The organism is Chitinophaga japonensis (assembly GCF_007830125.1).
GTDB classification, from domain to species: Bacteria; Bacteroidota; Bacteroidia; order Chitinophagales; family Chitinophagaceae; genus Chitinophaga; species Chitinophaga japonensis.
In genome coordinates, this window is record NZ_VLLG01000003.1 from 827,510 (window position 1) to 885,180 (window position 57,671).

Here is a 57,671-nt window from a genome sequence, read left to right on the forward strand (position 1 = left end):
GTGCTGGTGCTGGAAAGGGGATTGCTGCCCACCGGGGCCAGTACCCGCAATGCAGGTTTTGCCTGCATAGGCAGCCTCACCGAAATACTGGCAGACCTGCGCAGCTCAACGCCTGCGGAAGTGGCGGCCCTGGTAGCCATGCGCCGCAAAGGACTGCAGTTGCTGCGGCAGCGACTGGGCGACAGCCATATAGACTACCGCGAGCAGGGCAGCTATGAGCTGATCAGCCGGCAGGAGCTGCCCGCCCTGCAGCAGTTGGACGCCGCCAACGCCCTGCTGCAGCCGGTATTGGGCGGCGAAGCCTTTACCCAGGTCAATGAAAAAATAAGGTCCTTCGGGTTCCATCCTCAGTATACTGCTGCGCTGGTGCAGAATAATTATGAAGGTGAGCTGGATACCGGCAAAATGATGCGCCGCCTTACCGATCTGGCCATCGCGCAGCAGGTAGAGATCAAGACCGGTTGCCTGGTTACCCGTTTTGAAGAAACACGTACAGGCGTTAATGTTATAGCACAGACCTCCGCTGTACAGGAAGAGGTTATTTTTCATTGCCAAAGGCTGGCGGTATGTACCAATGCCTTCACCAAAACCCTGCTCCCGGATATCGACCTGCAGCCCGGCCGCGGACAGGTGCTGATCACAGACCCGGTGCCCGGCCTGCCTTTTACCGGCATCTTCCACATGGAAGAGGGGTATTATTATTTCCGGGAGCTGCAGGGCCGCGTGCTGTTTGGCGGCGGCCGCCACCTGGATTTTGCCGGCGAGGCCACCACGGCATTTGAGCTGAACGCACATATACAGCAGCAGTTGGAAGAGAAGCTGCGCACCATCATCCTGCCGCATCATCCTTTTACAGTAGCAGACCGCTGGACAGGCATTATGGCGTTTGGCGCCAGCAAGCAACCGCTGCTGCAGGCTTGGTCTGAAAAAATATTTTTAGGCCTGCGCCTCGGCGGCATGGGAGTAGCTATTGGCAGCGCAGTGGGCGAGGAGCTGGCTGCAATGTTAACAAAGCACAACTAATTTTTCCATTCCAAAATACTTTCCTATATTCATCCGTTTTTTACCAATCACCCGGTAACCGGATAAAACCATTATCTCATTACCACGTTAAAGAATTATGCAAAAGAGCTTACAATTCCTGGACTACGCCGTATTTCTGGTGTATTTTGTTATCGTAGCCGGTTACGGTTATTACATCTATCATAAGAAGAAGAAATCCACTGCCGATACCAAAGATTTCTTCCTGGCAGAAGGCTCCCTTACCTGGTGGGCCATTGGCGCTTCGCTGATCGCATCCAATATTTCCGCAGAACAGTTTATCGGTATGTCCGGCTCCGGCTTTGCCATGGGCCTGGCCATCTCCACCTATGAATGGATGGCGGCTGCCACCTTAATAATCGTAGCGATATTCTTTATACCCGTATACCTGAAGAACAAGATCTACACCATGCCGCAGTTCCTTTCCCAGCGGTATGATAATCGTGTGAGCACCGTGATGGCGGTATTCTGGCTGTTGCTGTATGTATTTGTGAACCTTACTTCTATATTATACCTGGGCGCGCTGGCCGTGCAAACCATATCCGGTTTCAATTTCACCACCTGCGTGCTGGGCCTGGCCATTTTTGCCGTGTTCATTACCCTGGGCGGTATGAAAGTGATCGGGTATACGGATGTGATACAGGTGTTCTTCCTGATACTGGGCGGCCTGGCTACCACCTACCTGGCGTTGAACCTGGTGGCGGATCATTTTGGCGGCGAAGGCATGATGCAGGGCCTGGGCATGCTGCGCCAGAAAGCGCCGGAGCATTTTCATATGATCTTCGATAAATCCAATCCCTATTATAACGACCTGCCCGGGTTAACAGTGCTGATAGGCGGTATGTGGATCGTGAACCTGAACTACTGGGGCTGTAACCAGTATATTACCCAGCGCGCGCTGGGCGCCGACCTGAAGACCGCGCGGGGCGGTATCCTTTTCGCCGCTTTCCTGAAGCTGTTGATGCCGGTGATCGTAGTGCTGCCCGGTATTGCCGCTTATGTACTGTATAAGAACGGCGTGTTCCAGCAGGAAATGATGGATGCCACCGGCACCGTTAAACCGGACCATGCCTACCCGGTGCTGCTGAACCTGTTGCCAGTAGGTCTGAAGGGACTTTCCTTTGCCGCGCTCACCGCCGCCATTGTGGCTTCCCTGGCAGGTAAAGCCAATAGTATCAGTACCATTTTTACCCTGGACATTTACCGGCACTTCTTCAAAAAAGATGCTACGGAGCAGCAACTGGTGCGCGTGGGGCGTATCGCTATTATCGTTTCCTGCCTGATAGCAGTGGTAGTAGCGCCGCAGTTGAGCAACCTGGACCAGGGCTTCCAGTTTATACAGGAGTACACCGGCTTTATTTCCCCGGGCGTATTCGCCATCTTTATCCTGGGCTTCTTCTGGAAACGTACAACAGCAGATGCTGCGCTGGTAGGTGCAGGACTTTCCATTCCTCTTTCTGCCGGTATTAAATTGGTATTGCCGGAAATGCCTTTCCTGGACCGTATGGGCTGGATATTCGTGATCATTATCGCAATCATGGTGATCATGACCCTGCTGGACCCGAAGAGCAAGCACAACCCCAAGGGGCTGGACGTGGATGCTTCCATGTTCAAAACATCCGGTAGTTTTACAGTAGGCGCGATCCTGATATGTGGTATCCTGGCAGCGTTGTACACAGTGTTCTGGTAATGATCTCAAATTTTCAACAATGTATTTACTCGGTTACGATATAGGTTCTTCTTCTGTAAAAGCCGCTTTGCTGGATGCAGCCAGCGGTAAATGTGTAGCTACCTCCACCAGTCCTGCCCAGGAAATGCCCATGCAGGCGCCAAAGGCAGGCTGGGCCGAGCAGGACCCGGAGCGCTGGTGGCAGGAAGTGCAGCATGCTACCCGCCTGTTGCAGCAGCAGCATGCCTTTGACGGCAAAGCCGTTGCCGGCATCGGCATTGCTTACCAGATGCACGGGCTGGTATGTGTAGACAAGGACCAGCAGGTGCTGCGCCCTTCCATTATCTGGTGCGACAGCCGGGCGGTAGGCATCGGCAACAAGGCATTTGCCCAGTTGGGGCAGGAGTATTGCCTGGAGCACCTGCTGAACTCTCCCGGCAACTTTACCGCCTCCAAACTGCGCTGGGTGCAGGAGAACGAGCCGGAGGTATATGCCCGCATTCACAAGATCATGCTGCCCGGTGATTTCATCGCCATGCGCCTGACCGGGGAAGCCTGCACCACCATATCGGGCCTGTCCGAAGGCATTTTCTGGGACTTTGCTGCCAATGACGTAGCGCAGTCGCTGCTGGACTATTATAAAATTGACAGGGCGCTGTTGTCTGCTATTGTGCCTACGTTTGGCCACCAGGGCCAGCTTACCGAAGCAGCCGCGAAATTACTGGGACTGGCGCCCGGCATTCCCGTTACCTACCGTGCGGGTGATCAGCCGAACAATGCCTTTTCCCTGAACGTGCTGCAGCCCGGCGAAGCCGCCACTACGGCCGGCACCTCCGGGGTGGTATATGCCGTGCATAACCAGATCGCATTCGACGAGCAGAGCCGGGTGAATACCTTTGTGCATGTGAATAACACGGAAACGGATATACGCAATGGGGTGCTCATGTGCCTGAACGGTACCGGCATTCTCAATAGCTGGCTCCGGGGCGTAGCCGGCGCGCTGCCCTATAACGAGATGAATGTCCTGGCAGCCCAGGCGCCGGCCGGCGCCGGTGGCCTGCGGATCTACCCGTTCGGCAACGGCGCGGAACGCATACTGGAAAATAAAGATACCGGCGCCACCATCAAAAACCTGCAATTCAATATCCACGGCAAGGAACATCTGCTGCGTGCAGCGCAGGAAGGGATCGTATTTGCTCTTCGCTATGGCGTGGACATCATGACCCAGATGCAGATGAACATACAGCGCGTAAGGGCCGGCCATGCCAACATGTTCCTCAGTCCCCTTTTCCGCCAGGTGTTTGCCAATACCCTTAATGTAGTGATAGAGCTGTATAATACAGACGGTGCGCAGGGCGCCGCCCGTGCTGCCGGGGTAGGCGCAGGCGTATACACCCTGTCAGACGCCTTCCGCGGCATGGAATGCATCGCCACCGTGGAGCCGGATAAAGAACAGGCCCTGTACCAGGAAGTGTACGGGGAGTGGTTAAAGGGGATGGGAGGTGTGGCGTAGCACCTTCACCGTTACCAGCAGTTGCCCCGTATGCCGCATGGTATGCTCCGCCGCATGAAACAATAGTCCCAGCACCGTAGCCGGCAGTTGTTTGCGCCCTACGGCTCTTGCCTCTGTTAGGGAACCGGGATCGGTGCTTTTCAATTGTTCAATGGAACGCTCCACCTGTGCCTCCCATGCCTGCAGCAATGCGGGTACATCAGCATTCGCTTTTCCTTCCGCCTCCAGGTAGGCCAGTTGCCCGGGTGAGAGCATGCGTCCTTTAGCGTAAGTAAACAGCCGGTCCAGCACACCGGCCAGGTGCTGCAAATGAAAGCCAACAGCCGCTGTACCGGCCGGGCGCTCCCACAGCAGTGACTCCGGGAAGTCCTGTAATAGTGCGCGTATCTCTTCTTTTGCCTGTAACAGGGCATGGGCCACGGGCTGCAGCAGGGCCGGTACGTCTGCTACCGGGCCGCGCATCCAAACTTCAGGTAGTGTTGCTGACATCGTTTTTATTTTACCAACATTATCACCAGGTTGTGTAATTTCGGCTACATTTTGGAAAATAACAATGCCTTTCAGTATACACAGCTTTCAGCACAATGGTTTTGATATAATTGCTTTAAAAGACGATGATACCGGTGCGCAGGCAGAGATCATACCTGCCTGTGGCGCCATGCTGCATGCGTTTAAAGTGCCGCACCAGGGGCAACTGCTGAATATCATAGACAGCTATGGCAGCCTGGAGGAGTACCGGCAGCAGTTTGCCAATACCTTTAAAGGCGTAAAGCTCAGCCCTTTTGCCTGCCGTATTCCCGGCGGGGAGTACCAATGGCAGCAACAGTTTTACCGGATCAGTAAAACCGTATTGCCCGGCCAGGCCATACACGGGCTGCTGTATGATGCTGCTTTTACCGTGGCGGGGCAACAGGCTGCGGACACTACGGCGGTAGTGGAACTGGCATATGCGTACCAGGGTACGGATGCTGGTTATCCTTTCCCTTATGATTGCCGGGTACGCTACCGCCTGCTGCCAGGGTATACGCTGGAAGTAAGCACTACCCTTGCTAACCGTGCTGCCACCGCCATACCGGTGATGGATGGATGGCATCCGTATTTTACCACCGGCCGCGCGATAGATGGACTGGAGCTGCGTTTTTCCGCCGAGCAACTGGTGGAATTCAATGATCAGCTTGTACCTACGGGCCGCCTGCTACCCTGCACGGACTACCTGCAGCCTCAGCGGCTGGAAGGCGTGATACTGGATAATTCCTTTATGCTTCGCTTTGACCGGCCCGGGCCTTTATGCACCCTGCAGGACCCGCAACAGGGGATCGCTATTGATTACTATCCCGGCCACAACTATCCCATATTACAGGTATATACCCCGCCGGAGCGCCGTAGTATTGCCATAGAGCATCTTAGCGGTGCCCCCAACGCGTTTAACAATGGTATGGGCCTCCTGCAACTGGCGCCCGGTGAAGAGGAGACATTCACGGCACGCATACAGGTGCGGCTGGCATAGTCTTTGGATTTTTCCTGGCTGTACATCAATTGTTCACCATAAAACGCAATCTTATGGACACATTACAGATCAAAGGAAAATGGAATGAAATGAAGGGTAAGTTGAAACAGCAGTACGCAGATCTGACTGACGACGACCTGACGTACGCCGACGGACAGGAGGATGAACTGATAGGCAGGCTCCAGCAAAAGCTGGGCAAAACCAGGGATGAGGTAATACAAATGTTAAGATCGATGTAATGTAACAGCTTATGCCTGCCCTACTATAAAAAAATCCTCCTGTCAAGGGGAGGATTTTTCTTTTTTTTAACAACTTGTGAGTTACTTTGTTTGAACATTCAGATAACATGAACCGATTCAAACAAAGCAATCCGATGAACAGGATGAAGAAATATATCAGTGCACTATTGCTGGGTGGCTCTTTACTGCTGGCAGTACAGCAATTGCAGGCCCAGGTGGTGGTAACCGGCCAGTTGAAAGACAAGGACAACAACCTGGTGCTGCCCTATGCCTCCATTATCAACAAAACCACGGGTAAAAGAGCCTATTCCGACCAGGGCGGGTTTTACAGGATCAATGCCAATCCCCGTGATCTGATCGTATTTTCCTTTGTGGGATACCGGCCGGACAGCATCGTGGTGCGCCAAATGTCCGGCACTGAGACCCGCAACGTGGAGCTGGAAGTGGAAAACCGCATGCTGCGCAGCGTAGAGGTTACGGCCAGGTATACTCCTTACCAGTTGGATTCCATTGCCCGGTACCAGCAATACGCCTTTATCCTGGAAAAGGAAAATAAGCCCCTGGCAGGCGACAATACCCCGCAGGGCTTTGGCATCACCTTCAGCCCTTTTACCCGTTTCTCCAGGAAGGAAAAGCAGAAAAGGGAGTTTAAGCGGATATTTGAGAAAGCGGAGCAGCAGCGGTATGTTGATTCCCGCTATACCCCGCTGCTGGTAAGCCAGGTAACGGGCCTGAAAGGCGATTCCCTGCAGCTTTTTATGCATAGCAATTACCCGGATTATGAAACCATGCGCATGATGCGGCATGAAGACCTGATCTACTGGATCACGGATAAATACCGGGCCTGGAAGAAAGATTAACAGGCAGGCAAAATAAAAAAAAGGGCTGTTCCAGTTACGGAACAGCCCTTTGTATTTGATCTAAGGCCAATTTTTTAGTTATATACTTTCACCATGTACACAAAATCTTCCAGCTTCCTGATCTGGTCTACCCGGGGCAGGTGCTCCAGGTGGTTTTTGCGGGTCCATTCCCTGCGGGGCAGCTTTTCCTTGGGCATTTCCTCCAGCAGGCGTTTCAGGTGGGCTGATTTTACCGCGAAGGCAATACCGTCCGAGGAGGTTTGCTTGCCGGTAATGATGCCTACGATGTTCCCTTCATTATCCATCAGGGGGGCGCCGCTGTTGCCGGGGTTTACCGGGATGGCTACCTGGTAGGCCACGGTATCCCCGTTAAAGCCGGTTTGTGCGCTGATGTAGCCTTTGCCGTAAACGATCTCGTCGCGGGGATAGCCCATGGTGAACACTTCTTCGCCCAGGCGCACCTGTTGCGGCTTCAGCGCGTAGGGCAGGGGCTGGCTCTTGAAAGTGCTGTCTGCTATTTTCAGGATAGCCAGGTCGCTGGAAATATCCTCGAATATGCTGCTGGCTTTAAAGGCTTCTCCCTTGTTGTTCTGCACATACAGGGAGTCGGCTCCCGCCACTACATGGTAATTGGTAATGATATACCCGTTGGCGGATATGGCAAAGCCGGTGCCGCCGTAGGTGCCGGGGTTGGCCGGCGCTTTCTTGTTGCTGTTAATATCGTTGATAAGCGCGTTCTGCGAGCGTTGTATATTATTCAGCACCCTTCTTACATCTTCATACTGGGCGGTGCTTTTGCGCTTGGCCGCCTGCTGCATAATGGCGATGGTGGTAAGCGAGGTAACCAGGGCGATGCAGGCTGCTGCCGCCAGGTTGGTAAGGGCGCGCCTGCGGGTCACCGGTGTCCTGCTGCGCAGGGGCTGCATTACCGGGCGTTCGGGCATGCCGTCCGCAGCGGCGGTATGAGGCCCCATGGCGGCATGGATCTGGTCCATCTTGTTTTGCAGGTCCTTTCGCTGGCCGTATTGCTGCAGGGTTTCCAGGAACAGGAGCTGCTCTTCCACCTGCCGGTCTACCTCCGGGTCTGTCAGGCGCAGCGCTTCAAAGGCCGCCCTTTCCTCGTCGCTCATGTGCCCTTCGAAGTAGCGCTCTATCTCCTGTAATAAATGTAGCTGATCTTTCATCCGTATCTCCTCCTTTATCTTTTGCCGGTTGGATGAAACCCCTGGTTTCATCACCGTTCCCTTATAGTTTGTATAGTTATTTTAAAGTTGTGTTCACGTGGACCGATACCGCTCAAAGAACAATTTCTTTAACCGCATCAGGCATTTATATTTCTGGTTTTTGGCGTTTTCCGCGTTGGTATAGCCAAACTTTTCCGCAATTTCCTGCATGGATAGCTTACGCAGGTAATAATCTTCCAGTAATGTTTTACAGGGCTCTCCCAGGCTGCCCAGGGCCTGTTCCATCACCCGGAACTGTGCATCCTTTTTTTCGTGCTGCTCCAGGCTGTCCTCCAGGGGCAGGGTGGCCTCCAGTTCTTCCGGCAGTGTGGTCTGCCAGGTATTCCCTTGCAGCTTTTTCAGCCAGAGGTGCCGGCAAACGGCGTATAAAAAGGTCTTTAGCTTGCTGTAAAGGTCAAAATTGCCTTCCTGCACCTTTTCATACAACACGATCATGGCTTCCTGGAACAGGTCTTTGGCGTCATCTTCCGATCCGTTGTTCTGCAGCACCATCCTCAGGATTACCGGGTAATTATCCAGGTAAATGGTTTTCAATGCCTTGTCATCATGCTGCGCCAGTCCTTCCAGTAAGCCCCTGTCCTTTGCTATGTTCAGATGATCATTCACTTATTAATACAATTATGTCCGTTTGGTAACCCACAAAGTAGCAAAAAAAAAAATCCAAAATCCAAATCCCAAAATCCAAACCAGGAAATGTATCCACTAAACTATTGGCAGGCAGATATTTATGCAGGTCCCCATCCGCCAGTTTGGATTTTGGGATTTGGATTTTGGAATTTTTTCTCCATTCCCTGGGTTACCTTTTAGCCAACCCGGTATAAAGAGTAAATTATCACTAAAAATTACTAAACCTTTAAAAAACATTGTACAATGAAGAACGTACTGAAAATCGGTTTCTTAGCAATGGCCTTTGGTCTGTTTGTAGTAGCTTGCGGTTCCGGCGCTGGTACTGGTGAATCTACTGATTCTGCTGTAGATGCAACTACTGAAGCTGCAACTGAAGCGATCGACTCTACTGCAAGCGTAGCAGATTCTACCATGGACGCTATTGCTGACTCAGCTAAATCCGCTGTTGAAGGCGCTGCTGCTGACACAACCGCTCACTAAGCGAAGGCAAGCAAAAAAGGTTATTAATAAAAAGCCGCCCGGACATCCGTTCGGGCGGCTTTTTTATACCTGAGCCCGATGGATGCTGCTTTTTTGAATGAAATACAGTATTTTAGGTCTTTTATTGAAAAAAATATAATTTTTCGCCCCAGGGCTTGGATAATAAAAAGTGCGCCGTATTTTTGTCGGGCAAACAATCATTCAACATGATACGCACTGCGACCTTTGGATACTTTTATGGTTTTTACTTTTTCTGGTATCAGAAATAAGGAGGTCGCTTGTAAGTATCAGAAAACATAAAGAAACTAGCAACGAGGGCCTCCTGGAAAAGGGGGCCTTTCTTTATTATATAAATAACATTTAAAGAGATATGTTACAGCAGCGTTTCGGCCTTTACTTTTTTTACTTTTTCTTTTACTTCTTTTATATGGAGAAGGCCGGGACTCTTTTGTAATAACTAATAAAATATCAGCTAGTTACAAATAAAAAGGGTCCCGGCTCTCCCGGGACCTTTTTTATTATGACCAGTTAAGCATTATTAAACAAACACATTTTTATGCGGATCGCAATCCAGGGTTTTGAAGGATCTTTTCACCAGATAGCTGCACAGGGATATTTCGGCAGGCATACGGAAGTGGAGTGCTGCGCATCTTTCGCAGAGCTGGTGAAAAAGGTGAAACAACAGCCCGATGTGGACGCCGGCGTAATGGCCATCGAAAACTCAATTGCCGGAAGCATCCTGCCCAACTACAGCCTGCTCAAGAACTCCGGGCTGCATGTGAACGGGGAGGTGTACCTGCAGATCAAACAACACCTGATGGTGCTGCCGGGCCAGACCCTGGAAGATATCCGGGAGGTGCATTCCCATCCCATGGCGCTGCTGCAATGTATGGACTTCCTGGAAAAGCACCCGCATATGAAGCTGGTGGAAACCGAAGACACGGCCCTCAGCGCCAAACATGTGCACCAGAAAAAGCTTAAAAGCACCGCTGCTATTGCAGGTAAGCTGGCCGCCGATATCTTTGGCCTGGAGATCATTGCGCCCAACATCCACACCGTCAGGAACAATTATACCCGTTTCCTGGTGATCTCCCGTAACGGGACGGCCCCGGTGCCGGATGCCAACAAGGCCTCCGTATACTTCCATACCTCGCACGAGCGGGGCAGCCTGGCCAGGGTGCTGACCAAAATTGCGGACGCAGGCATCAACCTCTCCAAGCTGCAGTCTTTTCCCATACCCGCCCGGGAATGGACCTACTATTTCCACGCGGATATGGAGTTTGACGACCTGGAGCTTTTTAACAAGGGGCTGGCGCGCATCACGCCCCTGACAGAAAACCTGAAAGTATTAGGCATCTATAAAAAAGGTAATACACATTGAAAAATCCAAATTCCAAATCCCAAACGGAGGACAGCTACTTTACAAATAGCAGTTTACCGATAGTTTAAGGGATATATGCACGGTTTGGGATTTGGAATTTAGAATTTTTTAAACATTGGAATTTATGAACATAGCGGTAGCCAAAAGATTACAGCACACGGAGGAATACTACTTTTCCAGGAAGCTGCGCGAGATAGACGAGATGAACAAGGCAGGCGCCAACGTCATCAACCTGGGCATAGGCAGCCCGGACCTGCCGCCGCATCCTTCCGTGATAGCCGCGCTGAACGAGCAGGCGCAAAAGCCCGGCACCCATGCCTACCAGGGCTACAAGGGCATACCTGCCCTGCGCAGGGCCATGGCGGACTGGTACGGCCGCTTCTACGGCGTAACCCTGGATGCAGATACCGAAGTGCTGCCGCTGATAGGCTCCAAGGAAGGGATCATGCACATCTGCATGACCTACCTGCAGGAAGGCGATGAAGCCCTGGTGCCCAATCCCGGCTATCCTACCTACCGCTCCGCCGTACAACTGAGCGGCGCTACCGTGGTGGAGTACGACCTGGAAGAAAAGAATGGCTGGCTGCCGGACCTGGAGGCTTTATCCCAAAAAGACCTGAGCCGCGTAAAGATCATGTGGGTCAACTATCCCCATATGCCTACCGGTGCCATGGCCGGTGCGGACTTTGCCCGGCAGTTGGTGCAGTTTGCCCGCACCCATAACATCCTGGTATGTCACGATAATCCTTACAGCTTTATACTGAACGACCGCCCGGAAAGCCTGCTGCAGGCGCCGGGTGCAAAGGAGGTGGTGCTGGAGCTCAACTCGCTGAGCAAATCCTCCAACATGGCGGGCTGGCGGGTAGGCATGCTGGCCGGCAGTGCAGACAGGATCAATGAAGTGCTGCGCTTCAAGAGCAATATGGACTCCGGCATGTTCCAGCCGGTGCAGATGGCTGCCGTAAAGGCGCTGGAGCTGGGCCAGGACTGGTACGACAGCCTGAACAGCATTTACCGCGCCCGCCGTCACAAGGTGTTTGAGCTGCTGGAACTGCTGGGCTGTACTTTTGATACCCGCCAGGTAGGCATGTTTGTATGGGCCGCTATTCCCGCCACGGAGCAGGACGGCTACACGCTTACGGACCGGATACTGCAGCAGGCAAAGGTGTTCATTACCCCCGGCGGCATATTTGGCAGTAACGGCCAGCGCTACATCCGCGTAAGCCTCTGTAAGGACGAAGCGGTATTTGATGAAGCTATTAACCGGATCAGGTCAGCAATTAATAATTAAGCACATGATCGCAACTATCATAGGAGTAGGACTGATCGGAGGATCGCTGGCTATCACCCTCAGGGAAAAGGGGATGGTGAGCCGGGTCATTGGCGTGGATCAGCAGGAAAGCAACCTGCAGAAAGCAAGGGAACTAAACATCATTGACGAAGCCGCGAGCCTGGAAGACGCCCTGCAGCGCGCAAAGCTCATCGTACTGGCGATACCGGTAGATGCGCTGCTGCAATTGCTGCCGGCCGTGCTGGACAAGGTGCAGCCACACCAGGTGATCGTAGACATGGGCTCTACAAAAGAAAAAATATTGCAGCTCGTTGCCGGCCATCCCAACAGGGGACGCTTTGTAGCGGCCCATCCCATGGCCGGCACCGAGTATTCCGGCCCCGAAGCCGCCATACCAGACCTTTTTACCAACCGCACCATGGTGCTGTGCGATGTAATGAACAGCGATGAAGACGCGCTGGAGCTGGTGGAAAACCTGGTAGACGCACTGCAGATGCGCCTGGTGTACATGAATGCCAGGGAGCATGACCTGCACACGGCCTACGTATCCCACATCTCCCACATCACCTCTTTTGCGCTGGCGCTGACCGTGCTGAAAAAGGAAAAGGAGCAGGGGCGCATTTTCGAGCTGGCCAGCGGCGGTTTTGAATCTACGGTGCGGCTGGCCAAAAGCTCGCCGGACATGTGGGTGCCTATCTTCAAGCACAACCGCAGCAATGTGCTGGACGTGCTGGAAGAGCATATCCACCAGTTGGAGCAGATGAAGCAGCTACTGGAAGCGGAAGACTACGACACCTTCTATAAATTGATACAGAAATCCAATAAAATCAGGAAAATTTTAAAATAACGATCACTCATGGAACAGATCTTAGCAAAAACAAAATTCGCTGATCCGTCATCTGACAAGAAGCCGCTGATCATTTCAGGGCCCTGCAGCGCAGAAACGGAAGAGCAGGTGCTGGCCACGGCGCTGGCGCTGTCAAAAACCGGCAAGGTAGACGTCCTGCGCGCCGGTATCTGGAAACCCCGTACCCGCCCCGGCTCCTTTGAAGGCATCGGCACCAGGGGGCTGCCCTGGCTGCAGAAAGCCAAGGAGCTTACTGGCATGCCCGTTGCTATTGAAGTAGCTACCGGCAAGCAGGTGGAAGACGCGCTGCATTTTGGCGTGGACATCCTGTGGGTAGGCGCCCGTACTACGGTAAACCCTTTCTCCGTACAGGAAGTAGCCGATGCCCTGAAAGGCGTGGATACCACCGTATTGATCAAGAACCCGATCAATCCTGACCTGGAACTGTGGATAGGCGCGGTAGAGCGTATCCAGAAAGCAGGCATCACCAAAGTGGGCCTCATACACCGCGGCTTTTCCAGCTACGGCAATACCGAATACCGCAATGCGCCCATGTGGCACCTGCCCATCGAGCTGAAACGCCGTATGCCCGGGCTGCCCATGATCTGCGATCCCAGCCACATAGGCGGCCGCCGCGACATCCTGCAGGACATTGCCCAGGAAGCGGTAGACCTGGATTACGACGGCCTGATGCTGGAAACCCACGTAGACCCTGACAATGCATGGAGCGACGCCAAGCAGCAGGTAACGCCGGAAAGACTGGCAGAGATATTGGATGGTATTACATGGAGGCATGAGCGCACCGATAAAAAGGAATTCAACACGGCGCTGGAAAAACTGCGTGCGCAGATCAACCAGATCGACGACGAGATCATGCAGTTGCTGGGCAACCGTATGAAGGTGGCCGAAAAAATAGGCGAGTACAAGAAAGAGAACAACATCACCATCCTGCAGACCAACCGCTGGAACGAAATACTGGACCGCGGTATCCGCAAAGGCGAAAAACTGGGGCTGACCAAGGATTTCATCCTGAAATACTTTGACGCCGTGCACCTGGAATCCATCAACAGGCAGAACCGGGTAATGAACGAGGACAAGGAAAAATAAATATGCGGACACTCAAACATCAATTCGGGCAAAGCGCCACCACCTACTACCTGGACGGGCAGTTGGACAGACTGGGGGAATATGTGGACATACAGCGGACCATACTGGTGATGGATGAGAACGTGGAGCAACATCATGGCGCCAGGCTACCCGGCTGGAAAAAGCTGGTGATACCGGACGGCGAGGAGAACAAGAACATGGAAGTGCTGCAGCAGATCGTGAACGGCCTTATAGAGCTGGAAGCAGACCGCAAGACCACCCTGGTAGGCATTGGCGGCGGTATGCTCACGGACATGGCCGGCTTTGCCGCCGCCATTTACATGCGGGGCATTCCCTTCGGTTTTGTGCCCACTACGCTGCTGGCGCAGGTGGATGCATCCATCGGCGGCAAGAACGGCATCAGCCACGGGCAGCACAAGAACATGCTGGGCACCATCCGGCAGCCCTCCTTCATTCTCTTTGATTACACGCTGCCGGCCACCATGCCGGATGAAGAGTGGCACAACGGTTTTGCAGAGATCATCAAGTATGCCTGCATACTGGATGCAGACCTGTTCACCTACCTGGAGCAGCACCGCGACAAAGCAATGGAGCGCAACGTGGACGTGCTGCGCTACCTGGTAGAACGGTCCGTGGAATTGAAAACGCAGGTGGTGCTGGAAGATGAATTTGAGACCGGCTCCCGCCGCTGGCTCAACTTCGGGCATACGCTGGGGCACGCGGTGGAAAAGCTGGAAGGTATCGCGCATGGTCAGGCAGTAGCCATCGGGATGGTAGCTGCCGCCAAGATATCCGAGAAGCTGGCCGGGCTGCCGGCTGAGCAGACCAACCGGCTGATACGGCTCATTAACGATTACCAGTTGCCGGTAACGCTGACCTCCAACAAGGAAAAGGTATTTGACATTTTCCGGCTGGACAAGAAACGCGAAAAGGATGTGATCCATTTCGTACTGCTCGAAACCATCGGGAAGGCCATTACCAAGCCGGTGCCGCTGACAGAACTGAAAAAGCTGCTGGAGGAAATGTGAAGCAGGAAGTACGAAGTAAGAAGTAAGAAATATGAAGTAGGAAGTAGGAAGTAGGACCTGTCCGGAGTTTTCATACTTCGTACATCTTGCTTCAACTATCAAAACACTGAAAGAAAGAACCACATGAAAGTCATACTATCACCGGGTGAAATAAGAGGCACGGTTACCGCCAATCCTTCCAAAAGCGCCATGCAGCGCGCAGTAGCCGCTGCATTGCTGAGCAACGGGAGAACGCTGATCCACAATCCCGGCTTCAGCAACGATTGCCTGGCCGCGCTGGAAGTAGCGGAAAACCTGGGCGCCAGGATCAGGCGGGTAGGGGAGGATATAGAGATCACCAGCAACGGGGTAAAGCCATTTTATGATACTATTAACTGCGGGGAATCCGGTTTGGGCATCCGCATGTTCACCCCCATTGCCGCGCTGGCGGACCTGGCCATTACCATTAACGGGCATGGCAGCCTGGCTACGCGGCCCATGGATTTCTTTGAGCAGGTGCTGCCGCAGCTCGGCGTACAGTGCAGCACCAACCAGGGAAAGCTGCCCCTGCACATCAAAGGCCCCCTGCAACCGAAAGACATTACCATCGACGGCTCCCTCAGCTCCCAGTTCCTGACCGGCCTGCTGATGGCCTACGGAGCGGTGGCGGAAAATGCCACCATCACCGTAAAGGACCTGAAGAGCAAGCCCTATATAGCGCTCACCCTGCAGTTGATGGAGCAATTTGGCGTAAAGGTGGAGCAGCGCAATTTTGAGCAGTTCCGCTTCGGCAAAAAGCAGGCGTACCGCGCAGGCGAGTACACGGTGGAAGGTGACTGGAGCGGCGCGGCCTTTTTACTGGTAGCTGCTGCAGTGGCGGGTAAAGCGGAGGTGCACCACCTCAACACCCAGTCCGCCCAATCGGATAAAGCGATCCTCCAGGCGCTTGAAAAAGCCGGCGCGCACATTATGCCCGGCGTGTTTACCGTGATCGTGGAAAAAGGCGGGCTGCAGGCATTTGATTTTGATGCTACAGACTGCCCGGACCTGTTTCCCCCGCTGGTAGCCCTGGCTGCTAACTGTAACGGTACTACGAAAATTAAAGGCGTGAGCCGGCTGGCGCATAAGGAAAGCGATCGTGGCAAAACCCTGCAGGAGGAGTTCGGGAAAATGGGTATCCGCATTGAGCTGATGGGCGATGAAATGCTGGTGCATGGCGGTACAGGTATTAAAGGCGCCGGCGTGCATTCCCACAATGATCACCGCATTGCCATGGCCTGCGGCGTAGCGGCCCTTACCGCAGATAAGCCCGTAGTGATTGATAATGCAGAGGCTATTAACAAATCCTATCCTGAATTTTTTGAACATTTGCAGAAGATAGGCGCTTCCCTGACAAGGGAGGAAGCTGCAGTTAAAAATTAAAAAGTAAATCTGATCTCAATGAATGGTTTTGGCAGAATATTCCGGGTGAACGTTTTTGGAGAATCGCATGGCGCCAGCGTAGGCGTAAATATTGACGGCGTGCCGGCCGGCATCCCCCTGCAGCAGGAAGATTTCCTGCCGGACCTGGAGCGGCGAAAGGGCGGCGCCCGGGGCACCACTCCCCGCAAGGAAGAAGACCTGCCATTCATTAAATCCGGCGTGTTCAATGACCGTACTACCGGTGCGCCCATTACCATTCTTTTTGAGAACAACAATACCCGCAGCGCCGATTATGAAAAGCTGCGGGAGTTTCCCCGGCCGGGACATGCGGATTTTGTAGCCACCAAAAAGTTTGGCGGCTTCGAGGATTACCGGGGCGGGGGGCACTTCAGCGGCCGCCTTACGCTCAACCTGGTAGCGGCCGGCGTGATCGCCAAAAAGATATTGGGTGCGGGTATTACCGTAAAGGCCCATTTAAAGGAAGTAGGCGGCTTTGCCGACCCGGAGCAGGGCCTGGAAGCGGCCATCGCTGCAAAGGACTCCGTAGGCGGCATCGTGGAATGCACCGTGGATGGACTGCCTATTGGCCTGGGTGAGCCGTTCTTTGATTCCGTGGAATCCTGCATTGCCCATGCGGCTTTTTCCATTCCTGCCATTAAAGGCATTGAGTTTGGCGCCGGCTTTGCCGCCGCCCGTATGAAAGGCCTGGAGCATAACGACTCCATTGTGGATGATACCGGAAAAACAGCCACGAATAACGCTGGCGGCGTAGTAGGAGGCATTACCAACGGTAATCCCCTGGTGTTCCGCGTAGCCGTAAAACCTACCAGCAGCACTCCAAAGGAACAGCAAACTCTGAATATTAAAAGCGGCGAAGTGGAAACCTTCAGCGTAAAGGGCCGCCATGATCTCTGCATCGCTCTCCGCGTGCCGGTGGTACTGGAAGCGGTGACCGCCATGGTGCTGGCGGACCTGGTGTTGCTGGAACAAAGGGTGGGAAGAGTGGCCGGAAACTAAAAAAGGAAGCTGTAACAGCTTCCCTTTTATCAAAAATCCTTTATACTTTACTAGGGTACGATCTCCAGCAACTCCACTTCAAATATCAGTGTGCTGCCCGGCGGTATCTTGGGGCCCGCCTGGCGGTCGCCATAGGCCAGGTCTGCGGGGATGAACAGTTTCCATTTGGAGCCTGTGGGCATCAGTTGCAGCGCTTCTGTCCAGCCCTTGATAACGCCGCCCACCTGGAAGGTAACCGGCTCGCCCCGTTGTACGGAGCTGTCAAAGATGGTACCATCTATCAGCATGCCCTGGTAATGCGTTTTTACCCGGTCGGTAGCAGCCGGTTTGGGACCGGTACCTTCCTGCATTACCTGGTACTGCAGGCCGCTGGGCAATGTTACCACGCCCGGTTTGCTTTTATTGGCCGCCAGGAACTGCTCGCCGGCCATCTTGTTCTTCGCTACCTTTTCAGCTTTCAGTTGCTGCAGGTATTCGCTGATGCTCATATCACATTGTGCTTTTGTTAATAATAATGGCTGGTCCTTAGTGGCGTCCTGGATGGCTTTCATCAGCAGGGCCGTGTTCAGGTGGTCCAGCCCCTGCGCTTTCAGGCTGCTGCCGATATCCTGCCCGATGGCATAGCTGACGGAGTCCAGCTTTGTTTTCAGTAAAGGGCCCTGGGCCGTTTTGGCCTTGCCCTTATGTTGCGTATAGCCGTGGAGGCTTGCCAGGCCCAGCACCCCCAGGAATAGGAATTTTCTGATCATACGTATCTCGGTTGTCAAATATTGGCCGGCAAGATAGCTAAATTATGCGGTTGCCGCTATAGCGGTCAGCAGCATAATGGCCACGAAAACAAAGGAAAGGCTGATGATCAGTATTGGCTTTTTCATAACGTCATGTGGATTTGTATAAAGGTAATCGCTTTTTCTTAAAAATTATTTTACAACCGGCAGAACGATACCGGAGGCATGCTCCGCGTCATGGTACACCCGGATGGTGGCCTTCCGGAAATCGCTGTCATCACAGTGGTAGATGTCCATGAACTGTTGCGGGTTGCGGTCTACCAGCGGGAACCAGGAACTCTGTACCTGTACCATTATTTTATGCCCTTTTTTAAAGGTATGCGCCACATCCGGCAGGGTAAACTGCACTTTGGTGGGCTGGCCCGGCTCAAAAGGCTCCGGTTTTTCAAAGCTGTTGCGGAACTTGCCCCGCATTACCTCCCCGCGTACCAGCATCTGGTAGCCCCCCATCGGGTAGGTACTGGCGGGCACGCGCCGGTGCTCGGCAGGCGCATCCGTTTCGTACCTGAAATCATCGGGAAACACATCTATCACCTTCACAATAAAATCAGCGTCGGTGCCGCTGGTGCTCACCACCAGGTTGGCGGTGACGGGGCCTGCCAGGGTAATATCCTGCTCCAGGAGATCCGTTTCAAATACCAGCACATCCGGGCGGCGGGCGGCAAAGCGCTGGTCGTCCGTCATATAATTGATGGTACGGGTAAAATGCACGTCTTCTGTGTACGGCACCGGTTTGGCAGGGTCGCTGATGTATTCGCTGAAGCGGTTGCTGCCGGATGGCTTTTGGAAGCCCAGCTTACCGCCGGGCTGCAGGTAAGCAGTTTGCGGCTGCATATCGGCAGGCGGCCATTGCGGCAGCTTTTTCCACTGGTTCTCACCGGTAAAGAAGATGGTGGCTTCCGCAATATCCGGCTCGGGACCTTTCCCTTTCAGGTAATAATTGAAGAAAGGAATTTCTATGTTTTGAATATACCATTCGGAAGTATTGCTGCCAAAACGCACGTTGCCCAGGTGCGTACCATCGCCGGAGGCCCACTGTCCGTGGTACCAGGGCCCCATTACCAGGCGGTTGTTGGTGCCCGGGCTTTGCTTTTCAATGGCCTGGTAGGTATACCAGGCGCCAAAGCAGTCTTCCGCGTCAAATACGCCGCCCACTACCAGCATAACGGGTTGCACGTTTTTCAGGTGCGTGCGCACATTGCGGGCCTTCCACCACTCGTCCAGGTTGGGGTGCGCATACAGGTCCTTCCAGAAGGCGATGCTGTCGCCCATCAGGCGGGCAAAGTTTTTTAGCGCGCCTGTTTCCAGGTAAAACTTGTAATTGTCGTGCGTATAGTAGTCAAAGCCGGCAGGTCCCACGCTGGTGGGCCTGGGCCGCGGTTTGCCAAAGGAGCTGTAGAAGGCGAAGGCGTCCATCACAAAAAAAGCGCCGTTATGGTGAAAATCATCGCCTATGAACCAGTCTGTTACCGGCGCCTGCGGGCTCACCGCTTTCAGTGCAGGATGCCCGCTCAGGGCGCCCATAGTGCTGTAGAATCCCGGGTAGGAAATGCCCAGTTGGCCTACTTTGCCATTGTTGCTTTCCAGGTTTTTTACCAGCCAGTCCACGGTGTCGTAGGTGTCGCTGGCTTCATCAATATCTTTTTTACCCTTTTTACCGGGGTTAAACGGGCGTACATCCACAAAGGTGCCCTCGCTCATCCACCTGCCTCTTACGTCCTGTATCGCGAAAATATAGCCTTCTTTCAGGTACTGAAGGGCGTAGGTCCGCCAGAATTGCGCGAATGCATCGGCGCCGTAGGGAGCACAGCTATACGGTGTGCGCATCATCAATACAGGATGCTTTTCCGAATGGTCTTTGGGAGCATAGATGGCGGTAAACAGCCGTACACCATCCCGCATGGGAATGTATACTTCTTTTTTGGTGTAATGCGCACGCACCCAGAGAGAATCTTCATTAATATTACCGGCTTTGGTGGCTGCCGGCAATACCAGCAGGAGGACACATGCCAGCCACAGGTATTTTTGCATAATCGTAAGCGGTTTAGATCAATTGATAAATTTACTAAATTCGGTGTATGCATATAGAACAATTCCGCGAATATTGCCTTTCCCTCAAAGGAGTGACGGAAGAATTTCCCTTTGGCGAGCATACCCTTGTATATAAGGTAATGGGTAAAATGTTCGCCCTTACTGACCTGGAGAATTTTGAAAGCATCAATCTCAAATGCGACCCTGAAACGGCCATAGAGCTGCGGGAGCGCTACGATGGCGTAACACCCGGCTATCATATGAACAAAAAGCACTGGAACACAGTAGCTACACACGCGGGCATCCCGGACAAGCTGTTGTATGAGTGGATCCGGCATTCCTATGACCTGGTGGCCGCTTCCCTCCCCAAAAAAATAAGGGAGGCGCTGCAATCCTGAAAAACCGGGTGGCGAATTAGCTGATTATACTTAAATTTGGAATAACGTTATGAACAATCATCAACCAGTGGAACCGGCCTTTCCCATAATAAGTGTACAAGTTACAGTTAATGAAAGGTGTCATCCGGCCGTCTGACAGATAATTATCGATAATGAAATGAAAGAGGGTCTTTCACAACTGGAAGCATCCTGGCTGCAACAACTGCAACAGCACAGTGAAGAGGCGCTGGCCAAGCTCATGAAGCATTACTATGCGGATCTTTACAATTATGCGGCCCGGTTCTCACAGGATGAATCCGTGATCAAGGATGGCATCCAGGAAGTATTTATCAGCCTGTGGCAAAGGCGGGAAACGGCCGGCGGCATCCTGTCGCTTCGCTACTACCTGCTGCGCGCCGTCAAGAATAAAGTACTTAAGGCGCTGTATTACAATGACCGCAGGGCGGGTATTGCGCCGCCGCATGCCGGTTACGAGTTCTTCCATGAATTCTCCATTGAAAAGATCATTATTGAAAGGCAGATATCCGAAGAAAAAGCAGCCCGGCTGAAACGCACGCTTTCCCTGCTTTCCAGGCGGCAGCAGGAAGTGATCTACCTCAAATTCTATCAGCACCTGGACCACGGGCAGATAGCAGAGCTGATGAGCATCAGCCGGCAGTCCGTTTACAACCTGCTCCATGAAACCATCCAGAAGCTCAGAAGCCTGTGGCACACTGATTTTGTGACCCGTTAGCATCCCCTTCAAAAAAATAATTGCATTTTTTCCAGTAGAATTTACCGGTTCCCGGAACTTAATAAGTGTAACATAGCGATATGATAAAGGATTACCGGTTGTTTGATATTACCGATTTTGTGCTGGACGAGGACTTCATTCGCTGGGTGCATGAGCAACGGGAGGAGGATGAGCTGTTCTGGAACGACTGGCTGCGCCGGCATCCGGGGAAGCACCTCGTCATTGCAGAGGCCCGGCGCATACTGGAGTCGCTTACGACCTCACAGGAGCCCGTTCCTGCAGAGGTGGTGGCGCATGAAGTGGACAGACTGCTGCAAACCATCCGGGACCAGCAGCCGGCGCCTGCGCTGCGGCGGGTCCGCAGCCGCCACACCCGGCGGTATGCAGCGGCAGCGGTCATATTGCTGGCCCTGGCGGGCATCGCGTATTTTGCCCTTACCCGGCAGGCGCCTATCCGGCAGGTGTCCTATGCAGCGCTGACCGCTCACCGGCAACTGGTGGAAAATGTGAACACCTCCGGCTCCCCCATACGGCTGACCCTGCCGGATAGCAGCGTCATAGAACTGGCGCCGGACAGCCGCATTGCTTACGCCGCAGGTTTTGACAGCGCCCGCACCCGGGATGTGTACCTTTCCGGGCAGGCTTTTTTTGACGTGGCCAGGATGCCCAACCGGCCTTTCCGGGTGTTTGCCAACGATATTGTTACCAAGGTGTTAGGCACCAGCTTTTGCATTCGCTCTTTTGAAAATGATACCACCATACAGGTAACCGTGAGAACCGGTAAGGTAAGCGTGTACACCAATACCAGCGGGCGTGCCGGCGCAGAGAACAATGCTCCCGGTAATCCCGGCGAGGTGATACTGGCGCCGAACCAGCGCCTGGTGTATGAGAAAACGGCGCAGAAATTCCAGAAGGTGCTGCTGGAAAATCCCCTGATGATCGTACCTGCGGAAGTAGACAGAAATATGGTATATGAAGAAGCGCCCCTCAAAAAAGTATTTGATGCCATTGCTAATGCCTATGATATCAGCATTGTGTACGATGAAGACCTGTTACAGTACTGTACCGTTACCGCCGACCTGCGAAAAGAACCTTTTTACCGTAAGCTGGACCTGGTATGCCGTGCCGTAGGCGCTACCTATGAAGTAATTGAAGGCCAGGTGGTGATCCAGGCCAGCGGTTGTAACTGAATAATGAAAAACTAACTATCGTAAACACTTTTGTATGTATAGCACATAAACACAAACAAACAAAAGAACCGGTATTGCTGCGAACAATACCGGCTCTGAAAATGGCCCCGCAACATTGCACTTGCGGGGCACCCGTCTGCTAAAACTGATTGCTTCAAACAAACATTCCAAAGTTATGAAAAAAAGGACACCCACTAACTTGTTAATCTACCGGTGTATGAAGATAGGGCTGCTTCCACTGTTATTAGTAAACTGTCTTACAGGAATGATCTACGCCAAACCTACCAGCGGCCAGGAGGTGCTGGACAGGAAGATAAACCTGGTGGCCGACCAGCAGCCGGTAAAGACCGTGCTGAGCGAGATCAGTAAACTGGCCGAAATAAAGTTCGTATACAGCGTACAGAAAATACCCGCGCGCAAAAAGGTATCCCTCAGCGCGCACGACCAGCGCCTGGGCGAAGTGCTGGACCGCCTGCTGCTGCCGCTGGAGATCCGCTACCATGTATCCGGCAACCAGATCGTGCTCACCCAGAAATCCGATGCGCAGGGCAACCTGCTGCCCCTGAACATCAGCCCGGACAAGCTGATACCGGATGGTTATGTGGCAAAGGTGGTGACCGGGAAGGTGACGGATGAAACCGGCACCCCGCTGTTCGGGGTGTCCATACAGGTAAAAGGCACCTCCAGGGGCACCACCTCCGGTGCCAACGGTAACTACTCCATCAGCGTGGAGGCCGGCGAAACACTGGAATTCACCATGATAGGGTATAAGGTGTACTCCGTACAGGTGGGCGCCGAAACTACCATCAATGTGCAGATGGAGCCCGATGTGGCCCTGCTGGAACAGGTAGTGGTGGTAGGTTATGGCACGCAGAAAAGAAGCACCCTTACCGGCGCCATTGCTTCTGTTAGTTCCAAAACCATCTCAGAGCTGCCGGTAGCCAGCGTGGAACAGGCCCTGCAGGGCCGGGTGGCAGGTCTTACGGTGACCAATAACGGCTCTCCCGGTACCTCCGCCCTGGTTAGGATCCGGGGTATCAGCTCCATCAGCTTTGCATCGGACCCGCTGTATGTGATAGACGGTTTTCCTACCGGTAACCTTTCCAACTTCGACACCCGCGACATAGAATCCGTAGAGGTGCTGAAAGACGCCAGCGCAGCGGCTATCTATGGCTCCAGGGCCACCAACGGGGTGATTATGATCACCACCAAAAAAGGAAGGAGGGATGACAAGCTGAAAGTAGCATTGGACTCCTATGTAGGCACACAAGCCGCCTGGAATAAAATAGACCTCCTGAACACACAGGAATACCTGCAGTATGAAAGGGCCCTGAACGGGGCCGCCGGCATTGCGCTGCCGCCCCGCCTGGAACCGGATAATTTCAACCAGCCCATATATGAGGGGGCCAACCAAACCTTTGCCCAAACCAATACCGACTGGCAGGACGCTTATTTCAAAAGCGGTATCATCACCCAGCACAACCTTTCCGTAAGCGGCGGTAATGAGAAATCCCGCTTCTATTCATCTGCCGGTTATTTCAAGCAGGACGGCATTGCCCAGGGCGTGAATTATGAAAGGGGCAACTACCGGATCAACTCGGACCACAACATCAGCAAAATATTCACCTTTGGAGAGAACCTGTACTTTTCGTACTCCGATCAGCGTTATGACAACACCTCCGGGAACAGGACCCGGCTGGTGAACGTGGTGAGGAGCATGCCTTACCTGCCGGTATATGATCCTACCACCAATGGCGGCTTCCGGGGCGCGGAGAACAGCTTTGACGGGGCGGACCCCACCAACCCGGTGGAAGACGCCACGTTGCTGGGCAATGCGCATAACAAAACCTTCAAGCTGCTGGGTACCGCCTTCCTGGAAGTGAATTTCACCAACTGGCTGAAATTCCGCTCCACCTTTGGCGTGGATTATGTGAACCTTTTCCAGCACCAGTTCTCACCCATATTTGATGACAAGGGCAGGAATGCGCCGGTAGCCACCATTACAGACATGCGCAGCAGCGCCGTCACCCAGTTATATACGCAGCAGCTTACCTTTGATAAGACATTCGGCCGACATCACCTGAATGCCACCGCTGTTTTTGAAACCCAGGGACAAAAGTATTACCAGGAGAACGGTACCGGCAACCAGGCTTCCAACGATATTGAAACCTTTGACGGCGCCAGCAACATCAGCTTCCGGTCCATCAGGGCAGAGAACTTCCTGGTGTCTTACATCGGCCGTATCAGTTATGAGTTCGCCGAAAAATACCTGCTGAGCGCTGCCATCCGCCGCGACGGCCTGTCTATCTGGGCGCCCGGCAAAAAGTATGCTTCCTTCCCCTCTGCATCCGTGGGCTGGAGGATAGACCAGGAGCCTTTTATGAAAGGCGTTCCGGCCATTTCTGAACTGAAGGTAAGGGCCGGCTACGGGGAAACAGGACTGGATGCCACCAGCGCATTCTATGGGGTAACCACCGGGGGAGTATACTATCCCTGGCAGGTGATTGTACGGGCCAATGGCGCCACCTATCCCTTCAACAATGAAAATACTACCGGCAACGCCTCTTACTACAATACCCTCAGCAACCCCAACCTGGAATGGGAAAAGACCAAGCAGATCAACATAGGGCTGGACCTGGGCCTGCTGGACAACCGCATTACCCTTTCCGCAGAGTATTTCCGGCGCAAAACGGATAACCTGATCCTGAATGTGCCTACACCCGGTTCTTTCGGTTTTAACAGCGTAGGCTCTTATATTAATGCCGCTTCCATGCAGAACAAGGGTTTTGAGCTGCAGGCAGGCTACAACCAAACCAAGGGCGCCTTTACCTGGAACGCTACAGGCAACATCTCCTTCATACGCAACAAGGTGCTGAAGCTGAACACGCCCAACGCTACCATCAATGAAGGCGGCGACCAGGACTTTGGCGGCGGCACCGCCATTACCCGCACAGAGGCCGGGCATCCCATCCAGTCCTACTACGGCTACGTGGTGGAAGGTATTTTCCAGAGTAATGATGAGGTGCAGAGAAGCCCGGTGCAGAACCCGGGAACAGCCGCCGGCGACCTGAAATTCAAAGACCTGAACGGCGATAACAGGATCACCGATGCAGACCGTACCTACCTGGGCAGCTATATCCCGGATTTCTCCTATGCCCTGAACCTGGGCGCCAACTACAAGAATTTTGACCTGTCCCTCTTCTTCCAGGGCGTGCAGGGCAACGAGATCTTCAATGCCGCCAGGATCATTTCAGAAGGTATGGCCAGGCTGTTCAATGCCGGTACAGCCGTGCTGGATGCCTGGACGCCGGAGAATACCGATACAGACGTTCCCCGCGCAATCAGCGGCGATCCCAACCAGAACGTGCGCCCTTCCACCCGCTGGGTAGAGGACGGCTCTTACCTGCGCCTGAAGAATGTGATACTGGGCTACACCATTCCCGGCTCAAAGCTGCAGACCCTTACCAGGGGCCATATCAGCAACTTCCGGGTATATGTGTCCTCGCAGAACCTGCTGACATTTACCGGCTATAAAGGCTGGGACCCGGAAATAGGATCCAAGAATACTACGCTGACCAACGGCATAGATTACGGGCAGTACCCGGCGGCCAGGTCATTCCAGGTGGGCCTGCAGGTGGGCTTTTAATTAACTGAAACCGAGCATGATAAACATTTTTGACATGAAGAACTATTCAAATCTCTATAAAATATTGGCAGGTACAGTGCTGGTGGCAGGTTCCCTTATCATTGCCTGTAACAAGGAGCTGGATAAAACGGACCCCAGCCACCCTACGCTGGAAACCTATTTCAAGAACAGCGCCGAGCTGCTGAGCGGCACCAATGCTATTTATTCCATTTTTCACTCCGGCTCGCTGGTAGGCAGGGAATGGTTTTTTGTGCATGATCTCCGTGGCGATGATGTAGCCTCCGGGGGCGGCCAGTTGGAAGTGCCCCGCGCGCAGATACTGAACGGCGCCACTACCACGGACAATGCGCTGGTAGACGATGTATGGAACGGCCTGTATACCGTTATACACCGCGCCAACACCGTGATAGACAACGGGCCGAATGTAACGGACAATGACGAGCTGCGCGACCGTTGCGTAGGGGAGGCCCTGTTCTTCCGCGGATGGGCCTACTTTGAGCTGGTATCCATGTGGGGTGCGGTGCCGGTGTATACCACCCAGGTAACGGAGCCCAGCCAGTTCCAGGCCCGCAAATCGGAGGATAGTGTATACCTGCAGGTCATCCAGGACCTGACCGCCGCCGCCGCCGTATTGCCCGCCACTACGGCGGACCTGGGCCGGGCCACCAAAGGCGCCGCGCAGGCCATGCTGGGCCGGGCCTACATGCAGATGGGCGATTATGCCGCCGCCAAAACCGCTTTGGAGGCCGTGATCAGCTCCGGCCAGTACCGGCTGATGGATAACTACAGCCATAATTTTGATGAAGAGCATGAATTCAATGCAGAATCTATTTTTGAAGCCGTGTTCTTTGACCGGGGCGACAATAACTTTAACTGGGGCTATACCGGCGATGACCAGCCCAATGCCCAGCCGCAAAGCACGGTGCGCAACCAGGAATATTCACCCATCGCCTGGCGTAACCTGATCCCTTCCAACAGGTACCTGAACGAATTTGAGAATACCGCCACCGGCGCTGCTAAAACAGACCCACGTTTTGCCATGTCCGTATACCAGACCGGCGATACATATAATAACAATATGGATACCCTGACAGCCGCTGCGCAGAACGGCAACTCTTCTGTAGTGAACGGCGTTACCAAAAAGATCAGTTGGCGGAAGTTCATGCTGATCTATAAGGATAACAATACTTTCCGTCCCGGCGGCATTAACCAGCGCATTATCCGCTATGCCGAGGTGCTGCTGATGATGGCGGAATGCGAAGCGGAGCTGGGCAGTGCGCCTGCCGTAGTAACAGGCTATCTTAACCAGGTACGCAATCGTCCCGGCGTGCAAATGCCGCCTTATCCAACGGCACAATATCCCTGCTCCAATAAAGCAGAGCTGATCAGGGCCATTATGCACGAAAAGACCGTAGAGCTGGGTGGTGAGGAAATACGCAACCGCGACATTTTACGCTGGAGGAAGCAGGGCTACTTTACAACAGATCCCCTGCCTTACTTCCGGGCTAACCGCGATGAGCTGCTGCCCGTTCCGCAGGCGGAAATAGATAATAACCCGGAACTGGGTGCAGCCGGTATTGCCCGGCAAAACGTCGGCTATTAATGAGAGGGCACCTTTTCATAGCTATTGCCATATGCATGGTTGCGTGCAGGCAGGCAAAACAGGACACCCTGTTTACAGCACTGCCTGCAGCGCAATCCGGCATCCACTTCAGCAATGATGTACGCGAGGCCGACAGTACCGGCTCCTTTATCAACGAGTTCGGGTACATGGGCGGTGGCGTAGGCATTGGCGATTTCAATAACGATGGACTGAAGGATATCTTCTTTGCCGGTAACCAGGTGAGCTGCCGCCTGTACCTGAACAAAGGGAACCTGGTTTTTGAGGACATAACGGAAAAAGCCGGGCTGCGCACACAGCAGGTGTGGGCCACCGGCGTTAGCATTGCGGATGTGAACAACGATGGCTATGACGATATATTTGTCTGCACCTTTGGCCGCAACCTGGTGCAGCGCGCGCATACCCTCCTGTTCATCAACCAGCATGATCTTACATTCAAGGAGTGCGCTACGGCATACGGGCTGGCAGATACCAGCTACTCTACGCAGGCGGCTTTCTTTGACTATGACCAGGACGGCGACCTGGACATGTACCTCATGAATTACATGCTCAACGGTCCCAATGCCAACACAATTTTGCCTAAAGACCTGAGCGGCCGCTCCCCGGCCAATGACAAACTGTACCGCAATGACGGCCCGGGAAAGGGCGCCGGCCATCCTGTTTTTACGGATGTTACGCTGGAAGCCGGCATCAGGGAAGACGGCTATGGGCTGGGCCTGGTGATCAGCGATCTGAATAACGACGGCTGGCCGGATATTTACGTGGCCAACGATTTTCTCTCCAACGATGTGCTGTGGCTGAACAACCATGACGGCACCTTTACCAACCAGGTGGCCGCTGCCCTGCGCCACCAGAGCTATTCCAGCATGGGCGCCGATGTGGCGGACATTAACAATGATGGCTGGCCGGACATTGCCACCCTGGATATGATACCTGAGGACAATGAAAGAAAGAAGCTTACCTATTCCTTCATGAGCTACGACCGCTACCAGGCGGAGCGGGCCATGGGATACCAGCCGGAATTCATGCGCAACATGCTGCAGTTGAACAATGGCCTCCATCCCGGTGCCCAGGTGCCTTACTTCAGCGAAATAGGCCAACTGGCCGGCATCTCGGAAACGGACTGGAGCTGGAGTGTGCTGATGACGGACTTTGACAATGACGGCTGGAAAGACATGCACATCACCAACGGCATCGGCAGGGATTTTATCAACGCCGATTTCCTGGATTTCAGCAACAACATTATGGGCAATACCCGTGATAAAGAGGAGCAGCGCCGGCGCATCCGGGAAAAGCTGCTGTCGCTGGACCATATCAACCTCCGTAATTACCTCTACCTTAACAATAAAGACTATACGTTTAAGGATGTATCCGGAAAAGCCGGCGTTGACGAACCCTCCATGTCCAACGGCGCTGCCTGGGCCGACCTGGATAACGACGGCGACCCGGACCTGGTGGTGAACAACATCAATAAACCTGCTTTTGTATTTGTGAACAACGCCCGTAACCACTGGCTGGGCATTGACCTGGCAGGCGACAGTCTGAACCGGCACGGCTTCGGCGCCAAAGTGTGGGTGTATTATAACGGAAAAGCCTATATGCAGGAACAGTCTCCCGTGCGGGGCTACTGCTCTTCCGTGGACCAGCGGCTGCTGTTTGGCCTGGGCGGCCGGTCCGGGGCAGACTCCGTGGTAGTGCTGTGGCCGGGCAACCGCCGCCAGGTCCTGCACCGCGTGCCTTCGGATACGGTGCTTACTCTGCATTATAAAGATGCGGCGCCTTATAGCCCGCCGCCTGTGAACCGGCCGGCTCCCTGGCTCGAAGAAGTGACCAATAATGTACAGGTAGCATACCGGCACGTGGATAACCCGGTCAATGATTTCAACAAACAACGCCTGCTGCCGCAAAAGTACTCCCAGCAGGGGCCTTATATCACCACCGGCGATATGAACGGCGACGGGCTGACGGACTTCTTTGCCGGCGGCGCGTTTAACTTTTCCGGCAAAGTATTCCTGCAGCAGCCCAACGGCACTTTCAGCGCCCGCAACCTGCTGGACAGCACCAAGTACCAGGAGGATGCAGACTGCATTTTGCTGGACGCCGACAGTGATGGCGATCAGGACCTGCTGGTGACTTGCGGGGATACCCGTTATCCCGAAGAGTCGGAATATTACCGCCCCCGCCTGTACCTGAACGACGGCAAAGGCAACTTTTCCCTGCAGCCCGCTGCCATTCCCCCGCAGGTAAGCACCATTGCCGGCTGTGTAAGCGCCGGTGATTATGACGGGGACGGCGACCCGGACCTGTTCATAGGAGGCAGGGTATCCGGCAGCTACCCGCTGTCGCCACGGGCTTTCATCCTGCAGAATAACGGTGGCATTTTTACGGATGTAACAGCTACTGTTTGCCCTGACCTGGTGAAGCCCGGCATGGTGACCGCCGCCGTATGGACGGATATGGACAATGACAGGCAAACGGACCTGGTAATTGCCGGCGACTGGATGCCGGTGCGCTTTTTTAAGAACAACCACGGTCGCCTGCAGGAGGTGACCGGCGCCACCGGCCTGCAGCATATGAACGGCATGTGGCGCAGCCTGGCCGCCTTTGACATGGACCATGACGGCGATATGGACCTGGTAGCCGGTAACTATGGGCTGAACTGTGTGTACCATGCAGATACCGCACACCCCATGCAACTGTTTGCCGCCGACCTGGATGGCAATGGCAGTATAGACCCTGTTCCTTTTTACTACATCCGGGGAAGGGACGGGCAGCGGCATTCCTACCCGGCCATTAACCGTGGCCCGCTGGCAGAGCAGGTACCGGCTGTAAAAAAACAGTTCCTCTACCACCGGGACTATGCAAAGGCCACTTTTGAAGATATTTTCAAAGGCAGAAAGGAAGGCTTGCAGGCCTTTACCTGCGACGAGACCCGGAGCTGCTTCCTGGAAAACCTGGGCAAAGGACAGTTCCGGAAGCATCCGTTGCCTATGGAAGCACAGTTTGCCCCCGTAAATGCGATTGTTTGCGAAGATGTGAACCGTGACGGCTATACGGACCTGCTGCTGGCTGGTAATGAATACCAGGCGGATGTAATGACGGGCCGTTATGATGCGCTGTATGGTTGCCTGCTGATGGGAGGGAAGGATCAGCGTTTCCGCGCGGTGCCGGCGGCAGCCAGCGGGTTTGCGATCACGGGAGATGTAAAGGACATGGCGCTTATCCAGGTATCCACCGGGGAAAGAATGGTGGTAGCAGCCCTAAATAACGATTCTCTCAGGGTATTTAAGATCAATAGCAGCCGGCCTGCCATGGCGGCCCGGTAGCGGGGCCCCGGCATTGCCGGGACCTGCTGCCGGACGAGGCTTTGTATTTTATTTCTTGTTGATATCCAGGATCACGCGTGAATACCTGGCGTAGCTGATCTCCACTTCAGTACCTACCTTATAACCATCCAGCGCGCCGCGGGTCCAGTAGAACAGCCGCTTTCTTTTTGTATTCGGCAGCAGTACCATAAAGTTGGTCTGCGTATTGTTGTTCTCGTGGTAGATGGCCTCCAGCGGTACCTGTATCTGGCCTTTCTGCAAGGCCATCAGGTCTTTCTTGATGGTAAAATAACGCACCTCCGTTACCTTGATCAGCGCAAATACCAGCGCTACGATAAAAGAGAGCATCCACACCCAGAACCAGCCGTTGGTGATGGAAAGGAGGGATTGATTGGCTTCTTCAGGCGTACTGTATTTGTAGAGGTAAAGTTGAGGGACTACAGCAGCTAATATCATCAGGGCCACGCCGATCAAAACGAACTTCCTGACCTGCTTTTTATTTTTCTTAAGCGCATCCTGTAAAAGAAAGTGCTCTTCGGTGGTCATTAAAGAGAAATCCTGCATAAGATAGTATGGTTTTTCTATAGCTAATATATATAGAAACGAGTAATTAATGAAATTTTAATATATGTACAATAAAAAAAGTGTGGCGCCACGCAAAGGTGTGCCACACTTCCTCGTTTATTGTCTTTATACTGAATGTATTACGCTTCTGCTTCCGCGTAGGCGCTTACCGGCTCGCAGGTACAGATCAGGTTACGGTCGCCTACGGTATTGTTTACCCGGCTTACGGAGGGCCAGAACTTGTTGGCTTTCACATACTCCAGCGGGTAGGCGGCCTGCTGGCGGCTGTAGGGATAGGCCCATTCATCGGCCGTTATCACAAACTGCGTATGCGGCGCGTTTTTAAGCACGTTATTTTGTTTATCGGCCTGGCCTTCGGCTACGGCGCGGATCTCTTCCCGGATAGCCAGCAGGGCATCGCAGAAGCGGTCCAGCTCTGCCTGGTCCTCGCTTTCGGTGGGCTCTATCATAATAGTGCCCGGCACCGGGAAGCTCATGGTTGGCGCATGGAAACCGTAGTCCATCAGGCGCTTGGCAATGTCCTCCGCTTCAATGCCGGCGCTGGCCTTAAAGGGCCGTAGGTCCACGATGAATTCGTGCGCGCAGGTGCCATTGCTGCCGGTATACAGGATGTCGTAGGCTTTTTCCAGCCTGGCCTTCATATAGTTGGCGTTCAGGATGGCGTACTGGGAAGCCAGTTTCAGCCCCTGCTGTCCCAGCAGGCGGATGTAGGCGTAAGAGATCAGCAGGATGCTGGCGGAGCCGTAAGGTGCCGCGGATACGGCATGGGCAGGCTGCCCCTTGCCGTTCTTCAACTGCACATGCCCGGGCAGGAAAGGCGCCAGGTGGCCCGCCACGCAGATGGGCCCCATGCCGGGACCGCCGCCGCCGTGCGGGATGGCGAATGTTTTATGCAGGTTCAGGTGGCAAACGTCGGCGCCTATCAGGCCGGGCGCCGTTAAGCCTACCTGGGCGTTCATATTGGCGCCGTCCATGTATACCTGGCCGCCATGCTCATGTATGGTATTGCAGATGTCTTTTACGCTTTCTTCATACACCCCGTAGGTGGAGGGGTAGGTGATCATAATACCGGCCAGGTTGGCGGCATGCGCCTGGGCTTTGGCCTTCAGGTCGGTAACGTCGATATAGCCGTTTTCCAGGGCTTTTACCACTACCACCTTAAAGCCGGCCATCACGGCGGAAGCCGGGTTGGTGCCGTGGGCGGATATAGGGATCAGCATTACGTTGCGGTGTCCTTCGCCGCGGCTTTCATGATATGCGCGTATCACCAGCAGCCCGGCGTATTCGCCCTGGGCGCCGCTGTTAGGCTGCAGGCTGCAGGCATCAAAAGCGGTGATGGCGCAAAGGTATTGGCTCAGCTCTTCCGTGATCTGCTGGTAGCCGCCGGTTTGAGTGGCCGGTGCAAACGGGTGGATCCTGCTCCAGTGGTTCCAGCTCAGAGGGATCATTTCCGTAGCCGCGTTCAGCTTCATGGTGCAGGAGCCCAGGGAGATCATCGATGTATTTAGCGACAGGTCCTTGTTTTCCAGCATTTTGATGTAGCGCATCATCTCCGTTTCGCTGTGGTGGGTGTTAAACACCGGGTGCAGCAGGTAGGGCGTGCTGCGTTGCAACGCAGCCGGGACGTGGTCTGCCGCCGCCTGCAGGCGCTCAGCAGAGAGGCGGCCGGCATCAAATAGTTGCAGGATGTCATTCACGTCTGTTATGGTAGTGGTCTCGTCCAGGGAGATACCGATACGCTGATCGCCGAAGTAGCGGAAATTGATGCCGGCATCTTCTGCCCTGGCTTTGATGTCTGCTACATTGCCGGAGCTTACCACAATGGTGTCAAAGAAATGGGCGGTATGCAGCGTTACGCCTTTGGCTTTCAGCTTTTCGGCCAGCGCCGCCGTCAGTAGGGACACCCGGGCGGCAATGTTCCGCAATCCGCGGGGGCCGTGGAACACGGCGTACATGGCGGCCATATTGGCCAGCAGCGCCTGCGCGGTACAGATATTGGAAGTGGCTTTTTCGCGTTTAATGTGCTGTTCGCGGGTTTGCAGCGCCATGCGCAGTGCGCGGTTGCCCTGGGCATCCACGCTTACGCCGATGATGCGGCCGGGAATGGCCCGTTTGAAATCATCTTTCACGGCAAAGAAAGCGGCATGCGGACCGCCAAAGCCCAGGGGCACGCCAAAACGTTGGGCAGATCCCAGCGCGGCATCGGCGCCCAGCTCTCCGGGGGGCGTCAGCAGTGTGAGGGCCAACAGGTCGGTGGCCATGGCTACATACGCGCCGGCAGCATGCACCTTTTCAATAAAGGCGCGGTAGTCTTCCACACCTCCCAGGTCGTTGGGATATTGCAGCAGGGCGCCAAACCAGGAGGCGTCCGGCTGCGCCATGGCATAGTCGCCTACCACCACCTCAATGTGCAGGGGCATGGCGCGGGTAAATACCACGTCTTTCGTTTGCGGGAAGAGGTTGCTATCTATAAAGAATTTGGGACGGGTTACGTGTTCGTGATCGCGGTTCAGCGCATTGAAGAACATGGTCATGGCTTCTGCCGCGGCAGTGGCTTCGTCCAGCAGGGAAGCATTGGCAATGGGCAGCGCGGTAAGGTCGGTTACCATGGTCTGGAAGTTCAGCAGGCTTTCCAGCCGGCCCTGGGATATTTCCGCCTGGTAAGGCGTGTACTGGGTATACCATCCCGGGTTCTCAAAAATGTTGCGCAGGATCACGCTGGGAGTAATAGTGTCATAATAACCCTGCCCTATGTAGTTACGGAACACCTTGTTCTTCAACGATACCTCCTTCAGGTGGCGCAGGTAATCGCTTTCGCTCATGGCCGGCGGCACGTTCAGCGGCTGCTGCATACGGATGGCGCCCGGCACGGTCTTGTCCACTAATGCTTCCAGGGAGGGTATGCCGGTGGCGTCCAGCATCTGGTTGGTTTCAGATTCGTTCGGCCCGATGTGACGAGGCACAAACTCATTTTGTTGAATATCAAAAAGATTCATGATGTAAAGCAGGTAAATTGAAAAGAATGTGCAAAGCTATATTGTTTTTGAGCAATCGCCAAAAAGCCCCCGGGGTTGTGGAAACTGTGGTGATAAACCCGGCAGCCGGGAAAGACGAATTGTCATGAAATTGTTGGTGCGAGCTTAAAGCTGAAAGCATAAAGCTAAAAGCTGACCGTAGCGAATTTATCCGTGGCAATCAGGCTTTTTGCTTTATGCTTTCCGCTTTCCGCGTACCTTTGCATCAATGGACCATCCGTTATTACAAAACTGGGAGCAGAAGGCGAAGGAAAAGCAGAAAGCCAACAAACAGTTCCTGCAGAAACTGCAGACCAAAAAGGGGAAAGGCGTGGAAAAACTGCTGCCCGGCCTGCATGAAGAGGCTTTCAGCCATATTGACTGCCTGCAATGCGCCGGCTGCTGTAAAACCATCAGCCCCCGGTTTAAAACCCCGGATATCAAACGCATCTCCAAACACCTGGGATTAAAGGAGTCTGTTTTTATTGAAACCTACCTGCGCCTGGATGAAGACGGGGACTACGTGGTAAAAAGAACGCCCTGCCCTTTCCTGGGTAGCGATAACTATTGCAGCATTTACGAGGTGCGTCCCGGAGACTGCGAAAATTATCCTTATACGGACAGCTACGATTTTTTTAAAAGGCCCAATACCACCTACCTGAACAGCACCATCTGCCCCGCCGTGTACTTTGTGCTGGAAAAGCTGAAAGCAGTGATCAGGTAGCTTTTGTATATTACGCTTTCAGGTCCAGCTTACGCATGGCCGGTGAAATGATGTAGGTAGTAGCCACCACCACCAGCGTTACGCAGCCGCCAAATACTACGGAAGGTACCAGCCCCATCAGCCGGGCGGCAAAGCCGCTTTCAAAAGCGCCCAACTCATTGGAGGAGCCTACGAACATGGAGCTTACAGAGGCTACCCTTCCCCGCATCTCATCCGGCGTTTTTAGCTGTAGGATGGTTTGCCGGGTAATTACGCTGATGCCGTCCAGCATACCGCTGAGCAGCAGCGCTATCAGCGATAGGTAAAAGCTCTTGGACAGCCCGAACACGATAATGCAGATCCCGAAGCCGAATACTGCCGCCAGCAACTTGATGCCCGGTTTGGTCACCAGTGGGCGGTAAGCCAATATGAACATGGTCATCAGCGATCCTACCGCCACGGCCGCACGCAGGAAACCGAATTCCAGGGAGCCCACATGCAGTATGTCCGTGGCAAAGGCAGGCAGCATGGCCGTAGCCCCGCCAAACAGCACCGCAAACATATCCAGCGCCATGGCATTCAGTACTACCTTGGTGTTCCACACAAAGCGCATGCCCTTGGTAAGGCCCGCCACAAAGCCCTCGCCCTGGGATTTATAGAGAATGGGTTTGGGTTTTATCTGCAGGAGGCTGAACAGCGGCGCCAGGAAAATGATCACCACCAGCAGCATAGACCAGTGCACCCCCAGCAGGTGTATAAAAAGGCCGCCCAGCGCAGGCCCGGCCATGCCGCCTACCTGCCAGGCGCTGCTGCTCCAGGTAGAGGCGTTGGCATACAACTGCCGCGGCACCAGCAGGGCCAGCATCGTGAAATTGGAGGGGCTGGTAAAGGCCCGCACTATTCCGCCCATGAACACCAGCGCATAGATCATGTTCAGTACCCAGTGAGTGGGAATACCCTGCACCATACGGTCCCAGGTAAGGAGGAACAGGCCGGTGCCCAGCACAATGTAGGCCACTACGCAGGCCAGCAGCATGCCCCGTTTCTCCCGCTGGTCTACCAGGTGGCCGGCAAAGGGCGCCAGCAGCACGGCCGGTATCACTTCCGAAAGCCCTATCAGCCCCAGTGAGAAAGGATCACGGGCCAGCTCGTATACTTTCCATTCTACAATGGTAAACTGCATGGTGAGGGCAAACACAATTGCAAAACGGATAACAAGGTAGTAGTTGAATTCCCGGATGCGCAGGGAAGCATATGGGTCGTTCCTGGTAGTGGCCGCTGTGTCCAAGCTGATGAATTTTGATTTGCAGGCACAAAATTAATTAACAATGAAGAATTAATAATTAATAATGATGGCCACAGTTGTTTCAATGAAACACCACTGTAACGATTATTAATTCTTCATTATTAATTGTAACAGGATGATTATTTTTATAGTCAATACTTCTTTATGAATGCACTTCGTTTATTGCTGGCCGTGCCGCTACTGGCTGGCAGCCTGATGTGCCAGGCCGGTCCTTCCCGGAATGAGCCGCCGGCCCGCAAGGCCCGCCTGCAACTGGTCACCAACAGGATACTTTCCCCGGTGGCGCTGGGCGTGCCCGGCGATGGCAGTGGCCGGCTGTTCATCTGCCAGAAGGAGGGAAAGGTATGGATCGTACAGAACGGAAAGCTGCTGACCCGGCCATTCCTGGACGTAAGCGCGGAAATGGTAAGGATCAACCCGGCTTACGATGAGCGCGGCCTGCTGGGCATTGCCTTTCACCCGCAGTTTGAAAGCAATAGGAAGTTTTACGTGTATTACAGCGTGCCGTCAGACGTATCCGGCAGCAACCATAAAAGCCGCGTAGCGGAGTTCACCGTGTCGGCTAATCCCAATGTAGCAGACCCTGCCACCAAACGCGTGCTGCTGGAAATAGAACAGCCACAGTCCAACCACAACGGTGGCGACCTGGTTTTTGGCCCGGACGGTTACCTGTACATTGCCCTGGGCGATGGCGGCGGCGCGGGCGACAAGCATGGCCCTGCGGGTAACGGGCAGAACCTGAACACCCTGCTGGGAAAGATACTGCGGATAGACGTGGACGCCACTCCTTACGCCGTGCCCAAAGACAATCCTTTTGTGGGGCAGGAGGGAGCGCGCCCCGAAATATGGGCTTACGGGCTGCGCAATCCCTGGCGCATTTCATTTGACAGGGGCACCAAACAACTGTTTGCCGGGGATGTAGGACAGAACAAGTACGAAGAGGTGGATATCATTGAGAAAGGCGGCAACTACGGCTGGCGCATCATGGAAGGATTCCATGAGTATAATGTGCCGGATGGGGCGGATAAAAGCAAGCTGATACCCCCCATTGATGAATATGACCACGACCTGGGCATCAGTGTTACCGGCGGCTATGTATACCGGGGAAAAGCTATCCCATCGCTGAACGGGGGGTACGTGTACGGCGATTACAATGGCAAAACCTGGGTACTGGTGAACAGCGGCAGGAAATGGGAACGTGCAGACCTGGAGCTGACCGGCCGCCCTGCAGGTGGACTGCAGATATTGAGCTGGGGCCAGGATGAGGCGGGAGAGCTGTACATGCTCACCAGCGCCTCCACGTCCGACGGGTTTACAGGAGCCGTGTACAAATTGGTAGGATTTTAGCGGTAATATTTTGTTAAACCACAGATTACCTGTAATAACAGGTGCCAATTTTAGTTTAAATTTGATAGATAAAGTTCAATTTGGATCCATATGAGAAGAATGAAAGTGATAATACCGGTGCTGCTGATCATTATTTCCGGTGGAGTACTGGCTTTCAGTAAGTTAGGGAAAGCCGAAGATCCCCCGGGCCGCTACGAGATCATCATGAACCTGGTAGGACAAATACTGAAAGAAGGTCATTATAAGCCCAAGCCCATTGATGATGCTTTTTCCAAAGAGGTATTTACCAAGTACCTGAAAGACCTGGACAGCGAAAAGAAATTTTTCCTGAAAAGTGATATTGACAAGCTCTCCGCCTTGTCCACCCATATAGACGATGAGCTGCAGGGCGCGCCGCTGGAGTGCTTCAACGCGGTTAACAGCCTTATTAAACAGCGGGTTAATGAAGCCACGCTGATCTACCCGGCCATACTTTCCAAGCCTTTCGATTTTACAAAGGAGGAAAAGGTAGTGCTGGACCCTGATAAGCTGGACTTCCCGGCAGATGAAGCTGCCCGCCAGGAGGCCTGGCGCAAGGTGCTGAAATACCGCACCCTGGAAAAGCTGACCGACCTGCAGGAACTGCGGGATAAGAAGAAAAAGGACTCGGTGAATGCCAGGTTCCAGACAGATGCCGAGCTGGAAGCAGAGGCACGGGCCAAGGTAAAACAACTATACGACCGCTATTTTGACCGCCTGAAGAATAAGCAGAACGATAACGACCGTTTCAGCCTGTATGTAAACGCCATTACCACCACGATGGACCCGCACACGGACTTTATGCCACCTGCAGACAAAAGATATTTTGAAGAGCAGATGGCCGGTAAATTCTTCGGTATTGGTGCGCAACTGCGGGAAGAAGACGGCAAGATCAAGATCGTGAGCATTGTTACCGGCAGCCCCAGTTGGAAACAAGGCCAACTGAAAGCCAATGATGTGATCATGAAAGTGGCGCAGGGCAGCAAGGAACCCGTGGATATTACCGGTTACGCGGTGGAAGATGCCGTAAAGCTGATCCGCGGCTCCCAGGGTACCACGGTACGCCTGACAGTAAAGAGCGTGGACGGTACGATCAAGGATATTGCGATTGTGCGGGATGAAATAGTGCTGGACGACACTTTTGCAAAATCCGCCATTATCAACGGAAAGCATAAGATAGGGTACATCTACCTGCCGGAGTTCTATGCCGACTTCCAGGACAGGAATGGCGCCCGCTCCGCGATAGATGTAGCTAAGGAAATACAGAAGCTGAAAGCCGAAAAGGTAGAAGGCATTATACTGGACCTGCGTTTTAACGGCGGCGGCTCCCTGCAGGATGTAGTGCAGATGGCCGGCCTCTTTATCCCCGAAGGGCCTATTGTACAGGTGCGCTCCCGCGGCGGCGACAAGATCGTACTGCCGGACCGCGATAAAAATGTGCAGTACGAGGGTCCGCTGGCCATTATGGTGAACGAGTACAGCGCGTCCGCCTCCGAGATCATGGCTGCAGCCATGCAGGATTACAAACGCGCCGTGATCATTGGCAGTGCTTCCACTTTCGGGAAAGGTACGGTACAACGGATGTACAACCTGGATGATTTCTTCCCCAGCAAGCCCGAGATCGGCGCCCTGGGAGCTTTGAAGCTGACCGTGCAGAAATTTTACCGCGCCAACGGCGGCTCCACCCAGTTGAAGGGCGTAAACGCCGATATCGTGTTGCCGGACCCTTATTACGAAGTGGGAGAGAAGAAAGATGAGGATGCCCTGGCCTGGGATGAAATACCCAAAGCCAACTACACTCCCTGGTACGATCCCGTGAACGTAGACGCGCTGAAACGTAACAGCGCCCAAAGGGTGAGCAGCAGCGAAGCGTTCAAGATCATGACGGACAATATCAACACCATCAAAAATATGGATAAGCAGGATGCTTATTCACTGAACCTGGAAACCTTCAAAGCAGAGCAGAAAAGCAACGCCGCTGCCCTGAAAAAGTATGACGCGGTGAACGATAAGCTGAAGGAGCTGAACATCACCAACCTGCAAACAGACCTGGAAAAGATGGGCTCCGATACGTCCAAGCTGGCCCGCAATAAGGACTGGCTGAAGTTCCGCGCAAAGGACCTTTACCTGGATGAGGCGGTAAATGTGATGAACGACCTGATCGTGATGTCCTATCCTAAAATGAAAGGAAAGCAGGAGAATTAGCAGAACGCATAAAGCATAAAGCATAAAGCTGATTGTCGCGAATATCTACGAGGCAATCGGCTTTTTGCTTTATGCGTTTAGCTTTCAGCTCAATCCGCCAACATGTTGATCAGGTTCATCAGCTCGTCATACTTGTACCTTTCCTTGTCATCCTGGTAGCATTTGGCCAGCTCTTCCAGCAGGAAACGGATGATCTGTTTGTTGGACTGCGGTTTATAGTATGCCGGTACCGGCGGTACGGATACTCGTTTAAGGTAGGTCTCTACATCCTGGTGGGAATAGATCTGCCCCTGCATGGGGTCTATAAAGAACAGGATGCGGTAGTCGTCCGGTTTGGGTGGCTCCGCAAAATCGTAAAAAGAGTCGAAATAGGCCAGTATGAACTGCCTGGGAATGTTCACGGCATAAACCGGGAGGTCCAGCATGGAGCAGAGGCTCTGGTAAATAACCCCGTTGGTGATGGGATTACCTCTTTTGGCCTCTATTACCTGGTTAATAAAGAACTGGTTCTTGCGCATGTACGCTACTTCCTCTCCCTTCAGCCCGAAATAGTTATAGATCATGCTGTTGAGCACGTTGATCTGCTCCAGCGGGGTCAGGTAGTTGTTCAGCTCCAGCCATATGTTACGCTTGATGCGCTCTATTTCCGTCATGATAGGTCCCGGTTGCATGTCCGGGAACTGGTACCTGGCCACCAGTATAGCGCCCTGCAGCAGGTCGGGGTTTTCTGCCCGGGTCCATTGCTGCATAGCTACCTGGAGGTCCTGGTAATGCACGCGATGAATCAACTGTTCTATCCGTTCCTGGATAGATTCGTCCACCGTAGTCTCCCACAAATGCTCCAGGTTAGGAATAATTTCCTTGCCATACAACAGTATTTTGTTGGCTACCGTATCAAACACTTCCTGGTCCGGATCGTCCAGCAAATGGAATAGAGCATTGATTTCTTTTGTTTCATTCATACGCTACAAAATTGCTTGCACATCTGCACATTATTCTGTCTTCTTCTTCCTCGCCGGTGCCTTTTTCTTGGGCGGGTTGGCTTTGGCATCTTCTATAATGGCTTTTGCTTCCTCCACGGTGATATCCGCAGCATGGTCTATCCTTTCTTTCGGAATCTTGTAGTTCTTCAGTCCCTGTTTAATATAAGGGCCATAAGGGCCCTTGAGTATCTGTATCTTTTCCTTTTCAAATATTTTGATGGTACGCTGGTCTTTAGCGGTACGTTTCTCCACGATCAGCGGCCCTACTTCATCCAGCTCCACGGTGTAAGGGTCCATTTCCTTTTTAAGGGAGTAGAACTTTTTATCGTGCTGTGCGTAGGGGCCAAAGCGGCCGATGTTCACGATCACTTCCGTTCCTTCAAACAGGCCCAGGTTGCGCGGCAGCTTGAACAGCTCCATGGCTTCGTCCATGCTGATGGTCTCAATGCTCTGGGTGGCCTTCAGCTTGGCGAAACGGGGTTTCTCCTCGTCTTCCGCCTTGCCGATCTGGATCATGGGGCCGTACCGTCCCATGCGGGCCACTACGGGCTTGCCGGATTCGGGATCATCGCCCAGGTAGCGTTCTCCCTTTACCCTTTCCGCGTTTTCCAGCGTATTGGCTACATCTTTATGAAAAGGCTGGTAGAACTCGTTCAGCATGTTGTTCCATACCTTCTTGCCGTGGGCAATTTCATCAAACTCTTCCTCGATCTTGGCCGTAAAGCCGTAGTCCATTACAGAATCAAAGTACTGGTTGAGGAAATCGGTCACGATCATGCCCAGGTCCGTCGGGAACAGCTTGGACTTTTCCGCCCCGGTGTTCTCGGTTTCCGCCTGCTTGCTGATCTGGTCATTTTTCAGCGTTAAGATACGATATTCCCGCTTGATGCCTTCCTTGTCCCGTTTTTCCACGTAATTGCGTTTCTGCACGGTAGTAATGGTAGGCGCGTAGGTAGACGGGCGGCCAATGCCCAGCTCTTCCAGCTTTTTTACCAGGCTGGCCTCCGTATAACGGGGAGCCGGGCGGGTAAATTTCTCGGTGGCCTTCATTTCCTTCAGGTCCACCACCTGCTTTACCTGCAGCGGGGGCAGTACGCCTTCCTGTTCTTCTTCTTCTGAAGAGTCCTCGTCATCGCGGCCTTCCATGTATACTTTCAGGAAGCCGTCGAACTTCAGTACTTCGCCGCTGGCGGTCAGCTCTTCATGGTTGGTGGAGATATCGATTTTGGCAATGGTCTTCTCCAGTTCCGCATCGGCCATCTGGCTGGCGATGGTGCGTTTCCAGATCAGCTCATACAGTCTCCGGGTATCGCTGTCGTCTACGGAAGCATTTTCCATGTAGGTAGGCCGTATGGCTTCGTGCGCTTCCTGCGCGGACTCATTCTTGTTCTTGTACTTACGATGCTGGTGGTAGCGCTCCCCGTAGCTTTTTTCTATGGCCTGCTTGATATCGGTAATGGCGGTATCGGACAGGTTCACGGAGTCGGTACGCATGTAGGTGATCTTACCGCTTTCATACAATTTCTGCGCCAGCAGCATGGTTTTTGAAACGCTGTAGCCCAGCTTGCGGCTGGCTTCCTGCTGCAGGGTGGAAGTGGTGAAAGGCGCTGCCGGCGATTTTTTGCCCGGCTTTACCTGGATGTCCTTCACGGTGTAAGCGGCCCCGATGCAGTCCTGCAGGAACTTTTCCGCATCTTCCGCTGATTTGAAGCGGGAAGGGCCGTCGGCCTTGAAGGAAAGGTTTCTGCCCTGGGCGTCTCTGGCGGTAAAGAAAGCCTCTACCTTAAAACTGCTCACCGGCGTAAAAGCGTTGATCTCCCGTTCCCTTTCCACGATCAGCCTTACTGCTACGGATTGTACGCGGCCGGCAGACAGGGAGTTGCGCATGCTCATTTTGCGCCACAGCACGGGCGAGAGCTCAAACCCTACAATGCGGTCCAGGATGCGCCTGGCCTGCTGCGCATTTACCAGGTCCATGTTCAGGGTACGGGGCTGCTGCACCGCCCTTTCAATGGCCGGCTTGGTTATTTCATGAAAAACAATGCGTTTGGTGGTATGGGGGTCCAGGCCCAGCACCTCGCACAGGTGCCAGGATATCGCCTCTCCTTCACGGTCCTCATCCGTTGCCAGCCATACCTCGTCGGTATCCTTGGCCAGCTTCTTTAACTCCTTTACAATCTTCTCTTTATCTTCCGGAACAGCATATTTAGGTTTGAAGTTATTCTGGATGTCGATACCCATATCGTCCTTTTCCAGGTCGCGTATGTGCCCAAAACAAGATTTTACCTCAAAGTCTTTTCCTAATATCTTTTCTATGGTCTTAGCCTTGGCCGGGGACTCAACTATAACTAGATTTTTTGCCATGAATGCCTTCTTTAATGCGAGCTAAATATGCAAAAATTAATATAAAAAATGCAAATACGATTTTTGCAAGTATAGAAATTAAGCCTGAGAATAAAAAATAAGGGTTTGTTTATTGCGTTATAAGTTGTTTTAATGTAAAGAAATAGATCAGGTTGGATACTTATTTACGTATATTCATATATTCGGCATCTGAGAAAGGAAAAAAAGGATCATTATGGAGATTGTTATTATAGGGGCGGGTAACGTAGCACATTGTTATGGCCACCTTTTAAAATTGCACGGGCACCAGATACTGCAGGTCATCAGCCGGCAGAAAGCCCATGCGGAAGAGCTGGCAGAAATGCTGCATGCAAAGGCTACGGACGATTTGCTGGATATTAATATGGAGGCGGATGTGTACCTGCTGGCGGTGAGCGATGCGGCCATCCCGGAACTGAACGACCAGTTGCGCCTGGGTAAGCGGATCGTGGCCCATACGGCCGGGGCGGTGCCCCTGGAAGCCATCAGCAGGATATCTACCCACACCGGGGTGCTATACCCGCTGCAGTCCATCCGCAAGGAGCTGAAAACCTACCCGCCCATCCCTATTATGCTGGAAGCCAGCAATGATGAGGTGCTGCGCCGTCTGCAGGCCCTGGCCCAGAGCATAGCCTCACAAATAGCGATCATTAGCTCCCGCCAGCGCCTGCAGTTGCACCTGGCCGCGGTATTGTGCAATAATTTTACCAATCACCTCATAGCCAGGGCAAAGGAATACTGCGAGCAGGAGGGGCTGGATTTCACTATGCTGCAACCTATTATAAAAGAGACCTTTGAGCGGCTGGAGAAATTCCCGCCGGAATCTGTACAAACCGGGCCTGCCCTCCGCGGCGATGAATCCACCATGGCCCAGCACCGTTCCCTGCTGGAAAATGACGAGTACCTGCGCCTGATATACCAGGTCATGTCCGACAGTATTTACCAGTTCCACGCAAAAAAAGTTTAACCAATAAAACATATTTTTGCGATCTGCCCGATCACGGGCATATATACCATTATATATAATGAACGTGCTATCTCTTTTCAAGCATATTACCACTTTTGTACTGGATGTGGACGGCGTATTAACCGACGGTACTGTACAACTGCTGCCCGGTGGCGAACTTTCCCGGAAAATGAATGTGAAGGACGGTTATGCCCTGCAACTGGCCGTAAAAAAAGGATACCGGATCGTAGTGATTTCCGGCGGCAAGTCGGAAAGCGTGGTAAGCCGCCTGCAGGGGCTGGGCATAAAGGACATTTATGTAAATGTGACGGACAAGCAGGAGCAACTACAGGATTATGTGCTGGAAAATACCCTGCGTTGGGAAGAGGTGCTTTTTATGGGAGATGACATACCGGATTACCGCGCCATGCAAATGGTAGGTCTGCCGGTATGCCCGGCCGATGCGGTACCGGAGATCAAAAGCATCTGCCGGTATATTTCTCCTGTAAGCGGCGGCAACGGTTGTGTGCGGGAGATCATAGAAAAAGTGCTGAAGCTCAACGGGCATTGGGAAATAGATGAAACGATCGCATCGAAATAATACGAAGAAGGAAGTAAGAAGCAGGAAGTATGACGGGAGGTAAATAAATCTGATCATGAAGCTATTGAAAGCATTTTTCATACTTATCCGTTACCCTAACCTTATCTATATAGGGCTTACGCAGTTCCTACTGCAATACTGCGTGGTAGCCCCGGTATTGGTCAGCAGCGGGGAAGTGCCTTCCCTTTCCTTTACCGGTTTTATGCTGTTGTCGATCTCCACCATGCTGGTGGCTGCGGCGGGCTACATCATCAACGATTATTTTGATATTAATATAGATATCGTCAACAAGCCGGATAAGATGGTGCTGGACAAGATCATCAGCCGGCGCTGGGCCATGGCCTGGCACACCATATTTAATATGGCCGGTGTGTCCCTGGGGTTTATCGTGGCCTGGAAAATAGGGCAGATATACCTGGGCTTTACACAGGTGATCTGCTCGCTGCTGCTCTGGTTCTATTCTACTTCCTTTAAGCGGCAGGTGCTGATCGGGAACGTGGTCATATCCCTGCTTACGGCCCTGTCTGTAGTAGTGGTAGGCTTTTATGAAAAGCAGATCTACGAGAGCTTTGAAGCCATCCTGTCGCCAGCGGGCCGCAAGCTGATACAGATCATTGGCGTGTATGCCCTGTTTGCCTTTATTATATCTATGGTGCGGGAAGTAGTGAAGGACCTGGAAGACATGATAGGCGACAGCAAGGACGGATGCCGCACCATCCCTATTGTATGGGGTGTGTTGCCTGCAAAAAGATTGTGCTACGGCCTGCTGCTGGCCCTGCAGGTGCTGATGTTGCTGGTAGAGATCAGGGTGGCCATACCAGGCTGGTACCTGGCCATTGCTTACCTGCTGCTGCTGGTACAGTTGCCCGGCGTGTATACCTGGCTGTTGTTAAGAAAAGCGCATTTGCCGGAGCACTACCACAAAGTAAGCTCCCTGATCAAGCTGATCATGCTTACCGGTATATTATCCATGATTTTTCTTAAAATCTATCTTTAATGTATAAAGGAAAACCCGTGATCCTGGCGTCACAGTCGCCCCGGCGCAAGCAACTGCTGGAGCAGGCCGGCGTTCCTTTCGAGGTAAAGGTGGTGGAAACGGCGGAAACCTTTCCACCGGACATGCCCATACCGGAGGTGCCGGTACACATCGCACGCCAGAAGGCGCAGGCCGTAACGGCGCTCTGCAAGGCGGAGGATATTATTATAGCGGCGGATACCGTGGTGGTGCTGGATGATACCATTATCGGCAAGCCTAAGGACCGGGCAGACGCCATCCGTATTTTATCTGCGCTGGCCGGGCGTACGCACCAGGTGATCACCGGCGTGGTGATCCGGCACCAGGAGCGGGAGCGCCTCTTTGCAAAAACCACTGATGTGCATTTCAAGCCCCTCACACCGGGACAGATCACTTATTATATTGACAAATACCAGCCCTTTGATAAAGCGGGCGCTTATGCTATCCAGGAATGGATAGGCGCCGTGGGTATTGACCGTATTAACGGATGCTTCTATAATGTAATGGGATTGCCCGTAAGCAGGGTCGTAGAGGAACTGGAGCAGTTCTAAATTCCGAATCCCAACATCCAAATCCCCAAAAATAGCGGCAGGCCATCAATAGTAATGAATGGTGCATTTTATTGGAACACCAGCATACATTTTGGAATTTGGATGTTGGAATCTGGAATTTTCTATTCGAGTACCAGCAGGTTTACATCCTTATTCTTCAGCCAGTCTTTCTCCTTCAGCTTTTCCAGGTTGATCACGCCTACTACATAGCGGTAAGTGGGGGATTCATACTTTTCGGAGATGTTGTAAAACTCTGCCAGGTCCACCTGGTCGGGTGTTTTGTAACGCAGGTATACCTTTAACTGTACATCGTGCGTAAATGCCGGCTGGTTGGATTGTTTGATCTTTTTGTACTCATACCGGTAATTGTACAGTAGCGCAGAGATGTCCGACAATACCGCGCTGCCGGTAGCCGTGCCGCCGGCGCCTTTTCCTACAAAGAACTGCTTGTCTGTAAAAGCGCTTTCCAGCAAAATGCCGTTGTATTCATTAGATACATCGTACAGCAGGTTATGCTCTTTAATGAGGTGGGGCAGCACATAGGCAAATACATTCCCGTTCTGGCGGCGGCAGTTCCCGATCAGCTTCACAGTGCAGCCACGCTGCCGGGCAAACTGGATGTCAAAATCATTCAGGTGGTGGATACCGAAGTTAAACACCTCTTCCGGCTTTACAAAGGTGCCAAAGGCGTGCAGCAGCAGTATCACTATTTTGAACTTGGGATCGTAACCTTCAATATCCAGCGTAGGGTCTGTTTCCGCAAAACCCTTTTCCTGCGCCTGTTTCAGCGCCATGTCAAAGCTCAGGCCCTCATCGAATATCCGGGTCAGTATGTAGTTGGTGGAGCCGTTGCAGATGCCTTCCACGGCATTCAGCAGGTCGTTGTCATAATACTCTTCCAGGTTGCGGATAATGGGAATGCTGGCGCAACTGGACGCCTCATACAGGAAAGGCATCTTGTTCTCCACCTGCAACTGGTAGAGCGCCGGCAGGTTCTCCGCTATCATGCGCTTGCTGGCGCTTACTACCGCCTTGCCGTTGCGCAGCGCTGTACTTACTATTTCAAAAGCCGCTTCCGTATCATTAATGAGCTCCACCACCACATCAATGGTAGGGTCCTGCAGGATTTCATTCTTGTCCGTTGTAAAATAGCTCATGTCTATCGGACGCGTCTTGTTGGGATCTTTAATACATATTTTTTTGATGCGGGCATTAATGCCCTTTGTTCTGTTCAATACTTCGTAAAGTCCTTGTCCTACGCAGCCAAACCCGAAAATGCCCAGGTTAATGATCTTATTTTCCATATTTATTGTAAAACGGTGATTTGTTTTCCTGATGATGGTTGGTTTAATTTATCTAATGCCTGTTTCAGGTCGTTGATGAGGTCCTCGGCATCCTCAATGCCAATGGACAGGCGGATACAGCTATCCTGCAGGCCCGCTTTTTTGCGGAAGTCCTCCGGGATGTTGCGGTGGGTCATGGTAGCAGGATGGTCCAGCATACTTTTTACCCCACCGAAGCTCTCCGCCAGCTTAAACAGCCGGGTGGCGTTTACAATGCGGATGGCGCTCTTGATATTGTCGTTCTTTAATGAGAAGCTTACCAGGGCGCCATACAGCTTTTGCTGCTTGCGTGCAATATGGTGGTTCTTGTGCGTGTCCAGCCCGGGGTAAAAAACCTTGTCTACCGCCGGGTGCGTGGCCAGCCAGGTAGCAATGGCCATGGCGTTGCTGCACTGTTTTTCCAGGCGCAGGTACAGCGTTTCAATGCCGCGAATGGTGAGCCAGGCCTCAAACGGGCTGAGGATGCTGCCGGAAATGTTCTGGTTAAAACGTAGCTGATCCGCCAGCGGTTTGGTATTTACCACTACCAGGCCTGCAATTACATCTGTATGGCCAGCCAGGTACTTGGAAGCGCTGTGTATCACAATATCGGCGCCCATGGGAATGGGCTGCTGCAGCAGCGGCGTGCACAGGGTATTGTCCACTACCAGCAGTATGTCATGCTGCCTGGCTATTTTGCTCACGGATTTGATGTCCGATATTTTCAGTGTGGGATTAGTGGGCGATTCCAGCCATATAAAACGGGTACGGGGCGTAATAGCTGCCGATATGTTGTCGATATTGCTGGTATCGGTAAAGTTTACTTTTATCCCGAAGCGTTCTATCATGTGATGGAACATCTGGAATATACCGCCGTAGGTGTCATCTACGGTCAGTATCTCATCGCCGGATTTTAACAGCTTCAGCACAGCGTCAATAGCCGCCATGCCGCTGGCAAAAGCAAAGCCTGCATAGCCTTCTTCCAGGTTGCAGATAATATTCTCCAGTACCTTGCGCGTAGGGTTGTTGGCGCGCGAAAACTCGAATCCCTTATTGATGCCGGGCGATTCCTGCACAAAAGTGGAGGTTTGATAGATCGGCACGGAAATGGCGCCTGTCAGTTCATCTACCGGAATGCTATGGATGAGTTGCGTAGCTGTTTTCATCCGTTAATTAATTTATTTTTTATGCTGCCAGGCAGCGCCTGTGGTCAGTTACTCTTTCATTACTGCCAGAAGGGGAATAAAAAAAGGGCGCTTCCGGATCGTTGGAAGAGCCCCTTTTGAATATTGTAGAAGGAATGTATTTCTCTGCCAACTTATCTTTCCCACGGCATTACCCGGGGGCAGGAATTAGCACCTTTTCCCCGTTCACAAGGAACGGAAATGGTTGCTAAGGCATCGCAGGGCCATATCCCTCCGCCTTTCTGGATAAGTGATGTTTAAGAACTGGGTGCAAAGGTAATGGTACTTTGATGAATTTTCCAAATTTGGAAGTTCAGAAAGGAAGTTGTTTATTTGCTAAATATTTTAGCAAATTAAATTTGTTGACACCGATAAAACCACCAAACCAATGATGATCGCAAGCGTTAGCCCGTTACTTACGGAAGAGTTATTTCAGCACATCTGGAAATTCAGGCTGTTTAAAACCACCGGTCTTAGTACTACAGAAGGGGAGCCGGTACAGGTCATTCACCCCGGTACGCACAACCATCATGCGGGCCCGGATTTTACGGCGGCTAAAATAAGAATCGGCAATACCTTATGGGCCGGCAATGTAGAGCTGCACCTGCGTACATCTGACTGGTACCGGCATGGGCATCAGCGGAACAAGCAGTATAGCAATGTTATTCTGCACGTGGTGTTTGAACATGACGTGGAGTATTATGATACGGAGAGTATGCCGCCCTGTATTGAATTGCAGCAACAGATACCCAAACTGATCATGAAGCGGTACGATATGCTGCGGCAACATACCGCATTTGTACCCTGTGAATATAATGCCTGCAGCGTGCCGGAACTGATCTGGCACAACTGGAAGGAGCGGTTGCTGATTGAGCGCTGGGAACGTAAAACCAGCACACTCCAAAACTGGTTGCTGCAAACCAAATATAACTGGGAGGAAGTATGCTACCGGGCTATCGCCCAAAGCTTTGGCATGCCGGTAAATGCCATGCCCTTTTTACAACTGGCCCAGTCCCTGCCGCATACCCTGCTGGCCAGGCACCGGCCTAACCTGCTGCAGTTGGAAGCGCTGCTCTTTGGCCAGGCCGGGATGCTGCAGGAGGAAGTCTTCCAGGACGCCTATCCCAGGCAGTTACAGCAGGAGTACGGCTACCTGCGGCATAAATACCGCCTGCAGCCCCTGCCGGCGCACCTGTGGAACTGGCTGCGCATGCGCCCGGCTTCTTTTCCCACCATGCGCATTGCCACCCTGGCCGCTTTGATATATCAAACCCCGCACCTGTTTTCCGGGATACTGGAAACGGAAAGCATTACCGGTTTAGAGCAGTTGTTTGCTGTACAGCCTTCCGCCTACTGGCAGGAGCACTACCGCTTTGATAGTGCCGCCACCCACACCCGCTGCCCGGGCCGGTCTGCTGTACATAATATTCTTATCAATACGATACTGCCATTGCTGTTCCTGTACGGGAAGGAAAAAGGCATGAGCTACTACCAGGAGCGCGCCTTACAGTTAATGGAAATATTACCGGCAGAGGAAAACAAGATCACCAACGGATGGGACCAGATAGGCATTATGCAGCAAAGTGCCCTGGACTCCCAGGCGCTGCTGCAGCTCAAACAACATTACTGCGACGAGAAAAAATGCCTGGAATGCGCGGTAGGCGCCAAGTTGCTGCGGGAAGGGATATTCTGATCTCGCACATTCATTGCTCCCAGCCGGTGTCTTTCAGGGCCGGGTCATTTTCCTTTTTGAGGAAATCCGCCTGTCCCAGCGATGCTGCTTCCCATTCCAGGATGGCTTCATCCGGCACCACCTGCACCGGTGTTTTCCAGGAAGCGGAGGTTTCATTGTAAGCCAGGTTAGACTGGGAGCAGTAGCAGGAAATGAGGGACCAGCGCGGGTGTTCAGACAGGTTGGCCTCGGAGCGGTGCAGCAGGTTAGGGTGGAAGAACAGCGCATCACCGGGCGCCAGTTCACAATAGACCAGCTCCATGGTTTTAAGCGCATTGGTCACCATTACCATGTCTGCGCCTACCTGCTCACCGGCAAAGCCGTGGTTCACACGGCCCATTTTATGTGAGCCTTTGATCACCTGCAGGCAGCCGTTCTCTTTATTGGCGGCTGTGAGCGCTATCATTACAGATAAGAGCTGATCCGGGAACATGAACTGGTTCTTGTACCAGTAGCCATAGTCCTGGTGCCATTCCCAGGCGCCGCCTACCCTGGGCTCTTTCTGCATCAGCTTGGAATGAAAGTGGCAAACAGGGGCGTCACTGTCCAGCAGGGCGGCCGCAGCATCTACCATCTTATGGCTGCGGGTAAGGTAGCCAAACACATCATTGCCGGGGGTAAACCAAAGGGAGAGCCGGGTCTTTTTGCCGGTCTGGTCATTCAGGTCCAGTGCATGTTGCTGCATGGCATTATCTGCCAGGGCGGTAGCATATAGTTTATTTACCTCCGCTGCAGCGCAAAAACCCTTTACTGCAATGAAGCCGTCCTCATGATATGCGGCGACCTGTTCTTGTGTTAACCGGAAAGCCATATGCATTCATTTTTTGTCTTCCTAAATGTCGGCATAAATGGCGTTACAGCCTACTAATATTATATAAAAGAGGGGGATATATGCTGGAAAAATCGTGTAAGTTTGTAACAATAAATGAAAACCCGCGTTTATATATGGAGCGCCCGGACCGGAGGGGGAGAGTTGGGGATTTTCATTACATTTGATACAAATAGCCCATTACTGTGAAAAAATTACACTTAGTCTTATTTTTATTAATGGTAGCCGGCACCCTGCAGGCCCAGTCTGATAAAGAAGCCAAAAAGAAGGAGCGGGAGGAAAGGAGACTGAAACGTATTTCCCTGTTCAGGGAGCTGGAGGAAGGGGAAAATAATTATGAAAGGGATTTTTCCATAGGTGGGCGTTTGAATACGGATGGGTGGAGCGGCTTTATAGAGCTGGGCTACCGTAAGAGCCGGAAGATCGTGAACTACTTCCAGTTTGAGTTTGCAGAAAAGAAGCACCCCAAGGAAGATAAAAAACCGGGCCGTTTTGTGCCTATCGGCGATTTTGCCTACTCTGAAAAGCCTTACATCTACGGTAAACGGAATAATTTTTACCAGGCCAAGCTGGGCATGGGCCAGCGCTACCTGATAGGCGGCAAAGGCAACAAGAACGGTGTAGAGGTGTCCGCCATCTATTACGGCGGCGTATCTGTGGGCCTGCTGAAACCCTATTACCTGACCGTAGAGGATCCTACAGACGGCCTTGCAAAAGATATTAAATATGGTACGGACAGCTTCCTGGATACCGCTGCCTTCATCAATCCCTCCAGGATCATTGCCGGCGCCGGGTTTGGCAAAGGCTGGGGCGAGCTGACCGTGGTGCCGGGGCTGCACGCCAAAGCGGGGCTGCGTTTTGATTGGGCCAAGTTCAATGAAGTGGTGAGCGCCCTGGAAGTAGGGGTCAATGCCGAATACTATACCAAAGACGTCCCCATTATGGTGGACCAGGACCCTAAGAAGTTCTTTTTCAATGCCTACCTGAGCCTGCAGTTCGGGAAACGATGGAACAGGAAATAGTTAATGATAAGTTAGTACCTTTGTTGTTCTAAAGAAAGGAGTTAGCGATGCAAGAACAAACCGTATGCGGAGCGCCGGCAACAGCCCCGAGGACCAAGAAGCCAGACTGGCTGCGTGTGAAATTGCCGATAGGAGAGAACTACAAACAGGTCAGGAACCTGGTTGATACCCATAAATTACATACCATCTGTGAAAGCGGCAACTGTCCCAATATGGGAGAATGCTGGGGGGCAGGCACCGCTACCTTTATGATACTGGGCAACATCTGTACCCGCAGTTGCGGCTTTTGCGCCGTAGCTACCGGCCGTCCCGAGCCGGTAGACTGGGATGAGCCCCAGCGTGTGGCGGAAGCCATTTACCTGATGAAGGTAAAACACGCCGTTATTACCTCTGTAGACAGGGATGAACTGAAAGACGGCGGCTCCATCATATGGGCCAATACCGTAAAGGCTATCCGCGCCCTTAATCCTGATACCACCCTGGAAACCCTGATACCCGATTTTAGAGGGCAGTGGGACAACCTGCAGCGCATCATAGACGTAGCGCCCGAGGTAGTGTCGCATAACCTGGAAACCGTAGAAAGGCTTACCAAGCAGGTGCGCATACAGGCTAAATACCACCGCAGCCTGGAAGTGATCCGCCGCCTGAAAGAAGGCGGCATGCGTACCAAAAGCGGTATCATGCTGGGCCTGGGAGAAACCAGGGAAGAAGTGATACAGGCCATGCAGGACCTTTATGATAATGGGGTAGATGTAGTAACCCTGGGCCAGTACCTGCAGCCCACACCCCGGCACCTGCCGGTAGTGCGCTTCGTACATCCCGATGAATTTGCAGAATACCGTGAAATAGGCTACAGCATGGGTATTGACTATGTAGAATCCGGTCCGCTGGTACGTTCCTCTTACCATGCAGAAAAACATATACATAGCGGACGTAATAAATAAAAGGTGGTTAAATAGCTATTTAACCACTCAACCATATATGCAGAAAAAATAGGGAACCATACTTATCTTTGCGTAGCAAATTTAAACCTTAAACCTACCTGTAACGCAGTTTGGTACCACCACCAACGCAGTTAGCAACCTTATAAAGCGGGCTGACAGGCCTTTCTGTCCATACAATTGATTGTAATAATATTTAAATTATTGCAATGTGTATATGCTGTGTATTGCTGAAAGGTGCTGCCAGGAAAACCCGCCGTTGTATTCTGAATGGTCTAAAGAAGCATTGATTGTCAAAAGTTTTCTATGAAGCAAAGCGTATTATTTTATGTGGCTGCGGTAATAGGTATGGCCTGCTTTACCAGTTACGCTTCCGCACAGCAATTACCGGATTCTTTATTGCCTCCCGCCAATTTACAGGACTGTATCAAGTATGCATTATCGCATCAGCCGGTGGTACGGCAGTCGCACCTGGACGAGGCGATCACGGAGGCCACAATTAAAAGCAAGCTGGCAGACTGGTATCCGCAGATCAACCTGGATTATAATATCCAGCATTACCTGCAGATACCCACTTCTTATTTTAACGGTAGCCCGATCCGGGCCGGGGTGGAAAATTCATCTACCGCCGCGCTCTCCCTGAACCAGAACCTCTTTAACCGCGATGTGCTACTAGCCAGCCGCACCGCCAGGGATGTACGCCGGCAGGCTAAACAGAACACAGCCAGCAGCCGGATAGACGTGGTAAGCGATGTAAGCAAGGCGTATTACGACGTGCTGCTGACCAAACGCCAGATAGCCGTGCTGGAAGAGGATATTATCCGCCTGGAACGCAGCCGGAAAGACGCTTACAACCAATACCAGGCCGGGGTAGTGGACAAAACGGACTACAAGCGGGCCAATATCTCCCTGAACAACGCAAAAGGCCAGCGCAAAACCGCCGAAGAGCTGCTGGATGGCAAATACGCCTACCTGCGCCAGCTCATGGGCTACCCGGAAACAGGGGAACTGAAGCTGGTGGATGATACCCTGCAAATGGAAAGCGAAGTAAGCCTGGATACTACCACCACTGTAAATTATGAGAACAGGATAGAGTTCCAACTGCTGCAAACCCAGCAACGCCTGCTGGAAGCAGAGCTGCGGTATAACAAGTGGAGCTTCCTGCCCACGGTATCCGCCTTTGCCAACTACAACGCGGCCTATCTTAACAACGAATTTTCCAAACTGTATAAAGACAACCTGCCCAACTCCTACTTTGGCCTGAAAGTATCCGTTCCCATCTTCCAGGGCTCCAAACGTATTCAGAACATCCGCGCGGCAGAGCTGCAACTGAAACGTACCGAGTGGGACTTTGAAACACTGAAAAGCCAGATCAATACAGAGTATACACAGGCCATGGCTACCTATAAAAGTAACTTCTACAACTATACGTTACAGCGGGAGAACATGCAGGAAGCCCGTGAAGTGTATGAACTGATCAATTTGCAGTACAGGGAGGGCGTAAAAACTTTCCTGGAAGTGATTACCGCTGAAACGGACCTGCGTACCGCGCAGCTTAATTATTTCAATGCACTGTACCAGGTATTGTCCAGCAAAATAGATCTGCAAAGATCATTGGGAACATTAACAACCAGCTTGTAGCATCTGGCTATTAGCTTAAAGAATAAACCGGATCCGATAAACGATTTTCAGATGAAGAAAAGAAATCTTATATTTTTTATTTGCGCTTTTGGCGTTATCTCCTTCATAGCCTGTAAAGGCCCGGCGTCCAACGGAGCCATGGTAATGCCGCCCACGCCCGTGAATATAGCGGAAGCCACCCGGCAGGCGGCCATTTATTATGATAACTATCCTGCTACCGTCGTAGCGTTGAACAAGGTGGAGCTGCGCGCCCAGGTATCCGGTTTTATCACCGGCATCTTCTTTAAGGAAGGAGAGGTGGTACCCAAAGGCAAAACCCTCTATGAAATAGACCGCCGCAAATATGAGGCTGCCTACCGCCAGGCAGAGGCCAGCATTATGAGCGCCCGCGCCAATTTCAACAAGGCGCAGAAAGATATGGACCGGTATGAGCGCCTGGCCGAACAGGACGCTATTGCCCGCCAAACGCTGGATAATGCCGCCGCGGCCCTGGAAACCAACCGCAGCCAGTTGGCAGCCGCAGAAGCCAGCCTGCTGGCCGCCCGTACGGACCTGGACTACTCCCTGATAAAAGCGCCTTTTACCGGCCGCATCGGCATCTCCCAGGTAAAGCTTGGCGCACAGGTAAGCCCCGGCACCACGCTGCTGAATACCATCTCCAGCGAAGATCCCATTGCCGTGGATTTTGTGGTGAATGAAACGGACATCAGCCGTTTTGTGGCCCTGCAGGGAAAGACCGGTGGTGATAATGACAGCACTTTCCGCCTGCAACTGCCCGGCGGCGCGTATTATAAACATAACGGGAAGCTCATCGCCATTGACCGTGGGGTAGACAACCAAACCGGCACCATCAAAATAAGGGTGGAATTCCGCAACCCGGACGATGCACTGAAAGACGGGATGAGCTGCGTGCTGAATGTGCTGAACGATGCATCCGGCAACCGGCTGGTGATCCCCTACAAAGCGATCACCGAGCAGATGGGTGAATTCTTTGTGTTCGTGGCCAGGGACTCTATCGCATTGCAGCGCAAGGTGCACCTGGGCCCCAAGCTGAGAGACCAGGTGGTGATATTGGACGGCCTGGAACAAGGTGATAAGGTGATCACCGAAGGCTTCCAGCGCCTGCGCGACAGCGGCCGGATACAGGTAGGCATGCCGCCGCAGCAGGGTGCTAAAAAGTAAGCAGCGCTTTTCACACCCGTTAAACTTTAGTGAACCAATAGAAGAACAAGATCATGATTGCAGATACTTTTATACGCAGACCGGTCACCGCTATAGTGATATCTATTGTGCTGGTGATGGTAGGCATATTGGCTATGATGAACCTGCCGATCGGGCAGTACCCGGACATTACGCCGCCCACCGTGCAGGTAACCGGTACCTATACCGGCGCCGATGCGCAAACAGTGGAACAGACCGTGGCCACGCCGGTGGAAGTGCAGGTAAACGGTACGCCGGGCATGACCTATCTTCAAAGTAACAGTACCAGTAACGGCGCCATGAGCATGACCGTGAACTTTGAGGTAGGTACAGACATCAATATCGCAGCGCTGGATGTGCAGAACCGCGTGGGCATTGCACAGCCCACCCTGCCGCAGGAGGTACAGCGTTTGGGCCTTACCGTAAGAAAGCGTATCCCCAGCATATTGATGCTGGTAGCCATCTATTCGCCCAGGGGCACGCACGATGTAACTTTCCTGGACAACTATACCAACGTGTTTGTGAAGGACGCCCTGCTGCGCGCCAAAGGTGTGGGTGATATCTTTACACGTGCAGATGATTTCAGTATGCGCGTTTGGCTGAAGCCAGATAAGCTGGCGGAGATGGGCGTTACGGCCAACGAGGTAAGAGCGGCCCTGCAGGAGCAGAACGCCCAGATCACCGCCGGTACCGTAGGCGCGCCACCGCAACAGGCGGGGCAAACCTTTGAATATACCATACAGGTAAAAGGCCGCCTGGCAACCCCGGAGGAATTTGGCAACATCATCGTTAAAACCCGCCCGGACAATGGCAACCTGGTATACCTGAAAGATGTGGCCCGCGTGGAGCTGGGCAAGTTCAACTACGCCAGCAACTCCTATGTGGACGGCAAACGCGCTTCCTACCTGCTGGTATACCAGGCGCCGGGCAGCAACGCCATTGAAACGGCGGAGAATGTATACGCCACTATGGAACAGTTGAAGACGCAGTTCCCGGCCGATGTGGCTTATGTGGTGCCTTTTGAATCGGTGTCCGTTATTAAAGTGTCTATAGCAGAAGTGGTGGAAACCCTGCTGGAAGCCCTGGTGCTGGTGGTACTGGTGGTATTCCTGTTCCTGCAGAGCTGGCGCGCCACCCTTATTCCCGTACTGGCCATCCC

At 52.9% G+C, this 57,671-nt stretch carries 46 protein-coding genes and 1 riboswitch (2 of these 47 running past the window's edge); of the genes, 33 read left to right on the forward strand and 13 right to left on the reverse strand.

All coding sequences use genetic code 11. The features are described 5' to 3' along the window. From LX66_RS12395 to LX66_RS12405, 3 genes are all read left to right on the forward strand, one after another. On the forward strand, nt 1-1,023 hold the 3' portion of the coding sequence (locus LX66_RS12395; protein WP_145713748.1) for an NAD(P)/FAD-dependent oxidoreductase. The gene continues 117 nt to the left of window position 1, outside the view; the window shows 1,023 of its 1,140 coding nt (coding positions 118-1,140); its start codon lies off the left edge, out of view; the stop codon is at nt 1,021-1,023. A gap of 97 nt (nt 1,024-1,120) precedes the next feature. Continuing rightward, nucleotides 1,121-2,731: a sodium/sugar symporter gene (locus LX66_RS12400; protein ID WP_145713751.1), complete on the forward strand. Its 1,611-nt coding sequence runs from the start codon at nt 1,121-1,123 to the stop codon at nt 2,729-2,731. 19 nt (nt 2,732-2,750) lie between these two features. Continuing rightward, complete coding sequence (locus tag LX66_RS12405) at nt 2,751-4,223, forward strand: xylulokinase (RefSeq protein ID WP_145713754.1); 1,473 nt, start codon at nt 2,751-2,753, stop codon at nt 4,221-4,223. Here the strand turns inward: LX66_RS12405 and LX66_RS12410 are convergent. Continuing rightward, the gene (locus LX66_RS12410; RefSeq protein WP_145713757.1) at nt 4,197-4,712 is read right to left on the reverse strand and encodes a DinB family protein; all 516 of its coding nucleotides are present in this window, start codon (nt 4,710-4,712) and stop codon (nt 4,197-4,199) included. The genes LX66_RS12405 and LX66_RS12410 overlap by 27 nt on opposite strands. Before the next feature lie 64 nt (nt 4,713-4,776). On the opposite strand from LX66_RS12410, the gene LX66_RS12415 reads away from it, so the two are divergent. The 3 genes from LX66_RS12415 to LX66_RS12425 all read left to right on the forward strand — a co-directional run bounded on the left by LX66_RS12415 (nt 4,777) and on the right by LX66_RS12425 (nt 6,829). Then, entirely contained in the window at nt 4,777-5,730 is a 954-nt protein-coding gene (locus tag LX66_RS12415) for an aldose 1-epimerase (protein WP_145713760.1), read from the forward strand. Between the two features lie 53 nt (nt 5,731-5,783). Continuing rightward, complete coding sequence (locus LX66_RS12420) at nt 5,784-5,969, forward strand: CsbD family protein (RefSeq protein WP_145713762.1); 186 nt, start codon at nt 5,784-5,786, stop codon at nt 5,967-5,969. A gap of 107 nt (nt 5,970-6,076) precedes the next feature. After that, entirely contained in the window at nt 6,077-6,829 is a 753-nt protein-coding gene (locus tag LX66_RS12425; RefSeq protein WP_145713764.1) for a carboxypeptidase-like regulatory domain-containing protein, read from the forward strand. A gap of 74 nt (nt 6,830-6,903) precedes the next feature. Here the strand turns inward: LX66_RS12425 and LX66_RS12430 are convergent, their stop codons facing one another. Further along, entirely contained in the window at nt 6,904-8,064 is a 1,161-nt protein-coding gene (locus LX66_RS12430) for a S1C family serine protease (RefSeq protein ID WP_145713767.1), read from the reverse strand. Between the two features lie 42 nt (nt 8,065-8,106). After that, nucleotides 8,107-8,679: an RNA polymerase sigma factor gene (locus tag LX66_RS12435; RefSeq protein WP_145713770.1), complete on the reverse strand. Its 573-nt coding sequence runs from the start codon at nt 8,677-8,679 to the stop codon at nt 8,107-8,109. 264 nt (nt 8,680-8,943) lie between these two features. Between LX66_RS12435 and LX66_RS12440 the strand changes: the two genes are divergently transcribed. The 8 genes from LX66_RS12440 (at nt 8,944) to LX66_RS12475 (ending at nt 17,252) form a co-directional block, all read left to right on the forward strand. Next, entirely contained in the window at nt 8,944-9,180 is a 237-nt protein-coding gene (locus tag LX66_RS12440) for a hypothetical protein (RefSeq protein WP_145713773.1), read from the forward strand. 556 nt (nt 9,181-9,736) lie between these two features. After that, complete coding sequence (locus tag LX66_RS12445) at nt 9,737-10,561, forward strand: prephenate dehydratase (protein ID WP_145713776.1); 825 nt, start codon at nt 9,737-9,739, stop codon at nt 10,559-10,561. Between the two features lie 124 nt (nt 10,562-10,685). Beyond that, nucleotides 10,686-11,852, forward strand: coding sequence for a pyridoxal phosphate-dependent aminotransferase (locus LX66_RS12450; RefSeq protein ID WP_145713779.1), 1,167 nt, complete (start codon nt 10,686-10,688; stop codon nt 11,850-11,852). A gap of 4 nt (nt 11,853-11,856) precedes the next feature. Continuing rightward, nucleotides 11,857-12,699: a prephenate dehydrogenase gene (locus tag LX66_RS12455; protein ID WP_145713782.1), complete on the forward strand. Its 843-nt coding sequence runs from the start codon at nt 11,857-11,859 to the stop codon at nt 12,697-12,699. Between the two features lie 9 nt (nt 12,700-12,708). Then, nucleotides 12,709-13,806 carry a chorismate mutase gene (locus LX66_RS12460; protein ID WP_145713785.1) on the forward strand — a complete coding sequence of 366 codons (1,098 nt, stop codon included), beginning with the start codon at nt 12,709-12,711 and terminating at the stop codon, nt 13,804-13,806. A gap of 2 nt (nt 13,807-13,808) precedes the next feature. After that, the gene (aroB, locus tag LX66_RS12465) at nt 13,809-14,834 is read left to right on the forward strand and encodes a 3-dehydroquinate synthase (RefSeq protein WP_145713788.1); all 1,026 of its coding nucleotides are present in this window, start codon (nt 13,809-13,811) and stop codon (nt 14,832-14,834) included. Between the two features lie 123 nt (nt 14,835-14,957). After that, nucleotides 14,958-16,235, forward strand: a complete 1,278-nt coding sequence (aroA, locus tag LX66_RS12470; RefSeq protein WP_145713791.1) for a 3-phosphoshikimate 1-carboxyvinyltransferase — start codon at nt 14,958-14,960, stop codon at nt 16,233-16,235. Between the two features lie 18 nt (nt 16,236-16,253). Continuing rightward, a complete protein-coding gene (locus LX66_RS12475) occupies nt 16,254-17,252 on the forward strand; it encodes a chorismate synthase (RefSeq protein ID WP_145713793.1) in 999 nt (332 codons plus the stop codon). Nucleotides 17,253-17,302: 50 nt separating this feature from the next. On the opposite strand, the gene LX66_RS12480 is transcribed toward LX66_RS12475, so the two are convergent. Together LX66_RS12480 and LX66_RS12485 are read right to left on the reverse strand one after the other, a co-directional pair. Beyond that, on the reverse strand, nt 17,303-18,001 hold the full coding sequence (locus LX66_RS12480; RefSeq protein ID WP_145713795.1) for an FKBP-type peptidyl-prolyl cis-trans isomerase: 699 nt from the start codon (nt 17,999-18,001) through the stop codon (nt 17,303-17,305). A 171-nt stretch (nt 18,002-18,172) separates the two neighbouring features. Then, the gene (locus LX66_RS12485) at nt 18,173-20,071 is read right to left on the reverse strand and encodes a CocE/NonD family hydrolase (protein ID WP_145713798.1); all 1,899 of its coding nucleotides are present in this window, start codon (nt 20,069-20,071) and stop codon (nt 18,173-18,175) included. A 47-nt stretch (nt 20,072-20,118) separates the two neighbouring features. Here LX66_RS12485 and LX66_RS12490 point away from each other — a divergent pair, with 47 nt between their 5' ends. From LX66_RS12490 to LX66_RS12515, 6 genes are all read left to right on the forward strand, one after another. Further along, nucleotides 20,119-20,469 (forward strand): MmcQ/YjbR family DNA-binding protein, encoded by a 351-nt coding sequence (locus LX66_RS12490; RefSeq protein WP_145713801.1) that lies wholly within the window; start codon nt 20,119-20,121, stop codon nt 20,467-20,469. Nucleotides 20,470-20,626: 157 nt separating this feature from the next. Continuing rightward, nucleotides 20,627-21,202 carry an RNA polymerase sigma factor gene (locus tag LX66_RS12495; protein ID WP_145713803.1) on the forward strand — a complete coding sequence of 192 codons (576 nt, stop codon included), beginning with the start codon at nt 20,627-20,629 and terminating at the stop codon, nt 21,200-21,202. A gap of 80 nt (nt 21,203-21,282) precedes the next feature. Then, a complete protein-coding gene (locus LX66_RS12500; protein ID WP_145713806.1) occupies nt 21,283-22,392 on the forward strand; it encodes a FecR family protein in 1,110 nt (369 codons plus the stop codon). A gap of 265 nt (nt 22,393-22,657) precedes the next feature. Beyond that, nucleotides 22,658-26,038 (forward strand): TonB-dependent receptor, encoded by a 3,381-nt coding sequence (locus LX66_RS12505; protein WP_244620385.1) that lies wholly within the window; start codon nt 22,658-22,660, stop codon nt 26,036-26,038. A 34-nt stretch (nt 26,039-26,072) separates the two neighbouring features. Beyond that, on the forward strand, nt 26,073-27,641 hold the full coding sequence (locus LX66_RS12510; protein WP_145713812.1) for a RagB/SusD family nutrient uptake outer membrane protein: 1,569 nt from the start codon (nt 26,073-26,075) through the stop codon (nt 27,639-27,641). A 35-nt stretch (nt 27,642-27,676) separates the two neighbouring features. Beyond that, nucleotides 27,677-30,985, forward strand: a complete 3,309-nt coding sequence (locus tag LX66_RS12515; protein ID WP_158642620.1) for a VCBS repeat-containing protein — start codon at nt 27,677-27,679, stop codon at nt 30,983-30,985. A 48-nt stretch (nt 30,986-31,033) separates the two neighbouring features. Here the strand turns inward: LX66_RS12515 and LX66_RS12520 are convergent, their stop codons facing one another. Both LX66_RS12520 and gcvP read right to left on the reverse strand, forming a co-directional pair. Next, nucleotides 31,034-31,549 (reverse strand): hypothetical protein, encoded by a 516-nt coding sequence (locus LX66_RS12520; protein WP_145713818.1) that lies wholly within the window; start codon nt 31,547-31,549, stop codon nt 31,034-31,036. Nucleotides 31,550-31,689: 140 nt separating this feature from the next. After that, entirely contained in the window at nt 31,690-34,566 is a 2,877-nt protein-coding gene (gene gcvP, locus LX66_RS12525; protein WP_145713821.1) for an aminomethyl-transferring glycine dehydrogenase, read from the reverse strand. Between the two features lie 247 nt (nt 34,567-34,813). Between gcvP and LX66_RS12530 the strand changes: the two genes are divergently transcribed. Continuing rightward, nucleotides 34,814-35,308 (forward strand): YkgJ family cysteine cluster protein, encoded by a 495-nt coding sequence (locus LX66_RS12530; protein ID WP_145713825.1) that lies wholly within the window; start codon nt 34,814-34,816, stop codon nt 35,306-35,308. 10 nt (nt 35,309-35,318) lie between these two features. Here the strand turns inward: LX66_RS12530 and LX66_RS12535 are convergent, their stop codons facing one another. Further along, complete coding sequence (locus LX66_RS12535) at nt 35,319-36,575, reverse strand: MFS transporter (protein WP_145713828.1); 1,257 nt, start codon at nt 36,573-36,575, stop codon at nt 35,319-35,321. Nucleotides 36,576-36,737: 162 nt separating this feature from the next. On the opposite strand from LX66_RS12535, the gene LX66_RS12540 reads away from it, so the two are divergent. After that, entirely contained in the window at nt 36,738-37,940 is a 1,203-nt protein-coding gene (locus LX66_RS12540; protein WP_145713830.1) for a PQQ-dependent sugar dehydrogenase, read from the forward strand. A gap of 90 nt (nt 37,941-38,030) precedes the next feature. Next, on the forward strand, nt 38,031-40,163 hold the full coding sequence (locus tag LX66_RS12545; protein ID WP_145713833.1) for a carboxy terminal-processing peptidase: 2,133 nt from the start codon (nt 38,031-38,033) through the stop codon (nt 40,161-40,163). A gap of 89 nt (nt 40,164-40,252) precedes the next feature. Here the strand turns inward: LX66_RS12545 and LX66_RS12550 are convergent, their stop codons facing one another. Then, nucleotides 40,253-41,125, reverse strand: coding sequence for a transglutaminase-like domain-containing protein (locus tag LX66_RS12550; protein WP_145713836.1), 873 nt, complete (start codon nt 41,123-41,125; stop codon nt 40,253-40,255). A 30-nt stretch (nt 41,126-41,155) separates the two neighbouring features. Next, a complete protein-coding gene (gene topA / locus LX66_RS12555; protein ID WP_145713839.1) occupies nt 41,156-43,510 on the reverse strand; it encodes a type I DNA topoisomerase in 2,355 nt (784 codons plus the stop codon). Between the two features lie 214 nt (nt 43,511-43,724). Here topA and LX66_RS12560 point away from each other — a divergent pair, with 214 nt between their 5' ends. From LX66_RS12560 to LX66_RS12575, 4 genes are read left to right on the forward strand one after another with little or no spacing between them, the layout of a single operon-like run. After that, a complete protein-coding gene (locus LX66_RS12560; RefSeq protein ID WP_145713842.1) occupies nt 43,725-44,495 on the forward strand; it encodes a Rossmann-like and DUF2520 domain-containing protein in 771 nt (256 codons plus the stop codon). Nucleotides 44,496-44,553: 58 nt separating this feature from the next. Continuing rightward, nucleotides 44,554-45,075 carry a KdsC family phosphatase gene (locus LX66_RS12565; RefSeq protein ID WP_145713845.1) on the forward strand — a complete coding sequence of 174 codons (522 nt, stop codon included), beginning with the start codon at nt 44,554-44,556 and terminating at the stop codon, nt 45,073-45,075. A gap of 55 nt (nt 45,076-45,130) precedes the next feature. Continuing rightward, the gene (locus tag LX66_RS12570) at nt 45,131-46,072 is read left to right on the forward strand and encodes a geranylgeranylglycerol-phosphate geranylgeranyltransferase (RefSeq protein WP_145713848.1); all 942 of its coding nucleotides are present in this window, start codon (nt 45,131-45,133) and stop codon (nt 46,070-46,072) included. Next, complete coding sequence (locus tag LX66_RS12575; RefSeq protein WP_145713852.1) at nt 46,072-46,641, forward strand: Maf family protein; 570 nt, start codon at nt 46,072-46,074, stop codon at nt 46,639-46,641. Before LX66_RS12570 ends, LX66_RS12575 begins: the two co-directional genes overlap by 1 nt. A gap of 122 nt (nt 46,642-46,763) precedes the next feature. On the opposite strand, the gene LX66_RS12580 is transcribed toward LX66_RS12575, so the two are convergent. Both LX66_RS12580 and LX66_RS12585 read right to left on the reverse strand, forming a co-directional pair. Then, nucleotides 46,764-47,945 carry a homoserine dehydrogenase gene (locus tag LX66_RS12580; RefSeq protein WP_145713855.1) on the reverse strand — a complete coding sequence of 394 codons (1,182 nt, stop codon included), beginning with the start codon at nt 47,943-47,945 and terminating at the stop codon, nt 46,764-46,766. Nucleotides 47,946-47,947: 2 nt separating this feature from the next. Then, the gene (locus LX66_RS12585) at nt 47,948-49,129 is read right to left on the reverse strand and encodes a trans-sulfuration enzyme family protein (protein WP_145713858.1); all 1,182 of its coding nucleotides are present in this window, start codon (nt 49,127-49,129) and stop codon (nt 47,948-47,950) included. 149 nt (nt 49,130-49,278) lie between these two features. Next, nucleotides 49,279-49,400: riboswitch (SAM riboswitch) on the reverse strand. A 135-nt stretch (nt 49,401-49,535) separates the two neighbouring features. Between LX66_RS12585 and LX66_RS12590 the strand changes: the two genes are divergently transcribed. Further along, nucleotides 49,536-50,840 carry a DUF2851 family protein gene (locus LX66_RS12590; protein WP_145713861.1) on the forward strand — a complete coding sequence of 435 codons (1,305 nt, stop codon included), beginning with the start codon at nt 49,536-49,538 and terminating at the stop codon, nt 50,838-50,840. 10 nt (nt 50,841-50,850) lie between these two features. Here the strand turns inward: LX66_RS12590 and LX66_RS12595 are convergent, their stop codons facing one another. Next, complete coding sequence (locus LX66_RS12595; RefSeq protein ID WP_145713864.1) at nt 50,851-51,690, reverse strand: phytanoyl-CoA dioxygenase family protein; 840 nt, start codon at nt 51,688-51,690, stop codon at nt 50,851-50,853. Nucleotides 51,691-51,893: 203 nt separating this feature from the next. On the opposite strand from LX66_RS12595, the gene LX66_RS12600 reads away from it, so the two are divergent. The 5 genes from LX66_RS12600 to LX66_RS12620 all read left to right on the forward strand — a co-directional run. Next, the gene (locus tag LX66_RS12600) at nt 51,894-52,730 is read left to right on the forward strand and encodes a hypothetical protein (RefSeq protein ID WP_145713867.1); all 837 of its coding nucleotides are present in this window, start codon (nt 51,894-51,896) and stop codon (nt 52,728-52,730) included. Nucleotides 52,731-52,777: 47 nt separating this feature from the next. Next, nucleotides 52,778-53,674 (forward strand): lipoyl synthase, encoded by an 897-nt coding sequence (gene lipA / locus LX66_RS12605; protein ID WP_145713869.1) that lies wholly within the window; start codon nt 52,778-52,780, stop codon nt 53,672-53,674. Nucleotides 53,675-53,977: 303 nt separating this feature from the next. Then, complete coding sequence (locus LX66_RS12610) at nt 53,978-55,312, forward strand: TolC family protein (protein ID WP_145713872.1); 1,335 nt, start codon at nt 53,978-53,980, stop codon at nt 55,310-55,312. 51 nt (nt 55,313-55,363) lie between these two features. Continuing rightward, nucleotides 55,364-56,494, forward strand: a complete 1,131-nt coding sequence (locus LX66_RS12615) for an efflux RND transporter periplasmic adaptor subunit (protein WP_145713875.1) — start codon at nt 55,364-55,366, stop codon at nt 56,492-56,494. A gap of 53 nt (nt 56,495-56,547) precedes the next feature. Beyond that, on the forward strand, nt 56,548-57,671 hold the 5' portion of the coding sequence (locus LX66_RS12620) for an efflux RND transporter permease subunit (protein WP_145713878.1). It continues 2,059 nt past the right edge of the window; the window shows 1,124 of its 3,183 coding nt (coding positions 1-1,124); the start codon lies at nt 56,548-56,550; its stop codon lies beyond the right edge, outside the window.

Excerpts from the sequence above, each read along its gene's own strand:
- LX66_RS12485 (WP_145713798.1), bottom strand. The coding sequence starts at position 20,071 with ATGCAAAAATACCTGTGGCTGGCATGTGTCCTCCTGCTGGTATTGCCG.
- aroB (WP_145713788.1), top strand. The coding sequence starts at position 13,809 with ATGCGGACACTCAAACATCAATTCGGGCAAAGCGCCACCACCTACTAC.
- LX66_RS12505 (WP_244620385.1), top strand. The coding sequence starts at position 22,658 with ATGATCTACGCCAAACCTACCAGCGGCCAGGAGGTGCTGGACAGGAAG.
- LX66_RS12580 (WP_145713855.1), bottom strand. The coding sequence starts at position 47,945 with ATGGAAAATAAGATCATTAACCTGGGCATTTTCGGGTTTGGCTGCGTA.
- LX66_RS12515 (WP_158642620.1), top strand. The coding sequence starts at position 27,677 with ATGGTTGCGTGCAGGCAGGCAAAACAGGACACCCTGTTTACAGCACTG.
- LX66_RS12575 (WP_145713852.1), top strand. The coding sequence starts at position 46,072 with ATGTATAAAGGAAAACCCGTGATCCTGGCGTCACAGTCGCCCCGGCGC.
- LX66_RS12570 (WP_145713848.1), top strand. The coding sequence starts at position 45,131 with ATGAAGCTATTGAAAGCATTTTTCATACTTATCCGTTACCCTAACCTT.
- gcvP (WP_145713821.1), bottom strand. The coding sequence starts at position 34,566 with ATGAATCTTTTTGATATTCAACAAAATGAGTTTGTGCCTCGTCACATC.
- topA (WP_145713839.1), bottom strand. The coding sequence starts at position 43,510 with ATGGCAAAAAATCTAGTTATAGTTGAGTCCCCGGCCAAGGCTAAGACC.
- LX66_RS12540 (WP_145713830.1), top strand. The coding sequence starts at position 36,738 with ATGAATGCACTTCGTTTATTGCTGGCCGTGCCGCTACTGGCTGGCAGC.
- LX66_RS12545 (WP_145713833.1), top strand. The coding sequence starts at position 38,031 with ATGAGAAGAATGAAAGTGATAATACCGGTGCTGCTGATCATTATTTCC.
- LX66_RS12430 (WP_145713767.1), bottom strand. The coding sequence starts at position 8,064 with ATGAAACCAGGGGTTTCATCCAACCGGCAAAAGATAAAGGAGGAGATA.
- LX66_RS12405 (WP_145713754.1), top strand. The coding sequence starts at position 2,751 with ATGTATTTACTCGGTTACGATATAGGTTCTTCTTCTGTAAAAGCCGCT.
- LX66_RS12530 (WP_145713825.1), top strand. The coding sequence starts at position 34,814 with ATGGACCATCCGTTATTACAAAACTGGGAGCAGAAGGCGAAGGAAAAG.
- LX66_RS12400 (WP_145713751.1), top strand. The coding sequence starts at position 1,121 with ATGCAAAAGAGCTTACAATTCCTGGACTACGCCGTATTTCTGGTGTAT.
- LX66_RS12585 (WP_145713858.1), bottom strand. The coding sequence starts at position 49,129 with ATGAAAACAGCTACGCAACTCATCCATAGCATTCCGGTAGATGAACTG.
- LX66_RS12420 (WP_145713762.1), top strand. The coding sequence starts at position 5,784 with ATGGACACATTACAGATCAAAGGAAAATGGAATGAAATGAAGGGTAAG.
- lipA (WP_145713869.1), top strand. The coding sequence starts at position 52,778 with ATGCAAGAACAAACCGTATGCGGAGCGCCGGCAACAGCCCCGAGGACC.
- LX66_RS12565 (WP_145713845.1), top strand. The coding sequence starts at position 44,554 with ATGAACGTGCTATCTCTTTTCAAGCATATTACCACTTTTGTACTGGAT.
- LX66_RS12615 (WP_145713875.1), top strand. The coding sequence starts at position 55,364 with ATGAAGAAAAGAAATCTTATATTTTTTATTTGCGCTTTTGGCGTTATC.
- LX66_RS12550 (WP_145713836.1), bottom strand. The coding sequence starts at position 41,125 with ATGAATGAAACAAAAGAAATCAATGCTCTATTCCATTTGCTGGACGAT.
- LX66_RS12445 (WP_145713776.1), top strand. The coding sequence starts at position 9,737 with ATGCGGATCGCAATCCAGGGTTTTGAAGGATCTTTTCACCAGATAGCT.
- LX66_RS12590 (WP_145713861.1), top strand. The coding sequence starts at position 49,536 with ATGATGATCGCAAGCGTTAGCCCGTTACTTACGGAAGAGTTATTTCAG.
- LX66_RS12560 (WP_145713842.1), top strand. The coding sequence starts at position 43,725 with ATGGAGATTGTTATTATAGGGGCGGGTAACGTAGCACATTGTTATGGC.
- LX66_RS12425 (WP_145713764.1), top strand. The coding sequence starts at position 6,077 with ATGAACCGATTCAAACAAAGCAATCCGATGAACAGGATGAAGAAATAT.
- aroA (WP_145713791.1), top strand. The coding sequence starts at position 14,958 with ATGAAAGTCATACTATCACCGGGTGAAATAAGAGGCACGGTTACCGCC.
- LX66_RS12510 (WP_145713812.1), top strand. The coding sequence starts at position 26,073 with ATGAAGAACTATTCAAATCTCTATAAAATATTGGCAGGTACAGTGCTG.
- LX66_RS12440 (WP_145713773.1), top strand. The coding sequence starts at position 8,944 with ATGAAGAACGTACTGAAAATCGGTTTCTTAGCAATGGCCTTTGGTCTG.
- LX66_RS12480 (WP_145713795.1), bottom strand. The coding sequence starts at position 18,001 with ATGATCAGAAAATTCCTATTCCTGGGGGTGCTGGGCCTGGCAAGCCTC.
- LX66_RS12595 (WP_145713864.1), bottom strand. The coding sequence starts at position 51,690 with ATGGCTTTCCGGTTAACACAAGAACAGGTCGCCGCATATCATGAGGAC.
- LX66_RS12410 (WP_145713757.1), bottom strand. The coding sequence starts at position 4,712 with ATGTCAGCAACACTACCTGAAGTTTGGATGCGCGGCCCGGTAGCAGAC.
- LX66_RS12460 (WP_145713785.1), top strand. The coding sequence starts at position 12,709 with ATGGAACAGATCTTAGCAAAAACAAAATTCGCTGATCCGTCATCTGAC.
- LX66_RS12490 (WP_145713801.1), top strand. The coding sequence starts at position 20,119 with ATGCATATAGAACAATTCCGCGAATATTGCCTTTCCCTCAAAGGAGTG.
- LX66_RS12415 (WP_145713760.1), top strand. The coding sequence starts at position 4,777 with ATGCCTTTCAGTATACACAGCTTTCAGCACAATGGTTTTGATATAATT.
- LX66_RS12450 (WP_145713779.1), top strand. The coding sequence starts at position 10,686 with ATGAACATAGCGGTAGCCAAAAGATTACAGCACACGGAGGAATACTAC.
- LX66_RS12520 (WP_145713818.1), bottom strand. The coding sequence starts at position 31,549 with ATGCAGGATTTCTCTTTAATGACCACCGAAGAGCACTTTCTTTTACAG.
- LX66_RS12455 (WP_145713782.1), top strand. The coding sequence starts at position 11,857 with ATGATCGCAACTATCATAGGAGTAGGACTGATCGGAGGATCGCTGGCT.
- LX66_RS12500 (WP_145713806.1), top strand. The coding sequence starts at position 21,283 with ATGATAAAGGATTACCGGTTGTTTGATATTACCGATTTTGTGCTGGAC.
- LX66_RS12475 (WP_145713793.1), top strand. The coding sequence starts at position 16,254 with ATGAATGGTTTTGGCAGAATATTCCGGGTGAACGTTTTTGGAGAATCG.
- LX66_RS12495 (WP_145713803.1), top strand. The coding sequence starts at position 20,627 with ATGAAAGAGGGTCTTTCACAACTGGAAGCATCCTGGCTGCAACAACTG.
- LX66_RS12610 (WP_145713872.1), top strand. The coding sequence starts at position 53,978 with ATGAAGCAAAGCGTATTATTTTATGTGGCTGCGGTAATAGGTATGGCC.